56 protein-coding genes and 1 pseudogene (1 of these 57 running past the window's edge) are annotated in these 55589 nt (G+C 70.3%); 30 read left to right on the top strand and 27 right to left on the bottom strand.

What is annotated here, in order from left to right; translation table 11 throughout:
• The 3 genes from ABD793_RS16615 to ABD793_RS16605 all read left to right on the top strand — a co-directional run.
• Positions 1 to 334: the 3' end of an IclR family transcriptional regulator gene (locus ABD793_RS16615; RefSeq protein WP_344860770.1), read on the top strand. Its footprint begins 461 nt before the window's first position; only the last 334 of its 795 coding nucleotides appear in the window; its start codon lies beyond the left edge, outside the window; the stop codon is at positions 332 to 334.
• Positions 335 to 407: 73 nt separating this feature from the next.
• Positions 408 to 2270, top strand: coding sequence for a glycoside hydrolase family 5 protein (locus ABD793_RS16610; protein ID WP_344860769.1), 1863 nt, complete (start codon positions 408 to 410; stop codon positions 2268 to 2270).
• 99 nt (positions 2271 to 2369) lie between these two features.
• Positions 2370 to 3215 carry an SAM-dependent methyltransferase gene (locus tag ABD793_RS16605; protein WP_344860767.1) on the top strand — a complete coding sequence of 282 codons (846 nt, stop codon included), beginning with the start codon at positions 2370 to 2372 and terminating at the stop codon, positions 3213 to 3215.
• A gap of 19 nt (positions 3216 to 3234) precedes the next feature.
• On the opposite strand, the gene ABD793_RS16600 is transcribed toward ABD793_RS16605, so the two are convergent.
• Positions 3235 to 3807 carry a TetR/AcrR family transcriptional regulator gene (locus ABD793_RS16600; RefSeq protein WP_344860765.1) on the bottom strand — a complete coding sequence of 191 codons (573 nt, stop codon included), beginning with the start codon at positions 3805 to 3807 and terminating at the stop codon, positions 3235 to 3237.
• An 81-nt stretch (positions 3808 to 3888) separates the two neighbouring features.
• Here ABD793_RS16600 and ABD793_RS16595 point away from each other — a divergent pair, with 81 nt between their 5' ends.
• Positions 3889 to 4839, top strand: a complete 951-nt coding sequence (locus ABD793_RS16595) for an NADP-dependent oxidoreductase (RefSeq protein WP_344860762.1) — start codon at positions 3889 to 3891, stop codon at positions 4837 to 4839.
• 463 nt (positions 4840 to 5302) lie between these two features.
• A pseudogene (locus ABD793_RS42700) lies at positions 5303 to 5575 on the top strand (transposase); the annotation flags it as partial.
• Positions 5576 to 5952: 377 nt separating this feature from the next.
• On the opposite strand, the gene ABD793_RS16590 reads toward ABD793_RS42700, so the two are convergent.
• Positions 5953 to 7098: an FAD-dependent monooxygenase gene (locus tag ABD793_RS16590; RefSeq protein WP_344860760.1), complete on the bottom strand. Its 1146-nt coding sequence runs from the start codon at positions 7096 to 7098 to the stop codon at positions 5953 to 5955.
• Positions 7099 to 7273: 175 nt separating this feature from the next.
• On the opposite strand from ABD793_RS16590, the gene ABD793_RS16585 reads away from it, so the two are divergent.
• Complete coding sequence (locus ABD793_RS16585; RefSeq protein WP_344860758.1) at positions 7274 to 7879, top strand: TetR/AcrR family transcriptional regulator; 606 nt, start codon at positions 7274 to 7276, stop codon at positions 7877 to 7879.
• A 67-nt stretch (positions 7880 to 7946) separates the two neighbouring features.
• Here the strand turns inward: ABD793_RS16585 and ABD793_RS16580 are convergent, their stop codons facing one another.
• Positions 7947 to 8363, bottom strand: a complete 417-nt coding sequence (locus tag ABD793_RS16580; protein WP_344860756.1) for a nuclear transport factor 2 family protein — start codon at positions 8361 to 8363, stop codon at positions 7947 to 7949.
• 271 nt (positions 8364 to 8634) lie between these two features.
• Between ABD793_RS16580 and ABD793_RS16575 the strand changes: the two genes are divergently transcribed.
• Positions 8635 to 9540 carry an alpha/beta fold hydrolase gene (locus tag ABD793_RS16575; protein ID WP_344860754.1) on the top strand — a complete coding sequence of 302 codons (906 nt, stop codon included), beginning with the start codon at positions 8635 to 8637 and terminating at the stop codon, positions 9538 to 9540.
• 579 nt (positions 9541 to 10119) lie between these two features.
• On the opposite strand, the gene ABD793_RS16565 is transcribed toward ABD793_RS16575, so the two are convergent.
• The 6 genes from ABD793_RS16565 to ABD793_RS16540 form a co-directional block, all read right to left on the bottom strand.
• Positions 10120 to 10359: an SbtR family transcriptional regulator gene (locus ABD793_RS16565; RefSeq protein WP_344860752.1), complete on the bottom strand. Its 240-nt coding sequence runs from the start codon at positions 10357 to 10359 to the stop codon at positions 10120 to 10122.
• Positions 10265 to 10555, bottom strand: a complete 291-nt coding sequence (locus tag ABD793_RS16560) for a helix-turn-helix domain-containing protein (RefSeq protein ID WP_344860750.1) — start codon at positions 10553 to 10555, stop codon at positions 10265 to 10267. Before ABD793_RS16560 ends, ABD793_RS16565 begins: the two co-directional genes overlap by 95 nt.
• Positions 10552 to 10833, bottom strand: a complete 282-nt coding sequence (locus ABD793_RS16555) for a hypothetical protein (protein WP_344860748.1) — start codon at positions 10831 to 10833, stop codon at positions 10552 to 10554. Before ABD793_RS16555 ends, ABD793_RS16560 begins: the two co-directional genes overlap by 4 nt.
• A gap of 39 nt (positions 10834 to 10872) precedes the next feature.
• Positions 10873 to 11796, bottom strand: a complete 924-nt coding sequence (locus ABD793_RS16550; protein WP_344860746.1) for an NADP-dependent oxidoreductase — start codon at positions 11794 to 11796, stop codon at positions 10873 to 10875.
• A gap of 98 nt (positions 11797 to 11894) precedes the next feature.
• Positions 11895 to 12128: a MerR family transcriptional regulator gene (locus tag ABD793_RS16545; protein WP_425548712.1), complete on the bottom strand. Its 234-nt coding sequence runs from the start codon at positions 12126 to 12128 to the stop codon at positions 11895 to 11897.
• Positions 12129 to 12160: 32 nt separating this feature from the next.
• Complete coding sequence (locus tag ABD793_RS16540; RefSeq protein WP_344860744.1) at positions 12161 to 14968, bottom strand: glycoside hydrolase family 2 protein; 2808 nt, start codon at positions 14966 to 14968, stop codon at positions 12161 to 12163.
• Between the two features lie 234 nt (positions 14969 to 15202).
• Between ABD793_RS16540 and ABD793_RS16535 the strand changes: the two genes are divergently transcribed.
• The 3 genes from ABD793_RS16535 to ABD793_RS16525 are packed head-to-tail and all read left to right on the top strand — an operon-like array spanning position 15203 to position 17476.
• Positions 15203 to 15952: a GAF and ANTAR domain-containing protein gene (locus ABD793_RS16535; protein ID WP_344860742.1), complete on the top strand. Its 750-nt coding sequence runs from the start codon at positions 15203 to 15205 to the stop codon at positions 15950 to 15952.
• A gap of 26 nt (positions 15953 to 15978) precedes the next feature.
• The gene (locus ABD793_RS16530; protein ID WP_344860740.1) at positions 15979 to 16710 is read left to right on the top strand and encodes a GAF domain-containing protein; all 732 of its coding nucleotides are present in this window, start codon (positions 15979 to 15981) and stop codon (positions 16708 to 16710) included.
• A 25-nt stretch (positions 16711 to 16735) separates the two neighbouring features.
• Positions 16736 to 17476, top strand: coding sequence for an ANTAR domain-containing protein (locus ABD793_RS16525; protein WP_344860738.1), 741 nt, complete (start codon positions 16736 to 16738; stop codon positions 17474 to 17476).
• On the opposite strand, the gene ABD793_RS16520 is transcribed toward ABD793_RS16525, so the two are convergent.
• The 3 genes from ABD793_RS16520 to ABD793_RS16510 are packed head-to-tail and all read right to left on the bottom strand — an operon-like array spanning position 17457 to position 20349.
• Positions 17457 to 17975 carry a hypothetical protein gene (locus ABD793_RS16520; protein WP_344860736.1) on the bottom strand — a complete coding sequence of 173 codons (519 nt, stop codon included), beginning with the start codon at positions 17973 to 17975 and terminating at the stop codon, positions 17457 to 17459. The two genes, ABD793_RS16525 and ABD793_RS16520, sit on opposite strands and share 20 nt — an antisense overlap.
• Positions 17972 to 19294: a molybdopterin-dependent oxidoreductase gene (locus ABD793_RS16515; RefSeq protein WP_344860734.1), complete on the bottom strand. Its 1323-nt coding sequence runs from the start codon at positions 19292 to 19294 to the stop codon at positions 17972 to 17974. The genes ABD793_RS16520 and ABD793_RS16515 overlap by 4 nt, the downstream gene beginning before the upstream one ends.
• A gap of 47 nt (positions 19295 to 19341) precedes the next feature.
• Positions 19342 to 20349 (bottom strand): YncE family protein, encoded by a 1008-nt coding sequence (locus tag ABD793_RS16510; protein WP_344860732.1) that lies wholly within the window; start codon positions 20347 to 20349, stop codon positions 19342 to 19344.
• Between the two features lie 102 nt (positions 20350 to 20451).
• Between ABD793_RS16510 and ABD793_RS16505 the strand changes: the two genes are divergently transcribed.
• From ABD793_RS16505 to ABD793_RS16485, 5 genes are all read left to right on the top strand, one after another.
• Entirely contained in the window at positions 20452 to 20820 is a 369-nt protein-coding gene (locus tag ABD793_RS16505; protein WP_344860730.1) for a hypothetical protein, read from the top strand.
• 85 nt (positions 20821 to 20905) lie between these two features.
• The gene (locus ABD793_RS16500; protein ID WP_344860728.1) at positions 20906 to 21565 is read left to right on the top strand and encodes a glycosyltransferase family 2 protein; all 660 of its coding nucleotides are present in this window, start codon (positions 20906 to 20908) and stop codon (positions 21563 to 21565) included.
• Positions 21562 to 22215, top strand: a complete 654-nt coding sequence (locus ABD793_RS16495; RefSeq protein ID WP_344860726.1) for a TIGR04282 family arsenosugar biosynthesis glycosyltransferase — start codon at positions 21562 to 21564, stop codon at positions 22213 to 22215. The genes ABD793_RS16500 and ABD793_RS16495 overlap by 4 nt, the downstream gene beginning before the upstream one ends.
• A complete protein-coding gene (locus tag ABD793_RS16490) occupies positions 22212 to 22850 on the top strand; it encodes a class I SAM-dependent methyltransferase (protein WP_344860724.1) in 639 nt (212 codons plus the stop codon). Before ABD793_RS16495 ends, ABD793_RS16490 begins: the two co-directional genes overlap by 4 nt.
• Positions 22847 to 24241: a hypothetical protein gene (locus tag ABD793_RS16485; protein ID WP_344860722.1), complete on the top strand. Its 1395-nt coding sequence runs from the start codon at positions 22847 to 22849 to the stop codon at positions 24239 to 24241. Before ABD793_RS16490 ends, ABD793_RS16485 begins: the two co-directional genes overlap by 4 nt.
• A gap of 51 nt (positions 24242 to 24292) precedes the next feature.
• Here ABD793_RS16485 and ABD793_RS16480 read toward each other — a convergent pair whose 3' ends face one another.
• The 6 genes from ABD793_RS16480 to ABD793_RS16455 form a co-directional block, all read right to left on the bottom strand.
• The gene (locus ABD793_RS16480; protein WP_344860720.1) at positions 24293 to 25303 is read right to left on the bottom strand and encodes a ferritin-like domain-containing protein; all 1011 of its coding nucleotides are present in this window, start codon (positions 25301 to 25303) and stop codon (positions 24293 to 24295) included.
• Positions 25304 to 25888: 585 nt separating this feature from the next.
• Positions 25889 to 26278, bottom strand: a complete 390-nt coding sequence (locus ABD793_RS16475) for a histone-like nucleoid-structuring protein Lsr2 (RefSeq protein WP_344860718.1) — start codon at positions 26276 to 26278, stop codon at positions 25889 to 25891.
• 202 nt (positions 26279 to 26480) lie between these two features.
• On the bottom strand, positions 26481 to 27566 hold the full coding sequence (locus ABD793_RS16470) for an acyl-CoA dehydrogenase family protein (RefSeq protein WP_344860716.1): 1086 nt from the start codon (positions 27564 to 27566) through the stop codon (positions 26481 to 26483).
• A gap of 26 nt (positions 27567 to 27592) precedes the next feature.
• Positions 27593 to 29386: a thiamine pyrophosphate-requiring protein gene (locus ABD793_RS16465; protein ID WP_344860714.1), complete on the bottom strand. Its 1794-nt coding sequence runs from the start codon at positions 29384 to 29386 to the stop codon at positions 27593 to 27595.
• A gap of 156 nt (positions 29387 to 29542) precedes the next feature.
• Positions 29543 to 30433, bottom strand: a complete 891-nt coding sequence (locus ABD793_RS16460; RefSeq protein WP_344860712.1) for a methylenetetrahydrofolate reductase — start codon at positions 30431 to 30433, stop codon at positions 29543 to 29545.
• The gene (locus ABD793_RS16455) at positions 30415 to 31701 is read right to left on the bottom strand and encodes a PucR family transcriptional regulator (RefSeq protein WP_344860710.1); all 1287 of its coding nucleotides are present in this window, start codon (positions 31699 to 31701) and stop codon (positions 30415 to 30417) included. The genes ABD793_RS16460 and ABD793_RS16455 overlap by 19 nt, the downstream gene beginning before the upstream one ends.
• Positions 31702 to 32013: 312 nt before the next feature.
• On the opposite strand from ABD793_RS16455, the gene ABD793_RS16450 reads away from it, so the two are divergent.
• The 15 genes from ABD793_RS16450 to ABD793_RS16380 all read left to right on the top strand — a co-directional run bounded on the left by ABD793_RS16450 (position 32014) and on the right by ABD793_RS16380 (position 47907).
• Entirely contained in the window at positions 32014 to 33399 is a 1386-nt protein-coding gene (locus ABD793_RS16450) for an aminomethyl transferase family protein (protein WP_344860709.1), read from the top strand.
• A 14-nt stretch (positions 33400 to 33413) separates the two neighbouring features.
• Positions 33414 to 34283 (top strand): methylenetetrahydrofolate reductase, encoded by an 870-nt coding sequence (locus ABD793_RS16445; RefSeq protein WP_344860707.1) that lies wholly within the window; start codon positions 33414 to 33416, stop codon positions 34281 to 34283.
• 2 nt (positions 34284 to 34285) lie between these two features.
• Positions 34286 to 35185, top strand: coding sequence for a formyltetrahydrofolate deformylase (gene purU, locus ABD793_RS16440; protein ID WP_344861048.1), 900 nt, complete (start codon positions 34286 to 34288; stop codon positions 35183 to 35185).
• A 13-nt stretch (positions 35186 to 35198) separates the two neighbouring features.
• The gene (locus tag ABD793_RS16435) at positions 35199 to 36050 is read left to right on the top strand and encodes a bifunctional 5,10-methylenetetrahydrofolate dehydrogenase/5,10-methenyltetrahydrofolate cyclohydrolase (RefSeq protein ID WP_344860705.1); all 852 of its coding nucleotides are present in this window, start codon (positions 35199 to 35201) and stop codon (positions 36048 to 36050) included.
• 425 nt (positions 36051 to 36475) lie between these two features.
• Complete coding sequence (locus ABD793_RS16430) at positions 36476 to 37270, top strand: ABC transporter ATP-binding protein (RefSeq protein WP_344860703.1); 795 nt, start codon at positions 36476 to 36478, stop codon at positions 37268 to 37270.
• Positions 37271 to 37286: 16 nt separating this feature from the next.
• A complete protein-coding gene (locus ABD793_RS16425; protein ID WP_344860701.1) occupies positions 37287 to 38333 on the top strand; it encodes an amidohydrolase family protein in 1047 nt (348 codons plus the stop codon).
• Positions 38330 to 39526, top strand: coding sequence for a DUF3500 domain-containing protein (locus tag ABD793_RS16420; protein ID WP_344860698.1), 1197 nt, complete (start codon positions 38330 to 38332; stop codon positions 39524 to 39526). The genes ABD793_RS16425 and ABD793_RS16420 overlap by 4 nt, the downstream gene beginning before the upstream one ends.
• The gene (locus ABD793_RS16415; protein WP_344860696.1) at positions 39523 to 40404 is read left to right on the top strand and encodes a hypothetical protein; all 882 of its coding nucleotides are present in this window, start codon (positions 39523 to 39525) and stop codon (positions 40402 to 40404) included. The genes ABD793_RS16420 and ABD793_RS16415 overlap by 4 nt, the downstream gene beginning before the upstream one ends.
• Before the next feature lie 32 nt (positions 40405 to 40436).
• Positions 40437 to 41417, top strand: a complete 981-nt coding sequence (locus ABD793_RS16410; RefSeq protein ID WP_344860694.1) for a substrate-binding domain-containing protein — start codon at positions 40437 to 40439, stop codon at positions 41415 to 41417.
• Between the two features lie 21 nt (positions 41418 to 41438).
• Entirely contained in the window at positions 41439 to 42290 is an 852-nt protein-coding gene (locus ABD793_RS16405) for an amidohydrolase family protein (protein ID WP_344860693.1), read from the top strand.
• Between the two features lie 36 nt (positions 42291 to 42326).
• Positions 42327 to 42998, top strand: a complete 672-nt coding sequence (locus ABD793_RS16400) for a GntR family transcriptional regulator (protein WP_344860691.1) — start codon at positions 42327 to 42329, stop codon at positions 42996 to 42998.
• 29 nt (positions 42999 to 43027) lie between these two features.
• A complete protein-coding gene (locus tag ABD793_RS16395; protein WP_344860689.1) occupies positions 43028 to 44620 on the top strand; it encodes a carboxylesterase/lipase family protein in 1593 nt (530 codons plus the stop codon).
• Complete coding sequence (locus tag ABD793_RS16390; RefSeq protein ID WP_344860687.1) at positions 44614 to 45663, top strand: ABC transporter substrate-binding protein; 1050 nt, start codon at positions 44614 to 44616, stop codon at positions 45661 to 45663. The genes ABD793_RS16395 and ABD793_RS16390 overlap by 7 nt, the downstream gene beginning before the upstream one ends.
• Positions 45664 to 45692: 29 nt before the next feature.
• Entirely contained in the window at positions 45693 to 46535 is an 843-nt protein-coding gene (locus ABD793_RS16385) for an ABC transporter permease (RefSeq protein ID WP_344860686.1), read from the top strand.
• A 28-nt stretch (positions 46536 to 46563) separates the two neighbouring features.
• A complete protein-coding gene (locus tag ABD793_RS16380) occupies positions 46564 to 47907 on the top strand; it encodes an MFS transporter (protein WP_344860684.1) in 1344 nt (447 codons plus the stop codon).
• 2 nt (positions 47908 to 47909) lie between these two features.
• On the opposite strand, the gene ABD793_RS16375 is transcribed toward ABD793_RS16380, so the two are convergent.
• The 9 genes from ABD793_RS16375 to ABD793_RS16335 are packed head-to-tail and all read right to left on the bottom strand — an operon-like array spanning position 47910 to position 55437.
• Positions 47910 to 48335, bottom strand: a complete 426-nt coding sequence (locus ABD793_RS16375; RefSeq protein ID WP_344860682.1) for a cupin domain-containing protein — start codon at positions 48333 to 48335, stop codon at positions 47910 to 47912.
• 15 nt (positions 48336 to 48350) lie between these two features.
• On the bottom strand, positions 48351 to 48830 hold the full coding sequence (locus ABD793_RS16370) for a flavin reductase family protein (RefSeq protein WP_344860681.1): 480 nt from the start codon (positions 48828 to 48830) through the stop codon (positions 48351 to 48353).
• Positions 48820 to 49563, bottom strand: a complete 744-nt coding sequence (locus tag ABD793_RS16365) for an alpha/beta fold hydrolase (RefSeq protein WP_344860679.1) — start codon at positions 49561 to 49563, stop codon at positions 48820 to 48822. The genes ABD793_RS16370 and ABD793_RS16365 overlap by 11 nt, the downstream gene beginning before the upstream one ends.
• On the bottom strand, positions 49560 to 50570 hold the full coding sequence (locus ABD793_RS16360) for an LLM class flavin-dependent oxidoreductase (RefSeq protein WP_344860677.1): 1011 nt from the start codon (positions 50568 to 50570) through the stop codon (positions 49560 to 49562). The genes ABD793_RS16365 and ABD793_RS16360 overlap by 4 nt, the downstream gene beginning before the upstream one ends.
• Entirely contained in the window at positions 50567 to 51910 is a 1344-nt protein-coding gene (locus ABD793_RS16355; RefSeq protein ID WP_344860675.1) for an NtaA/DmoA family FMN-dependent monooxygenase, read from the bottom strand. The genes ABD793_RS16360 and ABD793_RS16355 overlap by 4 nt, the downstream gene beginning before the upstream one ends.
• 21 nt (positions 51911 to 51931) lie before the next feature.
• Positions 51932 to 52753 (bottom strand): ABC transporter ATP-binding protein, encoded by an 822-nt coding sequence (locus ABD793_RS16350; RefSeq protein ID WP_344860672.1) that lies wholly within the window; start codon positions 52751 to 52753, stop codon positions 51932 to 51934.
• On the bottom strand, positions 52750 to 53595 hold the full coding sequence (locus ABD793_RS16345; protein ID WP_344860670.1) for an ABC transporter ATP-binding protein: 846 nt from the start codon (positions 53593 to 53595) through the stop codon (positions 52750 to 52752). The genes ABD793_RS16350 and ABD793_RS16345 overlap by 4 nt, the downstream gene beginning before the upstream one ends.
• Positions 53592 to 54431 (bottom strand): ABC transporter permease, encoded by an 840-nt coding sequence (locus tag ABD793_RS16340; protein ID WP_344860668.1) that lies wholly within the window; start codon positions 54429 to 54431, stop codon positions 53592 to 53594. Before ABD793_RS16340 ends, ABD793_RS16345 begins: the two co-directional genes overlap by 4 nt.
• 1 nt (position 54432) lies before the next feature.
• Positions 54433 to 55437 carry an ABC transporter permease gene (locus ABD793_RS16335; RefSeq protein ID WP_344860666.1) on the bottom strand — a complete coding sequence of 335 codons (1005 nt, stop codon included), beginning with the start codon at positions 55435 to 55437 and terminating at the stop codon, positions 54433 to 54435.
• Positions 55438 to 55589: the final 152 nt, after the last annotated feature.

The raw sequence follows: 55589 nt of genomic DNA, 5'->3' as shown, positions 1-55589 counted from the left end.
CGCCGAACTCCCGTCCGCCAGGCTGCGCGAGGAGCTGCCCGAAACGCTCGAGGCCTACACCCCGCAGACGATCACCGACCACGCGACCCTGATCAGGGAGCTCGAGCAGGTCCGCGAACAGGGCTTCGCGATCATCGACAACGAGCTCGAACCGGAACTCCTGTCGCTGTCCAGCCCCATCCGCGACGCGGCGGGCACGCTCGTGGCGATCCTCACCCTCAACGGCCCCCGCAGCCGCTTCGGCCGGGATCAGATCCCCGAAGCACTCCACCAGATGCAGGTCACCACCGACCGCATGACCGAACTGTTCTGGCGTGCCGAGGCCACCGGCTGAGGTCCGTTCTCCCCGCTGCCACACTACTTTCAGCCGGTGTACAGCCGATGGCGAAGATCGCTAGTCTCGGCGCGTGAGGCTTTTGGGTGCTTTGTTCGCCGTCCTGGTCGCCGTCGGTGTCACCGTTCCGTTGCCCGCGGCCGTGGCGGAGTCCCGGGCCCCGGCCGTCGCGGATCCGTCCGGCTGGGTGGGACCGCTGAGCACCCGCGGCCGCTACATCGTCGACGCCGCAGGCAACCGGTTCAAGCTGAAGTCCGCCAACTGGCACGGCGGGAGCGGCACCTGGACCGGTTCCGGGGACAAGGGCGATCCGGCCAACCACCACGCGGGCGAAATGGCCTACCAGACCCCGCTCGGCCTGGACCGCGTCCCGCTCGACACGGTGCTCGACGGGCTGGCCGAACTGGGCCTCAACAGTGTGCGCCTGCAGTTCTCCGGCGAGATGATCCACGATCCGGCCGCGGTGCCCGATCTGCCCGCCAACCCGCAGCTGCACGGCCTGACCCCGCTGGAGGTCTACGACCGCGTGGTGGACCGGCTGACCGCGCGCGGATTCGCGGTGATCCTCAACAACCACACCACGACCTCGCGCTGGTGCTGCGGCCTCGACGGCAACGAGCGCTGGAACACCGCGCAGACCGAGCAGCAGTGGCAGGACGATTGGCTGTTCATGGCCCGCCGCTACGCCGCGAACAAGCGGGTGGTCGGTGCGGATCTGTACAACGAAGTCCGCCGCAACGCGCTGGAGGACCCCGACTGGGGCCAGGGCGGCGACGCGGACTGGCAACGCGCGAGCCAGCAGGTGGCCGACCGCATCCTGGCCGAAGCGAACCCGGATCTGCTGATCATCGTGGAGGGCATCAACTGGACCGGGCTGCCGGTCGACGGCCTGCCGCACGGCCGTCCCACGCTGGAGCCGGCCCGCACGCTGTCCCACACGCTCGTCGAGTCGGACAAACTCGTGTACTCCGCACACTTCTACGGCTACACCGGGCCGAACCACTCCGGCGCGACCGGTGTCGGCGAGACCCACGATCCGCGTTACCGCGACCTGTCCCCGTCGGAACTGCGAGATGTCCTTTACCGGCAAGCGTTCTTCGTTTCGGCGGAGACCGGCAAGCACTACACCGCGCCACTGTGGATCAGCGAGTTCGGGGAAAGCCGGGGGACCACCGATGCGGCGTCGCGGGCCTGGTTCGAGAACTTCGTCGGCTACCTCGCCGAAACCGACACCGATTTCGCCTATTGGCCTGCGGTCGGTTTTCACACCGACGGCAAGGGCGACGGGTGGTCGCTGCTTGCCTGGGACACCGCGGGCAAGCGCATCGACGTGCTCGACGGCACCGACTGGCGCGGCCCCGCCTGGCATCGGCTGGTGACCGCACCGGCTCGTACCGGGCAGGTCCCGGCGGCCGAGCACTGGTCCATGCTGAACCTCGACCACGCCGATTTCGACGCCTCACTGGCGGTCCGCGCGAAGCCGGACTGGGACCAGGGCGCCCGCAAGGGCGTGTGTCCCGACCGGCAGCGCCTCACCGGCTTGGCCCACACCGGCAACCGGGGACTGTGCAGCGGCACGCTTCCCGCCCCGGCCGAGTACACCGCCGTGCACGACGAGACCTATGTGGACAGTGACTGGGCCGCAGGCTACACCAAGGTGCAGTGCCCGGCCGAGCACGCCGTGGTCGGCTACAGCGTGCGGGGCGCCGCACTGTCGGCCGTACTCTGCGGTCGCTCCGCCACCCCGCTGGGACACACCGGCCGCACGCTCTGGTTCGACCGCGGCGACAACCGCCCGGCCGGCGAGCCCGGCGGTGAGTTCGCCACTGGCAACCACAAGGGGCAGTGCGCACCGGGCGAATACGTCGCGGGCGTCGCCTACACGACGCGCGCGGGCTCCCTCGAAACCCCCGACGCGCTGCTCTGCCGTTCCTGACCCCGCGCCGACGGCGGGAGCCGGTTTTCCCGCCGACCTCGGGGCTACTACCCTCGGTACGTCAAGTGTCACAACGTCCGCGTCCTGGAGGTCGGTGTCTTGCTCGACGATGAGAACGCCCCGGTGGGCGTCGACCCCACCAGGTCGAGCGTCGCCAGGGTCTACGACTACCTGCTCGGCGGCAAGGACCACTACGACGTCGACCGGGCGATGGGCGACCAGATCATCGCGAAGATGCCGGAAGTGCGCGACGTCGCGCGGGAGAACCGGGCCTTCCTGATCCGGGCCTGCCGGTTCCTGGCCACGAACGCAGGCATCCGCCAGTTCCTCGACTGCGGTTCGGGCCAGCCGACTGCGGAAAACGTGCACCAGGTGGTCCAGCGCATCCACTCGGACGCGCGGGTGCTCTACAGCGACTACGATCCGGTGGTGGCCAGCCGGGGCCGTGCGCTGCTGGTCGAGGACGAGCGGACGAACTACCTGGAAGCTGACATCTTCGAGCCCGCGGGCATCCTCGAGCACGAGCTGACCCGCAGCCACCTCGACTGGTCCGAGCCGATCGCGTTGCTGTTCGTCGCGGCACTGCACCACTACAAGGGTGACCTCGGCCGTCCGGCGGAGGTCACCAAGGAGTACATCGACGCGCTGCCCTCGGGTTCCTACGTCGTGATCACGCACGTGCTCGACCCGCACGACGGCGGCCAGGACGACGAGACCCTGCAGGAAACCCTCCAGGTGATCCGCGACGGGTCGATGCGGGACATCACCGCGCGCACCCGCGAGCAGATCCGCGAGCTCTTCCACGGCCTGGAACTGGTCGCCCCCGGACCCGGTCAGCCCGCCGAGATCGTCCCGGTCGCGCACTGGTGGCCGGACGGCCCCCAGCTCGGCGCGGAGACCATCGCGCAGCGGATCATCGCCGCGGGGGTCGGCCGCAAACCCTGAACCGCCCGCCGCCGCGGGCTCAGCGGACCGTCCGGACCGGCGGGGTGACCGTCTCGCACAGTTCGGCGGCGGTCTGCGCGACGAGTTCGGACAGCGTCGCGTCCTGTTCGGCCAGCCAGCGGGACGTGGCGCGCCGGGAGATCGCGATCGCCACGTCGACCACGAAGCGGGCCTTGCCGGGCTCCACGCCGCGGCGCCCGAGCGCCGGTACCAGTGCGTCGGCAATGTCGGCGAGCTTGTTCAGATCACGTTCGGCCAGTGCCGGACTGGCGGCGATCACCGCAGTTCGGCGCAGCAGGGTCTCGCGCGGGTGGAAGATCTCGTCGGCGGTCCCCACCGCGGCCAGCAGCGCCTCGAGCGGGGTGCGGTCCGGGTCGGCCGCCTCGACCTCGGCGACGAGGTACGCCTCGAGTTCGTTGCCGGCGAAGAGGACTTCCCGCTTGTCGGGGAAATAGCGGTAGAAGGAGCGCTCGGTCAGGCCGGCGGCGCGCGCGATCTGCGCGACCGAGGTGCGCTCGAATCCGTGCTTCTCGAACAGCTCGAGTGCCGCGCGCTCCAGCCTGCCCTGTGCGTCGGACTCCCATCTCGGCATGCCCCCAGAGTACGACAGCAGAAGCTGTCATCGCAGTGCTAGGGTCGATGACAACAGATGCTGTCATCGAAGGAGACCGTCATGCGGGCACTTCAGTTCGACCGGTTCGGATCCCCGGACGTGCTCGTGCTGCGTGACGTCCCGAAGCCGGCGCCGGGACCCGGCCGGATCCGGATCGCCGTGCGAGCGTGCGGTCTGAACCCGGCGGACTGGCACCTCGTCGACGGCCTCCTCGCCGACCGGCTGCCGCCGCTGCCGCGCGGACTCGGCCTCGAGGTGGCAGGCACCGTCGACGCGCTCGGTGCGGGTGTCGACGGCGTCGAGATCGGCGACCTCGTGTTCGGCCCGGCGACCTTCGACGGCCCGACCGCAGGGGCCGCCGAGTATGCGCTGATGGCAGCCTGGGCACGCATTCCCGAGGGGGTCACCGTCGAGCAGGCTGCGGCGTTGCCGATGGCGGCCGAGACGGCGTGGCGTGCGCTCGACGATCTCGGTGTCCAGCCGGATGAGCTGCTGCTCGTCCACGGTGCAGGCTCCACCGTCGGCGAGGCGGCGGTGCGGTTCGCGCTGCACCGCGGTATCCGGGTGATCGCCACCGCCGGTCCGGTCCGGGCCGCTGCACTGGAGGAGATCGGCGCCAGTGCGACCGGTTACGGCGACGGCATGGCCGAACGCGTCGCCGCACTGGCCGGAGGCCGCGTCGACCGCGCCCTGGACGCGGCCCCGACCGGCGGCCGGATCGACCGCGCCGACCGGGCCGGGCCGGGCGGCGGTGCACTGCCGGCCCTGATCGAGCTGACCGGCGACCCCGACCGCGTCCTCACCGTCTCCGACTTCGCCGCCGCGGCCGAGCTGGGCGCCCGGACCACCACCGAGATCCGCTACGACCTGATGGACGAGCTCGCCCGGCTGGCCGGCGAAGGCGTACTGGTTGTTTCCATCGCCGGTACCTATCCGCTCGACCGGATCCGGGCCGCAGCCGAACTCAGCCAGTCCCGGCGGCCCGGCGGCAAACTCGTGCTCGTCCCCTGAACGAGTGCCACCCGGTGCGGAGCGGCAGGCCGTGTTCGGATGCGCGGGTAATGGTCGAAGGGACCATTTGCCGGTATCGAGGCGGGCCGGCTGGCCCGCGAGGGCGTCCGGGATGTGGTGCTGCAGCGGTTGCTCGCGCGGCCAGTGCGGCGGGCCGGATCGACCGGTCCATCTCGGCCGATTCCACCGTTGCCCGCGCGCATCAGCACGCCACCAACACCACCCGAGACGCAGGGGATTCGTCGAACTACCCGAAACCCGGGGCGAGCCGCGCGACCATGCGCTGGGCCACTCACAGCGTGGGCTGCCGACCAAGATTCATGAACTCGTCACCGGAGCGGGACGGCCACTGATGGTGCTGCCGACCGCGAGGCAGACCGGGGACTCGCCGTTCCTGCCACTTGTGCATCACCGCGCGGTGCCACACCGCGGCTGAGGAAGGCCGCGTACTCGCCCGGACCGGGTGCGCAGCGACAAGACGTATTCCTCCCGCACGACCCGAACCCACCTGCGCAGCCGCAAGATCGGTGCAACAATTCCCGAACCCACCGACCAACAAGGTCACCGCCGACACCGCAGCTCCCGCGGCGCGCGCCCGCCTGCGTTCGACGAGGTCGACTGCCGCGGCCGCAACGTCATCGAGCGCTACTTCAACCAGCTCAAGCACTGGCGCGGCCTCGCGACTCGCTTCGACAACCTCGCCACCGTCTACCGAGCAGCAATCCTCCTGCACGCTGTGATCACCTGGACCAACGCGTCATCAGACCTGGCCTATGCCGTGCCTGACAAAGGGTTTGGCTGGTGGCTGCGATGCCTGCTTGGTGCGTCGCGGTTTCAGCTGCGCTCAGATGATCGGTGGGCGTTGATCGAGGGGATCATCTTCCGGTATCGGTGCGGGATCGTGTGGCGGGATGTGCCTGCTGTCGCTGCAGACGCGGCCGGGCAGGGCGGGCACCGCACACGCCGCGGCGCCCGCCCGCGTTCGACGAGGTCGACTGCCGCGGCCGCGGGCGTGGTCGAACGACGGTTCATCCTGCTCAAACAATGGCCTCGCGACTCGCTGGGACAACCTCGCTATCGGCTACCGCTGTGCGGCCTTTCTTCGCGCCGTGGTCACCTGGACCAAGACACTCCCTGGCCGGCCGCGTTCTTGCCGGGGCGGGAGACGAGGCGGGTGTTGCGTGCGGTGATCTCTTCCTCGGTGGCGGGCACCAGGAGGTTGCCGCCGTCGTCGACGGTGCTTTGGGCGAATTCGACGTACGGGCGCTGGCGTTTCTCGTAATGGTCGAATGCCACGGTGTGGTCGCCGCCGGCGCGTTCGAGTTCCTCGGCCAGGAAAAGGCCGCCGGTGAGGGCCAGTGACGTGCCGCGGCCGGAGAGCAGTGCGGCGCAGTGTCCGGCGTCACCGACCAGGACCACCCGGCCGCGGTGCCAGGTCGGCATGTGGATCTGGCTGACCGAATCGAAGTAGAACTCGGGGTCGGCATCGGCCGCGGTCAGCAGGCGCGGGATTTCCCATTCGTCGTGCCCGGCGAAAGCGTCGGTGACAATCCGTTTCTGGACATCCAGGTCGTGGTAGTCGTAGTCGAGGAATTCGGACCGGAACAGGAGAATCCCGAGCGCCTTGTCGTGGTAGCCGGTGATGCCGGCCATATGCCCCGGGTAGTTGTACATCTTGCCGATGTCGTCGGCGCGGAAGTCTTCGGCAGGCAGTTCGGTGAGGCCGACGTACAGGCCCAGATGCCGCAGGTAGTCGCTCTCCGGTCCGAACACCAGTTTCCGCACGCGCGAATGCAGACCGTCCGCGCCGACGACGAGGTCGAACCGCGCGGAGCCGCCGGAGGTGAAGCGCACGTCGACCCCGTCGCCGTCTTCGGTGAGGGCGTCGATGCTTTCCCGGAACCGGATCGTGGCGTTCGGCGGCAGCGCGGCGGCGAGGATGTTCGTGAGGTCCTCGCGCGGCAGCTCGATGTCGTCAGCGGAATCGTTCGCCTCCTCGTTCGGCACCCGGGCGATCACCGTGCCGTCGCGGTCGACGAATCGGGTGCGCTCGGACATGTCGACCCGTTTCGCGCGGATCCCGTCGAGCAAGCCCATCTCCGCGGTGACCCCGATCGCGTCGCCGCGGACGTCGATGGGTGATCCGTTGACGCGCAGGTGCTCCGCGCGTTCGACGACGGTCACCTGGTGTCCGCGCACGCCGAGGTCGAGAGCAGTGCTGAGCCCGGCGATGCCGGCACCCGATACGAGGATGTTCATGCGTTCTCCTGGTTCGCCTCACGGGCGTCGGTCGCGGGGGCGCCGGAGGACCGACCTGACTGAATTTAAAGCGACAATATTTCTCGTTAGAAGCTACGATAGCAGACCCGCGCCGCGGCAGGCAGGGGAGCTGACGGAGAATCACCTCACGAGTGAAGCGAGGAGTGAAGGGCAGATGGCGGACACCGTGCCGAGGCGACCGGCGGTCCCGCGACCGGGCGGGCGCACCGCCCGCGTGCGGGAGCGGATCATGGACGCGACGGTGCAGCTCGTCGGCAAACACGGCCTGGCGGGCCTGCGTTACGACGAGCTGGCCGAACTGGCCGGGGTGCACAAGTCGAGCGTCTACCGGAACTGGCCGGAGCGGGAAACGCTGGTCAGCGAGGCGCTGCGGCGGTACGCCGCGGAGACGGCCGTCCTCGCCGACACCGGCGACCTGCGCCGGGATCTGGTCGAGTTCCTGGTGGAGCTGGCCGCCTGCATCGACTCGCCGACCGGCCGCGCGCTGCAGAGTGCCGCACACACCGGCCAGCAGACCCCGAGTGTGGCGCGGGCAGTCGCGGCGGTCTTCGAGCAACGCCTGGCGATCATGCGGACGAGGGTGGACGCGGCCGTCGAACGGGGCGAACTTCCCCCGGTCGACGTCTACTTCTTCGGCGAGCTGCTCTGCAGTCCGGTGCACCTTTACCTGAGCCGCGGCGTCCGCCCCTTCACCCGCGCGGTCGCGGAGCAGGTCACCGACGTGGTACTGGCCGGAATCCGGGAGACCGCCCGGCGGTAGCAGTGTCTCGACTGCGGCAATCGCTTGCGGCGCAAGGGATCGTGGCGCACGCGGGGTGCGCCCGCGGCTAGTGGTGCGGTGGGACGAGCTCGCGGTAGAACTCGTCCCACTGTGGCCCGTCCGGCATTTCCCAGTGCTCGACCGCCAATCCGTCCTCGAACCGCCACGCTCCCATTCCGGGGCCCGCCATCACCGTTCCGGCGCGCTCGGCGCGGAATTCGGCGTAGACGATGCCGAAGTGGTCGTCGGCGAGCACCTGGTGGATCTTCGACGGCAACGGGTGGCCGAGTTCTCTCCGGCGCCGCGCGTAGTCCGCAAGCAACGCGCGCCCGCCGGACGTGGCGAGCCGGACGCCGCCGGTGTGGATGACGAATTCCGGGGAGAACTTCTGCAGTACCTCCTCGACAGGAGGGACGCCGTGGTCGATCCCGCTGCCGTAGAGCTCGCTCAGCCACTTCGCATGAGGGTGATCGCTACGCAACATGGCCGAGACGGTAGCACGCTAAAGCGATAAAAAGTCGCACTAACCTCGCCGGATGCAGGTTCTGCGCGGCCGGAGGACTGTTCGAAGAGGGTGCCGCCGGCTCCGGGTGCGGGACGAGGGCGTGCCGTCCCCCGTGGGAGCTACGTGCAAGTGTCCACTGTGCGGGGACGATTCCTGGCCGTTGTCTCCGTAATCTTCGAGACAGCCGCGGCACTTCGGATCGCGGGAACCCCGCTGTCGAACAATTCTTCTTGGAGGCACTGTGTTTCGCATGACCAAGGCATCTGCTGCAGTGGCACTGCTGGCCATCGTGGGCGGGGGAGTGCTGGCCGGCTGTGACGACGCCGTCGGAGACGACGATGACCTGGGCGCCCCGGCGCCCTCGGTGCAGCAGAGCAACCAGAACGGGCAGGATGCACCCGCGGACGCCAAGAAGATCACCGTCGGCGGTCATTCGGTGAACGTGTCCTGCACGGGCACCGACGTGCCGGACCGGCCGGTCGTCGTGCTGATGGCGGGCATGGGTGACGATCTGACCAAACTGGCCGGCCTGCAGAAGACGCTGAGCCGGGACAACCGGGTCTGCTCCTACGACCGGCTCGGCGAGGGCAAGAGCGACAAACCGGCGGGGCCGCAGAACGTGGGCAGCAGCGGGGAAATCCTGACCGGCGTACTGGACCAGGTCGCCGGGCGCCGTCCGGTCGTGCTGGCCGGGCATTCGGCGGGCGGGCTGCTCGCGGCTCGCTACGCGCCGGAGCACCAGGACCGGATCAAGGGCGTGGTGCTGATGGACGCCACCCCCTCGACGATGATCGCCGACACGAGCGAGCAGATCCCCGAGTCCGCCACCGGCGATGCCGGTGAGCTGCGCAAGCAGAGCATCGCGGTCTTCGGCGGGGAGAACCCGGAGCTGCTCCGGTTCGAGGACGGGCCGGTGCAATCCGCGGGCGACATCCCGGTGGCCGTGATCCGGCACGGAGGTTCGTACCTCTCGGACATCCCGCAGTACGGCAAGGGCCTGGAGCAGGCGTGGGTGGCTGGACAGCGCAAGTGGCTCGCGCTGTCCAGCCACAGCGAAGCGATCACCGCACCCAACAGCGGGCACTACATCTACACCGACGCCCCCGATCTCGCCGCACAGACCATCGAGCGGATCACCTCGCAGGTCGCGAAGTAGCGCTCTCCCCGGCTGAACCGCACTGGCACGCCGCGACCCGCGGCGTGCCAGTGCGGTTCAGCCGTTGCTTCGAGAGGGTCAGCGGTTTCATACAATCCCGGGAATGCGTCACCTGACCGCCACCGCGGTGGCGGCCGTCGCCCCCGATGCTGGTTTCGTCGCCGGTCTCGCGCACGCGAACGTTGTCGAAGGGGACGCTGTTCCGGGCGTTCGGCAGCCGCGACGGCCTCCTCAACGCACCGTCGGACGCGAAGTTCGCTCCCGTGCGCGAGGCCGTGCAGGGGCCGGCGGCGCCGACACGGCCGGACAAGACGTGGCTCTACGAGCCGCTTTTGTCGCGATCGGCCGGGTTCCGGCCGGTCATGGCTCCCCTTTTCCTTGCTCGGCCGGACGCTCCGGCACAGACCGCGCGGGCCGGCCGAGCGACGGGAGACTTCAACGCGACTGACCGCACCGTGCCGTGCCCGCATGGCTGCGTCGGTTTCGTCTGGCACTGCACGGCGGAGGCGGGGATTGGGGCGTGTCAGTTGCCGGGCTCAGATCGCCAGTGGCGATGCGCCCGCCGGAGCGTGGGCCGATTCACCGGGTGCGCAGGCCGTCGATCATGAGGCTGAGGAGCGCGCCCGCTTCTTCCTTGACGTCGCCTGCTTCTTGCCCGGGGCGCAAGACTGAGTTCGCTGCTTCGAGCATGACCTCGTGACACCACGAGTTCAACCCGCCATGGTCATCGCGGAAGGCCGTTGCAAGCAACGCCTTGAGTCCAAGGTAGGTCGCGATGTGTGCGGTCATTGCGTGGAGCCACCCGATGAAGGCGTCCATGGGCGGCATGGACGCGACCAGCTCGCGTGCCTTCGTGGCGATGTCCTCGACTTGACCCCGGTGCGGCTTCAAGAAGCGAATCGCGGGTCGGGAAGTGCCGGTAGAGCGTGGCGTTCGTGACACCTGCACTGCGGGCGGTGCCGTCCAGCGATGCGTCGCCGCCGCGCTCTCCGAAGGCCGTCCGCGCCGCCGTCACGACGCGGGCTGGTCGTGGGCGGAGTGCGCACCTCGTTCGCCTGCTGGCGCTGGGTGATGTTCGTGAACGTGCCGATCGGAGTCCTCGTCGTCCTGTTCACCGTCGGCTACGTCCGGCACCCCGTCCGCCCGCGGGACTCCGGTGCCGCGTCCGGAATGCTCCAGGCGATGCAGCAGCTCGGTGGCTGCCTCGGGCTCGCGATCCTGGTCGCTGTGTTCGGCACCGCGAGTGAAGGCGTCGCCGACGGCATCGCCGCCGACACCACCGGGGTCGCTCATCGGACGACGGCTGCGCAATGTCGGTCGGCTGGGTCGTTCTCAGGCGACCTTGATGACGACCTTGCCCGGGGTGTGACCGTTTTCGACGGTGGCGAGGGCGGCCGGGGCGTCGGAGAGCGGGTGGACCGCGGTGATTACGGGGGCGAGGACTCCGTCGAGGGCGAGCTGGGCGGCCCGTGCCAGGTTCTCGCGGTCGAGGCGGCGCTCGACGAAACGCCCACCGAGGTCGGGCACGGACATGTCACCGACGGCGATGACGGTGCGGGGATCCCGGGCCAGTGGAGCGACCGTCCGCAGCGAGGTGCCGCCGACCAGATCGACGATCCCGTCGTAGCCGTCGGGAACCAGCTCGCCTGCCGCGGTGACGACGTTCTCGGCGGTGTAGTCGATGAACTGCACCCCGATGGCTTCGGCAGGCTCGCGTTTGGCGGCACTCCCGGTGCCGACGACACGCAGCTCGCGCCCGATGGCCAGCCGGGCGACGGCGAGGCCGACCCCACCCCCGACCCCGTTGACCAGGACCGTCGCACCGGCCGGGAGGCCGAGCTGGTCGAGCGCATCCACCGCGGTCGTCCCGGCCACCGGCAACGTTGCCGCCACGGTCGCGGACAGACCGGCCGGGATCCGCGCGGTGTTCGGCGCGGACAGCACCGTCGTCTCGGCGTAGGTGCCGGCACCGGTGAGCGCGAAGCCGAAGACCGCGTCACCCACCGCAAGCCCATCGACATCCTCCCCCAGGGCAAGCACGGTTCCGGCTGCCTCCATACCCAGCACACGGGGAAACGGACGCCCGCTGTCGAGCCCGGGAACCAGACCCGAGCGCAACACGTGGTCGAGAGGGTTCACACCGGCCACGGTGACCCGGATCAGCACCTCGCCGCGACCGGGCACAGGATCGGGACGATCGAAGAACTCCTGCACCTCAGGCCCGCCATACCTGCCGAAACCCCACGCCTGCCCCATCTTCTGCCGCCTCCCGGATGACCGGCCCGGTGCTTCCGGGCTGCACCGCCATCCTCACCGCTCACACCGATGTCAGGGGCAACCGGCTGAGGTGCAGGTCACAGCATCAGGCCGACCGTGCCACCGGTCCCGGGCCGTGCACAGCCCCGCCCGGTACGTGAACGTCCTCTCGACGACACCCGGTCACCAGGGACGTCCACACACCGCAGCACCGCCGCGCTCACCCGGCCGGACATCCCCGCGTCCAACAACCGTCGGATGAGCGACCCGCGCCGGACCGCGGCATCGGAATAGCGACGCTGCCCGGTGTCGGAGCGTGCGCTGGTCAGCAGGCCCTGTTCTTCTGGCCAAGCCAGGGTATCCCTTATCCGGCAAAGGTCTTGGTCGTCGGGTGGGTGGCGAGCGCCGGCTGGTTGAAGGTGACGGCGACTCCCCGGCCGTGCAGCCGCGAGGCCGGCTGGTCGATCTTCCAGCCGTCGATCCGGATGCCGAGGTTCCCGGTCTGCCGGGCTTGTTCGCCGCTCAGCCTTACCCGGACGGTGCTCGATTCGCCGGCCGCCAGGTTCAGGTAGTTGTCGCTGAACGTTGCCGGCAGCACGCGTTCGCCGGTCTGCGTGTCATACACCTGCAGGTGCACCGTCAACGCCACGGCGCGGCCGATGTTCGTGACTTCCGCGGTCAGCTCGAGGTCGTCTCGTCCGTGCTGTGCGGTGGCGGCGACCGAGACCGCGGCTGGTGCCGCGTCGTCGAGGCTGGTGAATCCGTTGGGCCGGGCCGGGTTTTCCACCCAGGAGAAGGTGCGGACGAGCTCCGTACCGTGTGGATCAGTGAGAGAAATCCGGACGAAGGCAATGTCGGTGGGCGAGGTCTTCAGTGGTGCGGCGAGGTTGCCGGCCACGGTGCGGTCGGCCGGTTTCGCCGCGGGCACCTGCCACGACGTGTCGGCGAACGCGGTGCCGTGCAGATCGTAGAGCGTGACCGCGACGGTGCCGCCGACGGCTGCTCCGGTGTGGTTGGCCACCACCACGTCGAGGCTCGCGCTGTCGAGGATTACGTTGATCCGCCGGCACGCGTGCTGAACCGCGTAGAAGGACGAATGCGCCTCGAGGTCGTGGCTGTACATCTGCCAGACGAAACTGGGCTGCGCGGGATGGGTCATCCACATGATGACGCCGGTACGCGGGTACGGCTTTCCCGGCGCGGTAGTGCCCATGTTCGCGGCGTGCGATTCGAAGATCGACCTGATGCATTCGTAGTTCATCAGCTGCGATTTGCGTGCGAAGTCCGCGAGGTTGCGCACTTCGCCGTACCGCTTCGCGGTGAGTGCGAGGTAGCCCGCGCCACCGTCGTTGCCCCCGTTGCCGTTGACGTCCCGGTCGGCCCAGAAATCGTCCGGATGCTCCCACGACTGCTCGGGAAGCATTTTCCGGATGAATTCCAGCGTCGGGATCGAATACGAGCCGACCTCGTTGTGGAACGGCGGCCAGTGCGTGCCGTCGCCTGCGGCGAAATGGGTTTCCGGGGTGACCCAGTGGTACGGGCCGCCCGAGCTGTACCCGGCGATCGGGTCCTTGCCGGTGTCCTCGGCCGAACTGGTCAGCACCGCCCGTTTCGGATCGAGTTCGGCGACCAGCGCGTCGAGCCCGTCGATGATCGGCTGCGGCGGTGGGCCCTCGTTGCCGCCGCACCACAGCAGGATCGACGGGTGGTTGCGGAAGGCGACGATACAGTCGCGGATGTTGGCCAGGTCCCGGTCGGCGTCCGCCGGGCCGGGACCTTCGGTCGAGGAGAAGAAGTCCTGCCAGACCAGGATGCCGTTTTCGTCGCAGGCATCGAAGAAATCCTCGGTGCTGCTCTGCCCGTTCCAGTTCCGGATCAGGTTGAGGTTGGCTTCGCGGTGCATCCGCACCTGCTCGAAGAGCCGCTCCCGCGGAATGCGCTTGAGCGCCTCGTCCAGGCCCCAGTTGCCGCCCATCACCAGGATCGGCTGGTTGTTCACGGTGATCGCCAGTGCGTCCACGGTGCCCTCATCCGGCGATTCGAGCGGTCTGCGGTACTCGATGCGCCGCACGCCGAAGTCCACGGTCCGCTCGTCGCAGACCTGCCCGCCGGACTCGACGCCGATCGTGAGCCGATAGCGGTAGGGCTCGCCGTATCCGTTGGGCCACCACAGTTTCGGCCGGTCCAGGTGCAGTGTGGACAGATCCGCCGGAGTGAGCGTGATCGACGAGGTGCCTGCCGCCACGGTGACCGGGTGCTCGAATCGACGGCCGGCCAAGGATCCTTTCAACAGTACGGTTCTGGCCGAGCCGAACGCGCTGTCGAAGGTGAGGCCGAGGGAAACGTCGGCGGTGCGCAGGTCTTGCGACAGCGTCGGATCGACGTGCACGTCGGCCAGCCGGACCGGACCGGTGGTGCACCAGCTGACCGGTTGCCAGATCCCCAGGTCCCGGTCGGGGATGGTGGGCAGCCAGTCCCAGCCGGCGGTGCAGAAGAACGTCGGCCCGTTCTTCAGGGTGATCCCGGTCGGCCCGCCGTTGCGCCCGCCGCGCGTGACACCACTGGCGTAGCTCGGTTTCAGCGGAGCCTCGGCGTAGTCCAGTTTCCCGATCAGCACGGCGAGGTACGCCTTGCCGTCCGCCTTCGCCACGATCTCCGTGACGTCGAAGACGCCGCGGGTGAAGGCACCTTCGACGGTGCCCACTTCGGTGCCGTTGAGCCAGATGGTCGCCAGGTAGTTGATGCCGCCGAAGTGCAGCCAGAACCGCTGTCCGGGGATGCGCCGCGGTAGGTCGAACGCGACCCGGTACCAGTAATCGGTGTCCTTGAGGGTGTCCGGGATCGTGTCGGTGACGATGTGGCCGTACAGCGGATCGGGATACTCGCCGCCGGCGATCATGCTGGTGAGCGGCGTGCCGGGTACGACGGCCGGCTTCAGGCCGGCGACCGGCTGCGCACTGGCCAGCCGGTCTCCGGACAACGCCGTCCCGTCGGCCGCGGCGTAGGTCCAGCCGCGGGTGATCTCGTGGCTGTCGATGTGCAGGGGCGGACCGGCCGCGGTGCCGCCCGGCGCAGCGCTTGCGGTGCCGGGCATCCCGAACGCACCGAGCGCGCCACCGCCTGCGATCGCGATCCCACTGGACAGGAACTGCCTGCGGTTCAACTGGGTCACGTCACTCCCGGTACTCGTCTGACATCGTTGTCAGCCTGCAGGTGAAATCAATGATTCGCAGGCGCCGATTCCTTTGTCAAGCGGCCGGGAACGGGTGCGGCCCAGCCGGCGGACGGTTCGGTGACAGGCCGGTTCGGTGCGGGTTACGGTGGATGGTGATCTTTCGGCTGTGGAGCTGCTCTTCCCATGGTGCGCGTAAGGCGCGGCGGGACGGTGCGGCGGGAAGTTGGCAGGGTGGAGGAACAACCGGCTACCGAACTGGGCCAGCGGCTCGTCAAGGCGCTCGGGGACGCGGCGCGCGGGCTGAGCGCCCGCTCGTCCGGCGGGCCGGAGCAGGTGCTGGAGTTGATCGTGGCCGGTGCGGTGCAGACCGTGCCGGGGGCCGAGCAGGCGGGCGTGCTGCTGCTGGCCCGAGACGGGACGGTGACCTCGCACGCGCCGAGTGACGAGATGGTCGCGCGGATCGACCGGCTGCAGGCGCAGCACCAGCAAGGCCCGTGTGTGACCGCGCTGTGGGAGCAGCACACGGTGACCGTCGACGATCTCGCCGGGGAAACCACCCGGTGGCCGGTGTTCGCGCCGGAGGCGCTCGCCTCCGGGGTGGTCAGCACCTTGTCGTTCCAGCTCTTCACCAGCGAGGACACGCTCGGTGCGCTCAACTTGTACTCCGGTCGGCGGGCCGGGTTCGACGAGCGGTCGCAGATGCTGGGCAGCCTGTTCGCCTCGCACGCGGCGCAGGCACTCGGCCGGGCGCAGGAGACCGAGCAGCTGCATCAGGCGCTGCTGACCCGCGATGTGATCGGGCAGGCCAAGGGCATCCTGATGGAACGGTTCGGGCTCGGCGACGACGCCGCGTTCGCGATGCTGGTCCGCAGTTCGCAGGACACCAACGTGAAGCTTGTCGACGTCGCCCGCTGGCTGACCACCGAGGGCAAGTCCCGGCACGAACCGCCCGATCCGGCGATCAGCACCGCGACGACCTAGGATCGGCTGCGGCAGGGTGATGGGGAGTGGTCGAGGTGACGGACCGGCGGCAGCGGTTCCTCGGCCTGCTGTCCACCGAAGGCAAGGCCGACCAGGGACAGCGGATGTCCCGGATCTGCGCGTTGTGCGTCGCGGAGCTGGTGGTTTCCGGGGCCGGCGCTACCGTGCTCAGCGAAACCCGGGACGGGGCGGGAACCGGTCCGCACCGGGCGCTGGTGCATGCCAGTAACGAGGTCAGCGCCGGTCTGGAAGATCTGCAGCTCACCGTCGGTGAAGGTCCCTGTCTGGACGCCTTCGCCCAGGGTGGCCCGGTGCTGATCCCGGATCTGGCCGCCGCCATCGGGCGGTGGCCCGCGTTCGGCCCGGCTGCGGCCGAACTGGGGGTGGCCGCGGTCTTCTCGTTCCCGCTGCAGGTCGGGGTCGTACGGCTCGGCTCGCTGGACTTCTACCGCGATCAGCCCGGTCCGTTGTCCCGCACGCAGGTGACCGACGCACTCATCCTGGCCGATCTGGCCACCTACGCGGTGATCGACCAGCTCGACGGGCATGCGGCGAGTGACCTGAGCTGGCTTGCCGATTCCCACATCGAGGTCCACCAGGCGGTGGGCATGGTGAAGGTCCAGCTCGGCATCACCAGCGACGCGGCCCTGTTGCGGATACGCGCTTATGCCTACGCCCACGAAGTGACGTTGGCACTGGTCGCCAGCCAGGTCGTCGCTCGGACACTACGGTTCCGGCCGGAGGAGGATTCTGCATGATGATCAGCGGAGAAAGGGGCGAGGTATGAGTACCACCCCGGACCAACGGCTGGCTCGCACGTTCGTCACGCTCGCCGACACCCTCGTGGCCGATTTCGACGTGCTGGACTTCCTCGCGCTGCTGGCCGAGCGCACCGTCGAGCACCTCTCGGTGGACGCCGCCGGGGTGATCCTCTCCGATCAGCGCGGGGGCTGGCGGCCCGCCGCCGGTTCTTCCGAGCGTGCCGATCTGGTGGAGCTGTTCGCCGCCCAGGCCCGCGAGGGTCCCTGTCTGGACTGCGTGGCCAGCGGGAAACCGGTCACCTGCGCGGATCTGCGCGCGGACACCGCTCAGGCGCGCTGGCCCGGGTTCAGTCCGGCCGCGCTCGGGTCCGGGTTCCGGGCCGCCTCCGCGGTGCCGATGCGGCTGCGGGAGCAGACCATCGGCGCGCTGACCCTGCTCAACCAGGAGCCCATCGAACTGGACGCGGACACGGTCGCGGTGGGACAGGCCCTTGCCGACGTCGCCACGATCGGGATCCTGCACCAGCGCGCCGCGGCCCGCGGCGAACTGCTTGCCGAGCAGCTCGAAGCCACGCTGCAGCAACGCACCGTCATCGAGCAGGCGAAGGGGGTTCTCGCCGAGGCGCTGTCCCTCGACATGCACGACGCATTCAGCCGGCTGCGCGAATACGCTCACGATCGGAAGCGGCGGTTGTCCGACGTCGCCCACGAGCTCGCCGACGGCACCCTCGACCCCGCGGACATCACCGTCGAGCACCACTGACCCGTCGACGCCCGCCTCGCTTCGGGCGCTCCCGGGCGCGGCGGGTGCGAACGAGGTACAGGACCGCGCTCAGCGCGAAGAATCCGGCGCTGAGCACCAGCCAGCGGGCGAGGAACGGTTCCTGGGTCTGTCCGGTGGCCGCGGTGAACGTGTCGCTGCCCTGGGCGATGATCCCGGGGAAGAACAACAGCAGCAGCAATCCCGAAGCCAGCAACGGGATCCGGACGTGGTTGACGACCGCGATCCGGCGTGGGCCGGGCTTCGGCTCGGGGCGTCGTCGTCCGGTGATCAGGCGGTCGGCGAGGGCGTAGAGCGGGAACAGCACGAAATCGTGCGCGATCACCGCACCCGCGAACCACAGTGCGATGTACGGCCACTGCGCGTCGGCGGAGAGGTTGATCGCGGCGTAACCGGCGAGGAAGAAGCAGCCGAGCAGGATCAGCAGATGCAGCGGGTGCGCCCCGTAGAGCCGCCGGACGGGCGCGAGGAGCCGGTTCATCGGGCGGCCCGGAAGTCGATGGCGGCAACCCATTTGGTGTTGTGGACCCCGGGCAGTGCGGGGACGATCACCCGGGCCGGGTAGCCGTGGTCGAGACTCAGGTCGGCCCCGTTGACGCGCAGTGCCAGCAGCGCGTCCGGGTGCCGGATCTGGTTGTCCTGCAAGAAAGCCTGCGCGAACGCACCGGCCCGTTCGAGCGAGGTCACGTGTGCCGAGCCGGGTTCGGGGACGCCGGCGAGCCGGGCCAGGTCGAGCAGCCGCACCCCGGTCCAGGTCTGGGTCGTCGACCAGCCTTCGACGCAGGCGATGGGCAGTTCGGCGGTGTGCTGCGGCAGTGCGGCGAGCGCCGGGCGGTCGAAGCTGCGCGGGCGGTCGCCACCGGTGAGGCGCAGCGCCCAGCCCGATCCGGTGGCGGTGGGCGTGATGGCCGCGGCGCGGGCGGTGCGGTTGATCTGGAAACCGTTCGGGCCCTCGCCGGGTTCGCGTCCGCGGGGCACGAGCAGCGCGGTCTCGCGGGCCACTCCGCCGATCGTCTGTCCGGCGGTCAGCACGAACACCAGTGCCGATCCGCCACCGACCAGCGCGAGTGCTCCTCGTCGGCTGACCGTCGGTGCCGTGGGAGCGCTCGGCGCGAGACCGTCCGGTTCGGACGGTTCCGGTGTGGTGTCGGCACGGCGGGTGCGCAGTTCGGCCCGCAGGGAACGCGAACGCAGCGCGTGCACCATCCGCGGGAGTTTGAGTGCGACGTGCACCGCGAACGCGCCGGTGAACACCCAGGCACCGTAGTAGTGCGCGGTGTAGAAGCTGAAGCCGAAGAGGTAGTCGTACTGGATGTTGAGCACGCCGGTGGCGATCTCGAACAGGATCCCGCCGACCAGCAGCAGCAGCGAGAGCCGTTCCAGCGCCTGCGCTGCGGAACGGGCCGGTGGCCAGGTGAACAGCTTCGGCACGACCGACCAGAGTTTCGCCAGCACCACCGGGATCAGCACCAGCCCGAGCCCGACGTGCAGTCCCTGGGTCAGCCGGTAGAGCCACGAGGGACCGGCGGGCCAGCTGAACAGCGGCAGCCGCAGCCAGCCCACGTCGGCGGGGAAGGCCTGTCCGAACTGCGGGCTGTAGGCGGCGTAGGACAACAGCCCGGTGATGATCACGACCGGGAGGCCGACCAGCAGCACCGAACCGAAAACCGAGGTGAGCCACGGCCCGCGGAGGGGACTTCGCCACGCACGGGCGGAAAACGGGCCACCGGGACGATGCCGTGCGAGCGCCCGCCACAGCCGCGCGGGGAAGCCGTACTCCGGCTCGTGGTCTTCCGGCATCCGGGTCCTCCTCCCGCTTCCGTGCTCTGGCGTCCACAAGGGACGCCTCAGCCGGGGTTGACGATTTCCACGGTTCCGTCGGCGGTTCCGGTGACGTAACAGGTTCCGGTCGTGGGATCCACCGCGACGGTGTTCGGCTGACGCACGGTCGCCACTGTGGTGAACACCTTCGGCGTTGTGCCGGCGAGGTCGATGCCCACGAGCTGGTTCTTCGCGGTCAGCGTGACCCACAGGCGATCGCGGGTCGCGTCGTAGGCGGTGCCGTACGGGGTGCCGGGCAGCGCCAGGCTGGTCAGTGCGTGCGCGGGCGCGGCGGGGTCGAAGAACCGGACCGCGTTGCCACGGGTGTCGATTACCGCGAAGTGCCCGCGACGGTCCACTGTGACGTGGGTGGGGCCGGCCCCGGCCGGAAGCCGGGCGGTGCGGGTGAGGGTGGCCGCGTCGTAGACGGACAGGTCGTTCTGCCGCACGTCGACCAGTCCGACCAGATTTCCCGCGGCGGCGAGCCCGGCGGGCTGGGTCACGTCGGTGAAGGTGTGCACCACTGTGCCGTTCTCGGTGACCGCGACGCTGCGGCCGAACTCGTTGGCCGAGAACATCCGGCCGTTGGCGGCACGCGTGGCATCGTGCGGGGAGGCGCCGGTTCGCACGTCGCCGGTGATCTGCCCGGACGGCAGGTCGACGGTGAGCAGCCGGTCGGAGTTCTCGTCGGGGACCAGTACCGGCCCACCGGGTGCGGCGAGCTGCAGGTGCCGCAGATGGCCGGGCAACGGCACTTTCCCGGTGACCCGCCCGGTTGTGCTGTCGAGCAGGGCAAGGCCGTCCGGATCGCGCACGCCGACCGCGACGCGGTGGGTGACCCCGTCGGCGACGATGCCCTCGGCCGCGGCGCCGGCCGGTACCACCGTTCCGGACGGTGCAGTGCCGGCCGGCGGTGCCTTGGCCGGTTCGGCCGCGGGCGGCGGCCCGGCTGCGGGGGTGGTGGGTGGCGGATCGGGTGCACTGCACGCCGTGGCCAGCAGGGTGATTGCCGCCAGCGCGGCTCGTTGTCGCATGCCCGCCCACGCTAGCCGCACCGGCTTCACCCGGTCCCCGTGTGTAAGCAGTCCGTAAGAAGGGAACCCCTGGCGAAATTCGATCCGCGGGCAGGGGGCGAAATGAGCGCAGTCGAGGTACTCCGGCCGCCCGCGAGAGCAGGGCGGCGGATCCGGATCCGCACGCTGGTCGCGGACCGCAGGATCACCGTCGCGGCCACCGGGTGGCTGACCGGGGCGGACGTTCCGGCGTTGGCCGCGGAACTCGGTGAAGCGGTCGAACTCTGCTGCGGGGTCGTGGTCCTGGACGTGCGAGGCTGCGTCGCGGACCGCGCCGCGATCGTGGCGGCGATGGCGGAGGCAAGCCGGTACCCGCCTGGTACGCGGTGCACTGTCCGGGTGGTCACCGATGACCGGACCACCGGTACTGCGCTGGACGCCGCGGGCATCGTCTGGCACACCTCATCCGGTCGCGAACACGGGTCGACCTAGTGTTTCCCGCCGGAAAGACCTTCAAACTCAAGGATTTTCCGCCGGCCTCACCCATCCACCGGCGGACCGGGAACGAAGGCCAGGTATGAAGCCAGAGCTGGACGTCATCCTGCCGTGCCTCGACGAGGAGGACACGGTGCCGGCGGTGCTCGCGGCGCTGCCGCCCGGCTGTCACCCGGTGGTGGTGGACAACGGGTCGACCGACCGCACCGCGGAGGTGGCACGAGCGCACGGCGCACGCGTGCTCACCGAGCCACGGCGCGGGTACGGAGCCGCAGTGCACGCAGGTATCCAGGGAGCACAGCGGGAGTACGTGGCCGTGCTGGACGCCGACGGGTCACTGGATCCGGCGGCGTTGCCAGTGCTGCTGCGCCCGGTTGCGGAGGGTACGGCGGACCTGGCGGTCGGCCGGCGCCGGCCGCAGGGGCGCGGAGTCCAGCCGTGGCATGCACGGGCGGCCAACGCGTCCATCGCGTGGCTGCTGCGCCGGCGTGGCGCCGCGGTGCACGATATCGCCGCCATCCGCGTCGCGCGCCGAGACGCGCTGCTCGCGCTGGATGTGCAGGACCGGGGCTTCGGTTACCCGCTTGAACTGCTGTTGCGCGCGGCACGGGCGCAGTGGCGGATCACCGAGATCGACGTCGACTACCGGGCGCGGGCAGGCGGCCGGTCCAAAGTGTCCGGTTCGATGCGTGGCACGGTCCGCGCCGCGCTCGACATGGCGCAGGTGGTGGTGCGCGGATGACCGCCGCCGTCGTTCTCGTGCTGGCCAAGGCGCCGGTACCGGGCCGGGTGAAGACCCGGCTCTGCCCACCGGCGACCCCCGAGCAGGCGGCACGCATCGCCGCGGCCGCGCTACTGGACACAATGGACGCCGTCCGGGCGACTCCCGGGGTCCAGCCGGTGATCGCGCTGGCCGGGGACCCGGCGGCCACCGGCATCGAGCACCTGCTGCGCGAGATTCCCGTGGTAGGGCAACGCGGAGCGTCCCTCGGTGAGCGCATTGCCGCCGCGCACGCCGACACCGCAGGGCTCTTCCCGGACACCCCGGTGCTGCAGATCGGGATGGACACCCCGCAGATCAGTGCCGGACTGCTCGGCGAGTGCCGCGACCGGCTCCGGCAACCGGGCACCGACGCCGTGCTCGGCCCCGCCGACGACGGCGGCTGGTGGCTGCTCGGCCTGCGCGATCCGCTCCGGGCAGTGGTTGTCACGCCGGTGCCGACGTCCCGTTCCGACACCGGCGCCCGCACCAGGCAGGCATTGGCCGAGCACGGTCTGCGCACCACCGACGTGCCCGCACTGGCCGATGTGGACACGATGCCGATCGCGCGGACCGTGGCCGCGGGTCTGCCCGGTTCGCGGTTCGCCGCCGCGGTGGAGCAGGTCCGATGAGCTGCACGGATTTCGACCCCGCGCTGACCGGCGACGCGCAGGTGCTGCAGCTGGACGACTGGCGCGTCGTCCCGCTGCAGATCGGCCGCTGGCACCGTCCCGCCGGTCGCGGCGACCGCTGGCTGCTCGACCGCTGCCATGGCCACACGCTCGACCTCGGCTGCGGCCCCGGCCGTCTCGTCGCCGCACTCGTCACCCGCGGAATTCCGGTGCTGGGCTTGGACAATTCCGCGGTCGCCATCGCGCACTGCCGGGCCCGTGGCGCCCCTGCCGTGCACGGTGACCTGTTCGAGGCGCTGCCCGACGAAGGCCGTTGGCATACGGTGCTGCTGGCGGACGGCAACGTCGGCATCGGCGGCGACCCCGTCCGGTTGCTGCGCCGTGCCGGTGGGCTCCTGACCGCCGGTGGCCGGTTGCTCGTGGAGACCACCCTGTCCGGACACGAACTCTGGCGCGGCAACGCCCGGCTCTTCGACCGCGCTCGCGGCCACGTCGGGCACTGGTTTCCCTGGGCATTGCTCGGCCTGCCGGCGCTGCCGGCCGTCTCCGCCGCTGCCGGGCTCCGGGTGCACGAGGTCCACTACGATCGGGATCGCTGTTTCGCTGACCTGCGTCCGTCCGCGGAGGCCGCATGACGTCCGGTACCTCAGTCGAGCCGCGCGAGGGCTTGCGCGGCAAGCGGTCGGGTCATCTTGCGGACGTGGCCGCGGTGGTACTGGCCGCCGGGCTCGTCGGTGCCGCCACCACCGTGGGGCTGGCCTACAACCGCCCCGGCGCCGGTGTCGTCATCTACGCCTACGCGCCGCCGCTGTTCGGGGATTGGCTGCCCCACGTCGGTCCCGGCACCCCGTTCGCGATCGTCCTCGCCGCCGCTGTCGTGCTGTGGGGCCCGGCGTTGGCGGCGCGGCTACCGTGGCGGCGCCTGCTGCTGCTCGGCTACGCCACCACCGTCGGGTGGACGATGGCGCTGGTCATGGTCGACGGCTGGGTCCGCGGTTTCACCACCCGGATCGCCACCGACAACGAATACCTGCACGAGGTCCCCAACATCCCGGACATCCCGGAGATGCTGCGGTCCTTCTCCTCCCGGATCCTCGAGGGCGCCCCGCATTTCTGGACCACCCACGTCGCGGGCCACCCACCGGGCGCGACGCTGGTTTTCGTCTGGCTCGACCGCATCGGGCTGGGCGGAGGCGCCTGGGCCGCCGCCGCGTGCGTGGTGGTGGGCAGCCTGGTCGCGGTGGCGGTCCCGGCCACCCTCGCACTGCTCGGCCGGCCCGATGCGGCCCGCGCCGTCCTCCCGTTCGCGGTGCTCCTCCCCGGCGCGGTCTGGATCGGTGCTTCCGCGGACGGGCTGTTCGCCGGCGTCACGGCGACCGGGATCGCCCTGCTGGCACTCTCCGTCGCAGCCTTCACGCACGGTCGCCGCTCCGCCCCGCTCGCCGCCGTGGCCGGCGGGCTGGTGCTGGGGTTCGGGATTTTCCTCTCCTACGGGCTGGTCCTGCTCGGCCTGGTCGCGGTCGCCGTCCTGATCGCCGGGCGGCAGTGGCGGACCGCGCTGATTGCCGCGGCCGCTGCACTGCTGGTGGTCGGCGCGTTCGCGGTGGCCGGGTTCTGGTGGCTCGACGGTTACCACCTGCTGGTCCAGCGCTACTACCAGGGCATCGCGCACCTGCGGCCCTATTCCTACTGGGTGTGGGCCGATCTCGCCGCGTTCGCGATCGCGTGCGGACCGGCCGTGGTGGCTGCGCTGCGCCGCACCGTGACCGGCGCGGTGCGCACCCGGCCGGTGCGCACGCTGCTGCACGATCCGGTGGTGCTGCTCGTTTTCGCCGCTGCGCTGGCGGTACTGCTCGCCGACGTGTCCGGTATGTCCAAGGCCGAGGTGGAGCGCATCTGGCTGCCCTTCGGGGTGTGGCTGCTGCCCGCCACGGCACTGCTCCGCCCGGGATCCCGGCGATGGTGGCTCGCCGCGCAGGCCGGCACCGCACTGCTGGTCAACCACTTGGTCCTGACCGGCTGGTGATGCGGGTGCGGCCGGACCGTCCGTGCGGACGGCCCGGCCGCACGGGATCCGTCAGCCGTTGGCGGCGCTGGCGTTGACCTCTCCGTTGACACCCTTGGGGAAGAATCCGCCGGAGGTGGCTGCCTTCGGGGTCAGGTAGACGATGTTGAGGACTTGGCCCGGCGAGCGGCTGTAGGCGACGCCGTTGGCGTCGGCGGGCACGATGTTGGCGTTGCCGTGTGCGTCGACCACGCCTTGGTCGTCGTCGGCAGGGCCGTCGAGGCTGTCGCGGGCGTCGGAGAGTTTGACCGAGGCCTCGCGCAGGTCGGAGCCGAGCAGACCGCTGCCGAGGAGCCCGCCGCCGCGCTGGTAGAGGGCGCTGCGGACGGTGCCGGCGTGATAGGCCTCCACGGCGAGGATGCCCGCGGCGGCTTCGAGGTAGGTCTTGTTGGTGATCAGCGGGGCGGCTCCCTTGTAGGCGGTGACCCCGACGTCTTCGAACAGGTACGCGGCGAGCAAGAAGTTCTCCTCGCAGGCGAAGGCGTCGAAGCTGTGGCCCTTTTTCACGATTCCGGCGGCCTGGGCGGCGGCGGTGAAACTGGCCTGCAGATCGATCTGCGGGCGGGACACCGCCGCGGCACCGAGCGCACTGCGCAGGAAAGCGACGTGTGCTTGTTCGTCGCCGGCGATCTCCCTGGCGAACTGGCGGGTGGCCTTGGTCTCGAATCGCACCGCGCGGCCACCGGTCACACCGCCCTGGTTGCCGGTGCCGGTCGCCATCGAGTCCGGCAACCCCTTGCCGGTGACGGCGTGCAGGTAGAACTCCGCTTCGAGGTACTCGAGGTTGAGCGCGAAATTGAGGACCGCGCCGTCACTGACCTCGGCGGCCTCCTGCTCGCGGGCCACGGGTGCTGCGTGGCGCAGTGCCGCGGCCGAGGCGGTGCCGGCGGTGAGGCCGCCGAGCGCACCGGCGCCGACGACCCCGAGCCCGGTCATCCCGGCCGCCCGCAGGAAGCGGCGGCGATCCTGGTCGTTTTCCGCGCTCCGGTTGATCATCGACGCGGCATAGCGTTTGCCAAACACGGATGAGCTCCTTCCCGCCCGCGCGCGTACGGCGGACGTGGCCCGCCACCGCGTTCCCGGCGGCGGGATGGATCCTTCGTGGACATTCCGCATTCGGTGCCGGGGGCGCAGTGGATGGCCCGTCTCCCCTGAACGGGTGAGTGGGGCTCGGTGCCGCGAAAAACGCTGTCGGTACCCGCTACCCGGAGGTAGTAAACGTCGGCGGAGGCAGCAAAAATACTTGTTCTCTCCGCTGGTCCGGCGGACGGCGCGGCGTCGAATTGCCGCCGACGTTGCGCTCCGGATGTGCCTCGGCGGCGGCCCGTTCCCGCCGGAAAATCCACAAAGGACAGCAGATCGGGAAAGCGCGATCATGCACAAGTACGTGCGAAACAGCCGGACCGCCGCACGCACCTCCGGCGGTGAGTCCGGTGCCGCAGGCGTCACCGGTGTTCGAGGCATCGGCCGGCCGTCGCGGACACCCGGCGCACCGTCCGGCGGTTGCCGGGCCAAAATGCGAAAGTGGGGCGTCGGGATGATTCCCGGCGCCCCACTCTCGTGGTGGCTGGAGGCCGAAGAACACCGGGCGGTGTTCTTCGGGTCCGGTTACTTCGCGGCGGCCTTCTTCGTGCTGCGCTTGCGCCGGGGCTTTTCCGGCTGCTGCTGGGCCTCGTCGTATGCGGCGGCCACCTCGCTGGGGATCCGGCCGCGCTCCGAGACCGCCCAGCCGTTGTCGATGGCCCACGCCCTGATCGCACGGGACCGTTCGCGGTCCGCCTGGGTGGGTGCGGTGCTGCTGCGCGGTCCGGTGGTCTTGCGGCCACCGACCCGGCGGGCGGCCGCGATGTAGGCGGCGAGGTCGTCGCGCAGATTGCCGGCGTTGTCGTCCGAGAGGTCGATCTCATAGGTGACGCCGTCGAGTCCGAAGGGGACGGTCTGGCTGGCCTCGGAGCCGTCCAGGTCGTCGACCATCCGGACGAGAACCTTCTGAGCCATGATGGTGATTCCTCCTCGGAATCGGGGAAACAATTCTGGCGGACTATAGCAGGGCGCCATTGTGCCTGATGGACGAAGTGCCCGCGGGTGCGCTCGGGCGGTGCGCGCAAACCTCTGCGAACCGGCCCGGGTGGCCGTCCACCGGGGTTTTCCGCCCCGTATCGGGCTGCGGAAAGCGGCCCGGCACTCCGGCCGGACCTGATCACGAAGTTCCGCTGGAGTCCCGAGCGGGCAGCAGCAGCGGACCGTATTCGTCGAGCGCCTTGTCCATGGACAGCAGGATGTGCGTAAAGGCCGTCTCGAAGTCCCGCCGGATTCGCTCGACCGGGTTCTGCCGCACCGGGCCCTGGCTGCCGAACACCGCCAGGCTCAGGGAAACCGCTTCGCGCAGCTCTGCCGCTGCGCGTGCGACGAGCAGCCGGACCCGGGCCCGTGCGGCCGCGTCCGGACCGGGCGCACGGTCGAGCTCCCCGGCCAGCGCCCGCAGGAGGACTCCCGCACTCTCGACCGCACCGGCGGCCCTGGCCAGGGTTCGCACCGACTCCGCCGGGGGCTGCCGTTGTGCCAGCCAGGTAGTGGTGTGCTCCAGTGCGGCCTCGGCCATGCCGAGCAACGGCGCGGACAGCACGACGTGGGCGGCCGGCAGGAACGGCCGGCCACCGGGGGAACCGGTCTCCAGCGCGGTGATCGGCAACACCCGGGACGCGGGGACGAATACGTCGTGCAGCACGACCGTGTCGCTGCGGGTCGCCCGGAGCCCGATCGTGTCCCAGGTGCGTTCGACGGTCCCCTCTTTGATCGGCAGCACCGCGAGGACCGGCGCGGTACCGTCCCGCCGCGCGGCGAGCACCAGCCACCGGGCGTGCCGCACGCCGGACACCGGGGTCCACCGTCCGGTCACCGTGATCCCGCCCTCGACGTTGCCGGCGGTGCCGCACTGCGGCAGGCTGCTCGCGACTGCCGCATCCGGCTCGCTGCCCCACACCTCTCGCCGCGCTTCGCCGGGCAAGGCCGAGGCGAGCAGACCGCTGCCGGAAAGGATCATCGTGACCCACGCAGTGGAGCTGCAGCCGTGCGCGAGCGTGCGGTGGACCTCGAAAGCCGTCGCGATGTCCGCACCCCGGCCGCCGTCGGACGCCGGTACTTCCAGGTTCGTGAGACCGCGGGCGCGGATCGCGTCCGCGACGACGTCCGGCAGGTCGCCGGTCCGGTCCGCCTCGACCGCGTGCTCGCGCAGCAGGGGCACCAGCCCTTCGGCCACTTCCACGAAGGACTGCTCGATCGGCACGGTCCCAGGTTACTCCCGGCCGGTGGTCAGTTGTTCTTGCCGGGCAGAAACTCTTGCATTTTCGTCTTGATGCCTTGTGCGACGAGGTGCAGTGCGTCCGGATCGCCTTTGAGCACCGCTTCGGCGGCGGATTTCATTTGTTCGAAGGTGGCGTGCGGCGGGATCGGCGGGACCTCCGGGTCACAGCGCACGTCGAGCACGGCTGGGCCGTCGGCGTTGAGGACGGTGTCCCAGGCCGGGCCGAGCCGGCCGGGTTCGTCGACGGTGACTGCGGTCAGGCCCAGTGTGCGGGCGAAGCCGGCGTAGTCGACCTCGGGCAGGCTTTGGGATTCTTCGAATTTCGGTGCGCTGCCCATCGCGCGGAGTTCCCAGGTGACCTGGTTGAGGTCGTTGTTGTGGAACACGCAGATCACGCAGCGCGGGTCGCTCCACAGGTGCCGGTAGCGGGTGATGGTGATCAGCTCGGCCATTCCGTTCATCTGCATGGCGCCGTCGCCGACGAGCGCGATCACCGGCCGGTCCGGGTGCGCGAATTTGGCGCCGATGGCGTAGGGCACAGCGGGGCCCATGCTGGCCAGGGTGCCGGACAGGGAGCTGCGGATGGTCCCGCGGATGCGGAGGTTGCGGGCGTACCAGTTGGTGGCGGAACCGGAGTCCGCGGTGACGATGGCGTTGTCCGGGATCCGGCGGGACAGTTCGGACACGACGGCCATCGGGTTCACCGGCTCGGCCTCGACGGAGGCCTCGCGTTCGACGGTTTCCCACCAGCCGGCGGTGTTCTTCTCGATCGTCTCGCGCCACGAACGGTCGGTTTTCCGGGTCAGCTTGGGCAGCAGGGCGCGCAGCGTGGCCGACGCGTCGCCGACGAGGTTGACCTTGGTGGGGTAGCGCATGCCGATGAACCGGCCGTCGAGGTCGATCTGCACTGCGCGGGCCTGTTCGAAATCCGGCAGGAACTGGCTGTAGGGGAAGTTGGCGCCGACGATGAGCAGAGTGTCGCAATCGCGCATCAGCTCGTAGCTGGGGCGGGTGCCGAGCAGTCCGATCGCGCCGGTGACGTAGGGCAGGTCGTCGGACAGCACGTCCTTGCCCAGCAGCGCTTTCGCGACTCCGGCGCCGGTGGTCTCGGCCAGTTCGCGGACTTCGGCGGCGGCGGCGCGGGCACCTTGCCCGACGAGGACGGCGACCTTCTCCCCGGCGTTGAGCACGTCCGCGGCCGCATCCAGTGCCCGGTCCGACGGGACCGGGCAGGACCATTCGGTGCCCGGCGGGCTGGAGGGCACGTGCTTGAACACGTGCTGCGGCGGGTGGTACTGCTCTTCCTGCAGATCTGCCGGGATGATCAGCGCGGTCGGGCTGCGCGAGGCCTGTGCCGAGCGGATCGCCCGGTCGAGCGCGTTCGGCAGCTGTTCGGAGACGTTGACCTCGACCAGGTATTCGGCCGCGACATCCTTGTACAGCGACTGCAGATCGACTTCCTGCTGGTAGCTGCCGCCCATCGCACTGCGTGCGGTCTGCCCGACGATCGCGACCACCGGGACGTGGTCGAGTTTGGCGTCGTAGAGCCCGTTGAGCAGGTGGATCGCGCCGGGGCCGGAGGTGGCCATGCAGACGCCGGCCTGTCCGCTGAACTTCGCGTAGCCGACCGCGGCGAAGGCGGCCATCTCCTCGTGCCGGGTCTGCACGAACCGCGGCTGGTTGTCCGCTTTCCCGAACGAGGCGACGATCCCGTTGATGCCGTCCCCCGGGTAGCCGAAGACCTGCTGCACACCCCATTCACGCAACCGCTGGAGCAGGTGGTCACCGACCGTCTGAGCCATCAGAACTCCTCATCCGCACCTCGGGATTTCCTTGCGGATACCCGATTCCGGACGAGCTAGGCGTACGGGTCGCCGCGACTTCGCGGGACGAGCTGCTCGACGGTGTCCACCCGGCCGGTACCCGCCTGCGCGAGGCGGAGCCGGCCGCTCACCGGCTCAGCCCGGGTTGACGGCAGGCCGGGCGAGTACGGCACGCACGCGCGTCACGAGGTCCGGTTGGTCCGAGCGGGAGAGCAGGATGCCCTGGGTGTGGCCGGCGATGGCGGCCGTCGCCTCGACGGCGATCTGCTTGCCCTCCTCGGCGGCCCCGTCCGCCGCGTGTTCGAGGCGGCGCAGCAGCTTCACCGGCAGACATCCCCTGGCCAGCTCGTGGTGGAGGAGTTCGGCCTCGGCGGCCGAGCGCAAGGCGTGCACGGTCGCGATCACCGGGACGTCGCCGTCGACGACCTCGAGCAGCGGTTCGAGTGCTTCCGGGCGGTACACCGGGCTGGTCACGACGAAGTGCGCACCGGCGTCGATCTTGCGCCGGATCCGGGCCCGGTCGGCGGCGGTAAGCCTCGGCACCGCGCGGATCCGGACGCCGATGTCGAACCGCGTCGGGGTCTCCAGGCGCAGGCCGTGCCGGTCGATGCCCTCGTTCAGCCTGCCGAGCAGTTCGATCAGCTCGACCACGTCGACCGCCCACCGGGCATCGCCCCACTGCGCCCGGTCACTGGGCGCACTGCCGTTTCCGCAGACCAGGCGGGTGACCCCGCGGGCGTGCCCGCCCAGCAGATGTGCCTGCAACGCCATCACGGTGCGGCTCCAGGTGGTGACCGTGGCGACGCTGGGGACGCCGGCCCGGCCGAGGCAGGTGGCCGCGAGGTCGATCGCCTGGTTGGTGCTGGTGTAGCGGGAGCGCTCCGGCCCCGAGGTCGCCGTGACGACCAGGTCGGCTCCGGCGTCGCGCACCGCGGCCGCCGCGGCCGCGGCCTGCTCGCGGTCGTCTTCGCCCGGGACGACGTAGGCACCCAGCAACGGCGCTTCGTTCACGATGCGGTCGCGCACCCGTCACCACCCAGTCCGTTGCGGATTTCCAGCGCCAGCTGAACCGCCAGCCGGTCAGGGTAGTAACCGAGGTCCAGCCCGGCGATCTCCTCCGCGCGACGGACCCGGTAGGTGACCGTGTTCGGATGGGCGTGCAGCAGCGCGCCGGCACGCTGCGGGCTGCCGTTCTCCCGGAAGTAGACCGACAGCGTTTCGCAGTAGCCGGTGCCGTTGGCCCGGTCGTAGTCGAGCAGCGCGCCCAGCACGTGCCGGGTGAACCGCCCGAGTTCGGCCACCTCGCGCACCTGGGCGAGCAGCCGGTGCACCCCGAGATCGGCGAACACCGTGACCTCCGGCAGCCCGGGGAAGGTCCGGCCGATGTCCACCGCCCGCCGGGCCTGCCCGTACGAGGTGCTGATCCGGACCGCCCCGGTGTGCGGATCGCTGAGCCCGGCGATCACCCGGACACCGGGGAACCGTTCGGTCACCGTCCGGTGGCAGAGCCGGGCCAGTCCGGTCAGCATCCCGGCCAGCCCGGCGTCGTCGTCGCCGGGTACCAGGGCCACCACCTCGGTGCCGCGGTTGACCACCGTCGCGATCGGACACCGGGTGGCGATCAGGTGCTCGACGAGTTCGGTCACCGCCGGGACAGCTGCGCCGGTCGGCGACTCCACGGCAGTCAGCAGCACCCGCTGGCGGTGCCCCGGTTCGATCCCGAGGTGCCGGGCCCATCCGTCGATATCGGCCTCGGTGCGGTCCCCGACCAGGACCAGCCCGTCGAACAACTCCCGGCGGGCACGTCCCGCGGCGATCGCGACGACCCGGCGGCGACCGAGGATCACCGCACTGACCATGGCCGCGTGCTCGGTGACCATGATCCGGGTGTCCTCGCCGGTCTCGTCCGCGTCGTGGCCCGCGGTGAGCAGGTAGGCCACCGAATCGTCGCCGACCAGGATGGGGGCCACGACCAGCGAGACGGCGGCGGCGCCGAAGGCGGGCAGGGAGAGCGCGCGGCGCATCCGGGCGGCAGCGGAGATCAGCTGGGAAACAGCTTCCTTGTCGGTCTCCAGCGCCTCGCCCAGCAGGTCGGCCTCGCCGCGGTCCGGGCCGCCGCTCAGCGCCAGCACCGTCAACGCGTCGTCCACCACCGCCGCCCACACCCCGGCCCGGCCGGCGACCAGAGCGACCACCTGGCCGAGATCCCCGTCCGCGGTGGCCACGCTCGACAGTTCACTGCACAGCGCGACGACCTGGTGCAGGTCCATTGCCGAGCCGTCCGGGAACGTCATCGGGCCATCCGTCCACAGTGGACCGCGGAGGTGTGGCCGTGCGGGCGGGGTCGCCGCGGCGGTCGGAGGAGCCACATCGGGAGTCGATTCTTCGGAAGGAGTCCGGGCATCGGTTGGTCTCAACCTTGATACCACTCCGGAAAGCCGCAGGCCAGTGTCCTGGGGTTTTGTGTTCGAACACAACTTGCCTACCTCGGGTCTTGGTGTCGAAGACCGTGCGCCGGGCACCGGTCTCTTGCGAACGTGAGCGCAGCGCCGGAGATCTCCGGTCCGCCGGGACGAAGCCCGGCGTCCGTCGACGGAAGGAACAACGTGGGTGCGGCAGCGAGCGGGAGCCTGCAGGCGGCGATCGACCGGGTGGGCAACCCGGTCGAGCTGATGCGCAACCAGGCGCGGCGCGCCTTTTCGCACGGTTTCGGCTTCGTGCCGGGCGAGTTCACCAACTGGCGGGAAGAAGCGCTGGCGTGGCACACCTCGTGTGTGTTGATGGACCAGTCACACCACATGGTCGACCTCTTCGTGGAGGGCCCCGACACCGTGCGGCTGCTGGCCCATCTCGGCGTGAACAGCTTCGCCACCTTCGGCGGGGACAAGGCCAAGCAGTTCGTGGCGGTCAACCACGACGGTTACTACATCGGCGACTGCGTGCTGGTGGGACTCGGCGATCATTCGGTTGACCTCGTCGGCAGGCGCACCGCTCTGGACTGGGTGGAGTACCACGCGCAGACCGGCGGCTGGGACGTGACCGTGCAGCGCGATCCGCAGTCGGTGGAGCGCGGTGGTCGCTCACCCGAGCTCTACCGCTACGAGATCCAGGGTCCCGCGACGGCGTCCCTCGTGGCGAAGCTCACCGGGGAACCCATGCCCGAGGTCAGGTTCTTCGGGATGACCGCGTTCACCGTCGCGGGCAAGCGGGTGCGGGCCATCCGGCACGGTATGGCCGGGCAGGTGGGCTTCGAACTGTTCGGTCCGTGGGCCGAAGGCCCTGCGGTGCGCGAGGCGATCCTGCGCGTGGGGGAGGAGTTCGGCATCAAGCAGGTCGGTTCGGTGGCCTACTCCACGGCGAATCTGGAGTCGGGGTGGATCCCGGGGCCGATGCCGGCGATCTACAGCGGCGAACAGCTCACCGACTACCGCAGGTGGCTTCCGGAGAACAGTGCGGGTTCGCTGGCAGGCAGCCTGAATTCGCGCGACGTCGCCGATTACTACGTCACGCCCTACGACCTCGGCTACGGGCGGCACGTCAAGTTCGACCACGAGTTCGTGGGCATGGACGCCCTGCGTGCGCGGGCCGGCGAGCCGCAGCGGCGGAAGGTGACGCTGGTGTGGCACCCGGAAGACGCCGGACGCATCTTCTCCTCGCTGTGGACGCCCGGTCCGACCTACAAGTACTTCTCGCTGCCGAAAGCCCGGTACGGACAGTTCCAGATGGACGAGGTGCTGGCGGGCGACCGGCGGGTGGGCATTTCGATGGACTGCGGTTACGTCGTGCGCGACCAGGCCGTCGTGTCGCTGGCCGTGCTCGACGAGGAGTTCGCGCAGCCCGGTACCGAGGTCCGCGTGGTCTGGGGCGAGAACCCGGTGTCGGACAAGCCCTCCGTGGAACCACACGAGCAGGTCGAGATCCGGGCGACCGTCGAGGCGGCGCCGCTCGACCGGTTCGCCCGCACCCGGTACCGCGCCGCGGCGCAGTCCTGAACGGGGGAGGCGAGATGAGCGGTGACCGCGCGGAGGCGTCGTTGCTGACGGACTTTTCCCTGGAGATGACGGGGAAGGACGTCGGCCACCTGACCGCGGCCGCGCCGGACGTCCCGGCCGGTACGCGGGTGCATCTGACCTATCTGGAGCACGAGGACCTGGCGACCAGGGTCGCGGCGGCACGGGCCTGCCGAGAGCTGGGACTGACCCCGGTGCCGCACGTGTCGGCGCGCCGGCTGACCTCGCAGGCCGACCTCGAACGGTTCCTGGCCGGTCTTGCCGAAGTCTCCGCCGTGGAGCGGTTGTTCGTGATCGGCGGTGACCCGGCCACCCCGCACGGTCCGTACCCGGATGCGTTGTCGGTGCTGGAAAGTGGTGTGCTGCAGCGGTTCGGGGTGCGCGAGGCGGGTATTGCCGGCTACCCGGAAGGACATCCGGGTATCGAGCCGGACACGCTGTGGCAGGCGCTGGCGGACAAGGCCGCGCTGCTGGCCGGAACCGGGATGGCCTCGACGGTGGTGACCCAGTTCGGTTTCGACTCGGACGCGGTGCTCGAGTGGGTGGCGCAGGTCCGGGCGAGGGGGATCGACCTGCCGGTGCGGGTGGGTGTTCCGGGACCGGCGGGGATCCGGCGTCTGCTGCGCTATGCGGCCCGGCTGGGGGTGGGCACGAGCGCGGGGATCGTGCGCAAGTACGGGTTCTCGATCACCAACCTGATGGGCACCGCGGGCCCGGACCGGTTCCTGCGGGACCTGGCGCTGCGGTGGGATCCGGCACGGCACGGTGAGGTGCGGATCCACTTCTACAGCTTCGGCGGGGTGGCGGCGACGGTCGAGTGGATCGCGGACTTCACCACGCGCGGTACGCAGGAGGTGCGGTCGTGACCGTGGCGCAGGAAAAGGGCGTGGCGGCGCAGGTACCGGGTACCCGGGAACCGGCGGCCGCACTGACCGTCCAGGGCCGGGACCGGCCCGGGATCGTCGCGGCGCTGACCGGGGTGCTGAGCAGGCACGGGGCGAATGTCGTGGCACTGGACCAGTACTCCGACGATCCGGTCGGCGGAGCGTTCTTCCAGCGCACGGTGTTCTCGGCGCCGGATCTGCCCGGAGTGCTGCCCGCGATCGAGGCGGACCTGACGGCGGTGCTGAGCGACGGGTTCGAACTGGATTTCACCCTGCGGGACCTGGCGGTGCGCAAGCGAGTGGCGATCTTCGCGTCCAAATCGGACCACTGCCTGCTGGACCTGCTGTGGCGGCACCGGCGCGGCGAGCTGCCCGTCTCGGTGGCGATGGTCGTGTCGAACCACGTCGACACCGCGCAGGAGGTCCGCGGGTTCGGGATCCCGTTCTTCCACGTGCCCTCGGCGGGGCCGGACAAGTCCGCCGCGGAGGCGGAACACCTGCGGCTGCTGCGGGGGAACGTCGATTTCGTCGTGCTGGCGCGGTACATGCAGATCCTTTCCGGCGAGTTCATCGCCGGGGTGGGCGTGCCGATCATCAACATCCACCATTCGTTCCTGCCGGCTTTCGTCGGCGCGGGTCCGTATGCGAAGGCCAAGGAACGCGGGGTGAAGCTGGTCGGCGCGACCGCGCACTACGTGACCGAGGACCTCGACGAGGGACCGATCATCGAACAGGACGTGGTCCGCGTTTCGCACGCCGACAGCGCTGCGGAACTGCAGCGCCGTGGTGCGGACGTGGAGCGCGCGGTGCTGTCCAGGGCGGTGGCCTGGCACGCCGAGGACCGGGTTTTCCGCCAAGGCAACCACACCGTGGTCTTCACCTGAGGGAGGTGCCGGGATGACGGAGTGGATCGACGGCAAGCGGGTAGCGCAGCGGATCCGGGACCAGGTCGCCCACGACGTCGCGACGTCGTTCACCGCGGACACCTCGCCGGGACTGGCCACCGTCCTGGTCGGCGACGATCCGGCCAGCGCGGTCTACGTGGGCAGCAAACGGCGGATGGTGCGCCACCTCGGCATGCGCGACGTGCACCGGGCGGTGCCCTCGGACGCCGCACAGGCGGAAGTCGCCGCGGTGCTCGACGAGCTGGCGGAAGATCCGGCGGTGTCCGGGATCCTGCTGCAGCTGCCGTTGCCGTCCGGTCTGGACGCGGCGGCGCTGATCGACCGGATCCCGGTGGCCAAGGACGTCGACGGGCTGAGCACGGTCAGCGCCGGCCTGCTCGCCCGCGATCGCTTCGGGCTCCGGCCGTGTACCCCGGCCGGGGTGCTCGAACTGCTGGACGCCGAAGGGGTCAAGATCGAAGGTGCCACCGCGGTCGTGGTCGGCCGTTCGGACCTGGTGGGCAGGCCGATGGGGCAGATGCTGGTGAACCGGGACGCGACGGTCACGGTGACCCACAAAGCCACCCCGGATCTGCCCGCGGTGACCAGGGAAGCCGATGTGCTGGTGGTCGCCGCCGGGGTGCACGGCCTGATCGGGCCGGAACACGTGAAGCCGGGCGCGACCGTGATCGACGTCGGCATCCACCGCACCCCGGCGGGGTTGGCAGGCGACGTCCGGGCAGCCGAACTCGGCGGACTCGCCCGGCGCCTCACCCCGGTCCCCGGCGGCGTCGGGCCGATGACCATCGCGATGCTCATGGCCAACACGGTCAAGGCCGCCCGCTGGGCCCGCCGGCTCGCCTGACCCAGGTGCCGTGCTGACTCGGGTGCTGCGCTGCCCCGGGCTCCGTGCTGGCCCGGACGCCGTGCTGACTCGGGTGCTGCGCTGCCCCGGACTCCGTGCTGGCCCGGACGCCGTGCCGAGCCGGACGTCGTGCTAACCCGAGTGACGTGCCGAGCCGGACGCCGTGCTGACCCGGGTGCCGTGCCACGACCGTCCACACCGGACACTTCGGTGCGAAGCTGCTCTCCCATCGTGACCATTGGTAGCAGATTGTCAAACAAGTAGTGAGACCGATCTGCGAAGGTTCTCCGGAATCACGGTCTTCCACAAGAATCTCTTGCCGTTGAGCTGGTGTGCTTGCTAGGGTCGGCGGTAAGATTGTACAACAATACGGAGCCACTGGCCCCGCTGTCTTGGCATTCTTCAGCCGGTCAAAGGAGACTCGGATGACCACCACCGCTCCCGATGCCGACGCTCTCCGGCTCGACAACGTCACGCTGGAATTCGCCGGCAGTCACCGGCCCGCGATCACCGACGTGTCGCTGCGGGTTGCCCGGCGGAAGCTGGTCGCGATCATCGGTCCCAGCGGGTGCGGGAAGAGCACCATCCTCAATCTGGCCGCCGGTCTCCTCGCCCCGACCGAGGGCGAGGTCTGCTTCGACGGCGAACCGGTCACCGCGCTCAACTCCTCGGCCGCCTACGTCACCCAGCAGGCGAACCTGCTGCCCTGGCTCAGTGTGCAGGCGAACATCGGGCTGGCGCTGAAGTTTCGCAAGGTGCCCAAGGACGAACGCGACGACCGGATCGCGCACTGGACCAAGGTGGTCGGGCTCACCGGGTTCGAAAACCACTACCCCCGGGAACTTTCCGGCGGGATGCAGAAACGGGTGTCCATTGCGCGGGCGCTGATCTACGACCCGTCCATCGTGCTGATGGACGAGCCGTTCGGCCCGCTGGACGCGATCACCCGGCTGCGGCTGCAGCAGGATCTCCTCGACCTGTGGGAAGAGCAGCGCGGCACCCTGGTGTTCGTCACGCACGACCTCAACGAGGCGATCTACCTCGCCGACGAGGTCGTGGTGATGTCCAAGGGGCCGGGCACGGTGCGCCGGGTGCTGCCGGTGCCCTTCGCCCGCCCGCGCGACATCGGGTCGTTGTTCGAATCACCGGAATTCTCCGATCTCTACAACGACCTGTGGAGCCTGTTCAAGGCGGAGCTCGATCTCACCGGCGCCGCCTGATTCCTGGAGCACATTCATGATCATCGACTGTCACGGGCACTTCACCACCGCACCGCGTGCGCTCGGGAAGTGGCGTGAGCGGCAGATCAAGGCGTACGAGTCCTCGGGCTTCCGGGTCCTGCCCAACGAACTGATCATCGACGACGACGAGATCCGCGAAGCGGTCGAGGGCGGCCAGCTGAGGCTGCAGCGCGAACGCGGCACCGACCTGACGGTGCTCTCGCCGGACACGGGGAGGATGGCGTATCACCACGGTGACGGACAGACGAGCCTGCATTGGGCGCGGGTCGGCAACGACCTGATCTCGCGGGTGTGCGGCTTGTTCCCCGGCCGGTTCGCCGGGGTGTGCCGGCTGCCGCAGTCGCCGGGGGAGGCGCTGGCGCAGTCGGTTCGCACGTCGGCCACGGAGCTGCAGCGGTGCGTCACCGAGCTGGGGTTCGTCGGGTGCCTGCTGAATCCGGATCCCTCGGACGGGTTCCGGCAGGCGCCGCCGATCACCGACCGGGTGTACTACCCGTTGTACGAGAAGATGGTTGAGCTGGACGTGCCTGCGATGGTGCACGGGACGATATCGCGCAACGACGCGGTCCAGGGTACCTGCGCGTGCTATCCCAACGGGGACACCGCGGCGTTCATGCAGTTGTGCGAGTCGGATCTGTTCACCGATTTCCCCACGCTGCGGCTGATCCTGCCGCACGGCGGCGGGGCGGTGCCGTACCACTGGGACCGCCACCGCGCGATGATGCTGGACCGCGGCCGCCCGCCGTTGGAGGAAACGTTGCTGGGCAACGTTTTCTTCGACACCTGTGGCTATCACCGGCGCGGTCTCGAACTGCTGGCCGAGGTCATCCCGGCCCGGAACATCCTGTTCGCCTCGGAAATGATCGGTGCCGCGCGCAGTGTGGATCCGGAGACCGGGCGCCGGTTCGACGACACCCTGGCGCTGCTGGATTCCCTCGACACGATCGGCGCAGCCGACCGGCAGGCGATATGCGGCGGCAACGCACTTCGGGTCTTTCCGCGGCTGAAAGAGGTGCTGCGGCACGAGGAGGTCGCGCGGTGACGACGCACGGTGAGCAGGCCCGGGACGGCTTGCGTGCACGCGGCGCCCCGCCGACCCGGCGGCCCGAGCTGTGGACTCCGCAGCTGCTGGCGAAGGTCGAGTGGCGGGTGCAGTCCGCGGCCATCCCGTTCCGCGGACTGTCCACGAAGGACGGCCCGCGGCCGGGGCTGTACCCGCTGACCGGGACCGGGGTGGACGGCACCGGGCTGCGGCGCGCCGCCGAGGACTACCTGGCCGCGTTGACCGCCAGGGAACGCGCCGAGGGCCGGTTCGTGATGCACGACGTGTCGTGGCGGCACTGGGCGAACGGTGCCCGTTATTTCCTGCGGCACGGTCTTTGCCTCGAAGATCTCGACGAGAAGAAACGTGAGCTGGCGCTGGAAATCCTGCGCCGCAGCCTGTCCGATGCCGGGTTCGGGCAGGTGCTCGACCTGATGCGGCTCAACCTCACGGTCGGCGAACTGCGGGACGAGACCGACACTCTCAACGAATGGCTGTACTGGTTCAGCATCTACGGCGAGCCGGAGAAGGGCCGCCCGTGGGGCTGGCAGCTCGACGGGCACCACGTGAACGTCAACTGCGTCTTCGTCGGCGACCAGATGGTGCTCACCCCCACCTTCCTCGGTGCCGAACCGGTCACCGCCGAAGGCGGCAAGTATGCGGGGACGACCGTGTTCCGCAGCGAGGAAGCGCTGGCGCAGCAGCTGTTCTCCAGCTTCGAAGCAGACCAGCGAGTCAAGGCGACCATCGACGACGTGCTGCCGGAGGACCTGTTCGTCGGCGCCTTCCGGGACAACTTCGAGCTGAACTACGAGGGCATCCCGTTCGCCGATCTGACCGAAGCACAGCACAGCACGGCGATGGATCTCGTGGACCTCTACGTCGGCCGCGCCAACCCCGGGCACGCGAAGGTGCGCCGTGACGAGGTGCTGGCGCACGCCGACGAGACGCATTTCGCGTGGGTGGGCGAGGCCGACGGCGCTTTCTACTACCGCGTGCACAGCCCGGTGATTCTCATCGAATTCGAGCACCAGGCGGGCGTGATGTACGACAACGACACCCCGACGCGCCGGCATATCCACACCATCGTGCGCACCCCCAACGGCAACGACTACGGCGCGGACCTGCTGCGCCAGCACCACGAGCGGCACCACCACCAGCGTCACCACCACCAGAAGAGGAGCCGGGAATGAAGATCGTGCTGGGTCGGGACGACCTCGCGGCCGTTGCGGTCGGCGCGGCCAAGGATGCCGGGGCCGAACCCGAACGCGTCGAGGTGAAGCCGGTGAACAAGGCTTCCCGGGCGTTCCTGAACGACGCTGCCTACGACGTGTGCGAGATTCCGCTGGTGACCTTGCTGCAGGCGGTCGCCTACGACAAGCCGGTGGCGCTGTTGCCGGTCACCACACTCGGCCGTTTCCAGCACCAGACCCTGGTGACGCTGGGCGAACAAGGGGTCGAGCGGGTGCGCGGCCGCCGGGTCGGGGTCCGCTCGTGGAGCCAGACCACCGGGGTGTGGTTGCGTGGATTCCTCACCGAGCAGTACGGCATCGGGTTGTCCGAAGTGGACTGGGTCAGCTACGAGGGCGGGCACGTCGACGAGTACCGGGATCCGGCGTGGGTCGAACGTGCGCAGGAAGGTACGAAGCTGCCCGCCGATTTCCTCGGCGGCAGCGTCGACTACGGGATCATGGGCAACGAGCTGCCCGGCGACGAGCGGATCCGCACCGCGATCCCGCACGCCTCCGAGGTTGCCGCGGAATGGGCCGCGGCGAAGGGTTTCGCCCCGGTCAACCACGTGGTCGGGATCAGCGTCGCGGCTGCGGAAGCCGACCCGAAGGCCGTGCTCGCGGTGTACGACGCGCTGGCGGAAGCGGCTGCGGCCACCGGACCCGCGCCGGCTTCGGTGGAGTTCAACCCGGTCGGTTTCACCGCCCTGCGCGGCCCGTTCACCACGGCCGCCCGCTACGCCTTCGAACAGCAGGTGCTGCCCCGCCTGGTCGAGTTCGACGAACTGGTCGAGCGGACCGGCGCCGTGCTCGGGGTCCCCGCGTCGCGGCTCGGCGGCTGAACCCCGGATTTCCTTCTCCTGAAAGGCAGGGCATGGACAAGCTGACAGTCGTACTCGGGGACTACGCGCACGGGCGGGCGGTGCTCGGCGGCGAGGCCGCGGTGGCCGGGTACGAGATCAGTCCGGTCGAGGTCGCCCCGGTGATCGGCGCGTACCGCCGGATGATCCGGGACCTGGAGTTCGACGTGTGCGAACTGGCACCCACCTCGTATCTGATGGCACTGCAGGCCGGGGTGCCGCTCACCGCGATCCCGGTGTTCCTCAACCGGCGTTTCCACCACGCCGACGTGCAGTGCGGTGCCGCATCGGGCATCCGCTTCCCCGCAGACCTGAGCGGGAAGCGGGTCGGGGTCCGCGCCTACACGGTGACCACCGGGGTGTGGGTACGCGGCATCCTGCGCGACGAATACGGTCTCGACCCCGCCACGGTCACCTGGGTGGTGGACGACGACGACCACATCGAAGGCCGTGCCCCGGCGAACGTCGAACGCGTCACCGACGGACGTTCGCTCGGCGAGCTGTTGGCTGCCGGGGAGATCGACGCGGCCCTCAGCGGCAACGCCGGAACCGGTCGTGCGGGTGCCCCGCGTGCGGGCTGGGCCGCGCCTGCCGGACAACCCACCGGCGAGAACGGCCCGTACCCGCTGTTCCCCGAGCACGAAGTGCTGGCCACCGACTGGTACCTGCGCACCGGGATCTACCCGCTGCATTCGGTGATCGCACTGCGCCGGGAACTGGCCGAGCGGGATCCCGAATTGCCCGGGAAGCTCTACACCGCCTTCGCCGAGAGCAAACGCCGTCAGGTCGAGGCGGATCCGAAGTGGACCGCGCTGCCGCGGCTGGGCAAGCAGGCCGCACAGCTCGGCGGCGACCCGATTCCGTACGGACTGGCGGCCAACGACGTCAGCATCCGCGCCCTGGTGAAGTTCTCGCGCGAGCAGGGACTCGTCGACCCGGACTTCCCCGCCGACCCCGCGCACCTGTTCGCCCCTGGCGACTACCCGGACGCCTGAGCCGGAGAAAGGCACCAGAACATGGACCTCGTCGACACGCACTGTCACATCATTTCCGACGACCTCGCGCGGTACCCCCGTGCGCCGATCGGGGGGAAGCAATCGGGGTGGGCGGGCACCCGGCCGGTCACCGCCGAAGGCATGGCCGACCGGATGGCCGAGGCCGGAATCGACCAGGCCGTACTGGTCCAGGCCACCACCGCGTACGGCTACGACAATTCCTACGTCCTCGACAGCCGTGCGCAGCGGCCGGGGAAGTTCATCGCGGTCGGCACGGTGGATCCGTTGCGGCCGGACGCCGCCGACAACCTGGCGGCAGTGACCGGGGACGGCGGGCTGTCCGGTGTGCGGTTGTTCACCACCGGCAGCACAGTGGCCACCCAAGGCGAGTGGTTCGCGGCCCCGGAGACGTACCCATTCTGGGCGAAGGCCGGTGAACTCGGGGTCACCGTGTGCCTGCAGATGCGGCTCGGCCCCGCCACCGCGCAGCTGCACGAGCTGCTCGACCGGTTCCCCTCGACCCGGGTCCTGCTCGATCACATGGCCTACCCCGACATCACCGCTTCGCCCGCCGCGGCCGGTGCGGAGGTGGCGAAGCTGGCCGTGCACCCCGGGCTGCACCTGAAGCTGACCCACCGCAGTCTCGAACCTCTCCAGGCGGCCGGCGATGAAGCCGCTGCGTTCCTCGACCCGGTACTCACCGCCTTCGGCGCGGGCCGGATCGCGTGGGGTTCCAATCTGCCTGCCGCGGAGCAGTCGCTGCCCGAACTCGTCGCGCTCGCCCGACAGGTGCTCAAGGGCCTGCCGGAATCGCAGCAACAGGAAATCTTCGCCGGTACCGCACGACGGCTCTACCCGAGCCTGGCCGGCTAGCACTCTTCGACGGGACGACGACAGTGGGCGGCACAGGTGGAAGACAACGACAAGGTCACCGGAACCCGGTACGATCAGGTTTACGAGGATCTGCGCGCGTTGCTGCTGAGCGGCAGCTTCGATCCGGGCACCCGGCTGACCGAAGCCGACCTCACCCGGATGTTCACGGTGTCCCGCGGCACGATCCGCTCGGTGCTCGTCCGGCTGAGCCAGGAGGGCTACGTCACCAGCGAGGCCAATCGCGGGGTGCGGACCCGCAGCTTCACCGTCGACGAGGCGGCGGACATCCTGGAGGCACGCGAAACCCTCGAGGCGGCACTGGCCGCGAAGGCCGCGGAACGGGCCTGCGACGAGGAAATCGAGGAACTTCGCCGGACACTCGCCGAGATGCAGCAGGCACAGGAACGCGGCGACCAGCAGGCGTACTCGGCGGGCAACCGCCGGTTCCACCAGCAGGTCAAGCACGCCGCGCACCAGGTGACCCTGACCAGGGCCTACGACTCACTGCTCTACCCGCTGGTGATGCGCCAGTACCGCAACCTCTCCGCACACCATCCCCGTGCCGGATCGCTGCGCGAGCACCAGGCGATCTTCCTGGCCATCCTCACCCGCAACCCGGAGGCGGCCGGTGCCGCGATGCGCCACCACGTCGGATCGGCCCGGCACGCGCTGCTGCTGGACCACTCGGCTGCCGCCGCGGAGGGCTGAACCGGCGACGGCACGACCGGAAGGAACCGATGCGCTCACGCGTGACCATCGACAGCGGAGTCCTCGACGGGGTCCCTGGCCGGGACCGGTCGGTGACCGTGTTCCGGGGCATCCCGTACGCGGCCGCGCCGGTCGGCGAGCTGCGCTGGCGAGCACCGCAGCCGGTGGCGCCGTGGACCGGAGTGCGTTCCGCCGCACGGTTCGGGCCGATGTGCCCGCAGGCACCGCAGGACGCGGCGTCCGCGGGCATCGAACTTCCGCTGTCCGAGGACTGCCTGCACCTGAACGTGTGGACGGCCGCGGAATCGGCTGCCGACCGGCTGCCGGTGCTGGTCTGGATCTACGGTGGCGGATTCCGCGCCGGGACCGGGGCGAATCCGCGGTTCGACGGGGAGCGATTGGCCCGCAAGGGCGTCGTCGTGGTCACCTTCAACTACCGGCTCGGCGTCTTCGGGTTCCTGGCGACGCCGGAGCTGAGCGCGGAGTCGGAGCAGCACGCCTCGGGCAACTACGGCCTGCTCGACTGTGTCGCCTTGCTCGACTGGGTGCAGCGCAACATCGCGGCGTTCGGCGGTGACGCCGGCCGGGTCACCATCGCCGGCCAGTCCGCCGGCGCGGGCGCGGTGAACTTCCTGGCCATGTCCCCGCCCGCGCGAGGCCTGTTCCACCGGGCGATCGCGCAGAGCCATGCACGGTACCCCGGGGATCCCGAGCTGCGATATCTGTCCACTTCGTACCGCACGATGGCCGATGCCGAACAGGCCGGGGAAACCTTCGCACGCGAGCACGGCGGTGGCGGGCTGCGCCGGCTGCGTGCCCTGCCCTGGCGCAAACTCGTCGACGGGCACGCCGGGGCCGACGAGTCCGTGGACACCGCGAGCACCGCCAAACCACCGCTGTTCCGTCCGGTCGTGGACGGGTACGTCCTTCCCCGCGGATACGCCGACACCTACCGGCTCGGCGAACAGCACGACGTCGGCTACCTCACCGGAAACAACCTGGACGAGGGCGGTTCGGTTCCGGACAGCGCGTTCGCCGAGTACCGGCGCACCGGTGCTGCTCCGTTCCGGCCGGGTGCGCCGCCGGTGTACGTGACCCGCCGGGACTTCCTGGCCGCCGCGCAGCGCAAGTTCGGCCCGATGGTGGCGGACTTCCTCCGGCTCTACCCGGCCGGGGACGACGATCAGGCAGCCCGTTCGGCGGCCGCCGCGGCGCGGGACAACTCCCGGGTTTCCACCGACCTGTGGGCAGGCGAGTGGACGCGGCACGCCACCCGTGGGGTCTTCACCTACTCCTGGTCGCACGCCGCACCGGTGCCCGGCGGCGGGCCACGGCGGGCCGGACACGGTTCGGAGATCGAGTTCGTGTTCGGCAACCCGGCACCGGATGCTCCACAGTGGACGGAAGAGGACCGGCGCGTCGCCGCCACGATGTCCGCGTACTGGGTCAACTTCATCACCCGCGGCGATCCGAACGGGCCGGGACTGCCCAGGTGGCCCGGCTACTCCGCGGATGCGCACAGTGTGATGGAACTGGGCGGGCGGTTCGCCCCGCAGCCGGTGGCCGGTGCCCGGCAATGGCAATTCTGGCAACGTTTCTTCGATACGCAGAAAGCGTGGTGACCGAGGTGGTGCTGAGGCAACGACGCCCCGGAACCAGGAAGGTCCGCCGTTTCACGGTGTTCCCGGTCGTGCTCGCCCTGTGTTCCGGGCTGCTGGCGGCCTGCGGCTCCGGTTCGGCCGACGGCCTGACCCAGGTGAGCGTGGGCGTCGGCAACACCATTTTCGACACTCCGTTGCGGGTGGCGGAGGCGAAGGGGTACTTCCGCGCGGCGGGGCTCGACGTCCGCTTCGTGAACCTGACCGCGTCGCTCGGCGCTCCCGCGCTGGAATCGGATTCGGTACAGTTCTACCATTCCAGCCCGACTTCGTTCCTGACCGCGGTCAGCCGCAAGATCCCGCAGCTCGCCGTCGCGATGGACGGCGCGGGTTCCCCGCTCGGGCTGATCGTGAGCACGCGGTTCGCCAAGGCACACCACCTCACTGCGGAGACCCCGCCCGCGGAGGTGGCCAAGGCACTGCAGGGTTCCGTCGGCGGCGCCAGCTCGACCACCACCAAGGGGCAGGCGGGTATCTTCCTGCGGGCCTACGGCGTTTCCCCGGACACCGTCAACTACGCGTCGCTGCCCAGTCCGGCGGCCAACAAGGCGGCGCTGAACAACAACCAGATCGACTGGTTCGTCACCTCCGAGCCCACCCCGCTCGCGGTACAGGCCGACGGCAGCGGGGTCGTCGTGGCGGGTCCGGACACGGTGCCCGCGTGGTCGGTCCGCAGCAGCGGCTACGGCCAGGTCGTGGTGGTGCGCCGGGACTACGCCACCGAACAGCCCGACGTGGTCCGCCGGTTCGTGCGGGCGGCCCAGCAGGGCAGCGCCTACGCCCGCGCACACGAGGAGGAAGCGGTCGGCGTCATGAAGCAGACCTTCTCCGGGGTGCCCGATCCGGTGCTGCTGGCCAGCCTCCGGCAGGTGGACTGGCCGGAGACGGTCGGGATGGGCGCCGCGGGCTGGGACACCAGCATGGGCTTCGTCGGCAAGACCGGCGCGATTCCGAAGGATACCGCGCTCCCGCGCGAAAACTGGACCAATCAGTACCTGCCACGGTGACCCCGCATGCGGACCGAAGGAGAATCGTGATGGTGACAGCGACCGGGAATCCCGGCAAGGCGGCGAGAACTGCGGCGAAGAGCCGGACGGGCTGGGGCAACGGGCGGGTGGTCGCCGCGCGGATCGGGGTGATCGTGCTCGTGCTCGCCGCGTGGCAGGTGGTGAGCGGGACCCTGATCCCGGCGTATGCGATCAGCAAACCGACCGAGGTCGCGGTGGCGCTGTGGCAGGTCCTGACCAGCCCGTCCGGCTGGACCGACATCGGCACGACCACCTTCGAGGTGGCGATCGGCTTCGGTCTCGGAGTCGTGGCAGGCACGGTGCTGGGCCTGCTGCTGGGCACCTTCCCGGTCGCGGGCCGGGTGCTGGAACCGTTGATCGCCGCGATCAACGGCATCCCCAAGATCGCGCTCGCACCGCTTTTCCTGCTGTTCTTCGGGATCGGCACGTTGTCGAAGATCGCCATCGCCGCGATCGGCGTCGCGTTCGTCGTGTTCTACAACCTGTACCTCGGACTGCGCCAGCGGGAACGGCAGCTGGTGGAGATCGTGGAGCTGATGGGCGGACGCGGGCTGCACACCCTGCTGTACGTGACCATCCCGACGCTGGCCTCACCGTTCTTCGCCGCACTGAAAGCCGGTGGCCCGCTGGCGATCCTCGGCGTCATCGGCGGTGAGTTCATCGCCTCCACCGACGGTGTCGGGCACGAACTGTTCGACGCGGCAATGGCACTGGACGCACCGAGCGAGTTCGCCGGCCTGATCGTGCTGGTCGTGCTGACCCTCGTGCTCAACGGACTGCTGACCCAGCTCGACAAGTACGCGCTGAAGCGACTCGGCCTCGCCCCGCGGAAGGCCCGTGCCCGCTCCTGAACCGCCTGTCCCGGACAAGGAGACGATGATGTCCGCCCCGCAGCTGCGCCGGACCCGGCGTGCCGTTTTCGGTGCCTCGTTCGGTTTCTTCGTCGACATGTACGACGTCTACCTGCCGACGGTCGCGCTGGTGCCCGCGATGAACTACTTCCTGCCCGCCGACATGCCCGCCGACACGCGGGCGGTCGCCTCCGCGCTGATCTTCGTGGCGACCCTGCTCGGCCGGCCGGTCGGCTCCACGATCTTCGGCTGGCTCGCCGACCGGATGGGACGGCGGAAAGTCACGCTGTGGTCGGTCGCCGGTTGTGCGGTGTGCACCGCGCTCATCGCGGCGCTGCCCGGGTACGCGACACTCGGCCCGGCCAGCGTGTTCCTGCTCGTGGCGCTGCGGCTGGTCGACGGGATCTTCCTGGGCGGTGAGTACACCGGCGCGACCCCGCTGGCCATGGAGGAGGCGCCCGCCCGGCGGCGGGGCTGGTACGGCGGCTTCATCGGCGGCGGATCCGCGATGGCCAACTGCATTATCGCGGCGGCGACGTTCGCGGTGCTGGAGTTCTCCCCGTCCGGCGGGCCGGACTCGCCGTATTCGGTGTGGGGCTGGCGGATTCCGTTCGTCCTCGGCGCCCTGCTGTGCGTCGTGTTCCTGGTGTACTACTCGCGTTCGGTCGAGGAATCCGAGACCTGGAAATCCGCGGCCAAGGCACGCAACCCGTTGCGGGAAATCCTGTTCGGCCGCTCCCGCCGGGATTTCGCCCAGGTCTTCCTGCTGATGGCCGGTGTGTGGTTCACCTCGAACATGGCCTCGGGCCTGTTGCCGACCGCGCTCGAGCAGGAGGGCCACATCAGCCCCACCGAGGTCACCCTGGCGCTGATCATCGGACAGGGCACGCATGCGCTCGTCTTCCCGTTCGTCGGCCTGCTCGGCGATCTGATCGGTCGCCGAAAAGCCCTGGTCTACAACGGGATCGCGGTCGCGGTGCTGTGCGCGGGTGCGTTCTGGGGGCTGGCCGCAGGCTGGTGGAGCGGCTTCCCGGCGATCCTCGTCGTGACGCTCGTGGTGCGCTTCGCCGGTGGCAGTGTGTTCGCGGTGACGCCCTCGTACCTGTGTGAGCGCTTCCCGCCGGCAACCCGTGGCAGCGGTTTCGGCCTCGGCTACAGCACCCCGTTGCTGATCACCTCGTTCTACGCCTACTACCAGAACTGGCTGGGCAACCTGATCCCGCGCGAATACACCGCCTCCGTGCTGCTGGTGCTCGGCGGTGTCCTGATCATCGCCGGTGCACTGCTCGGCCCGGAGACACGCGGCAGTGACCTTTCCGCCACGGTGCCGGGCGGATCCGCTCCGCGGGGCCCGCTGCCCGCGGTTCGCTGAGCTCACTCCGGCACTTCGACCTCGGTCCACAGGCTCGGCAGGTTCACCACGATGCCTTCCTGGCTGCTGCGGGCGATCACCACCACGGCCGGTTCGCCGGTGGGGTTCTCTTCCCGGTGCGGCACGTACGGCGGGACGAACACGTAGTCGCCCGGTTCGGTCTCGATCCGGATTTCCCCTTCGCCGTCGGCGAAGACGAACACCGGATGGCCGGATTTGACGTAGATCGCGGTCTCGGCCTCGCCGTGGTGGTGGTCGCCGGAGTTGGTGCGCGGGGTGACGTGCGTTTCGCCCATCCACACCTTGCTCGATCCGACGGTCTTGCCGGAGATCGCCTCGAGGCGTTTCATCCCGGTGGTCTGGTTGGTGTCCCCGGAGAGGTCGGCGCCGCGGATGTGCCGCAGCGGCTGGTGCCAGTGGTCGGTCACGAGTGTCCTTTCGGGTCAGCCGGCTTGCCGGAAACCGCTGCGGTGGAAGACCAGCGGCTCGGCGTCGTCGGCGTGGGCAGCGGAGTGCAGGCGCAGCAGCACGAGGGTGTGGTCGCCTGCCGCGACCGCGCGTTCGACCGTGGTGTCGAACCACGCGACCCCTTCGTCGAGGGTAACCGCGCCCTGGGCGGACACGGTGAGCGGGAGATCGGTGAACCGGGTTTCGGCGGGCCCGGCGAGCTGCCGGGCGACCGCGGCGTGGTGCTGCGCCAGCACGGTCACGCCGAGGTGCCCGGCCCGGCGCAGTTCCGGCCAGGTCCGGGAGGTGCCGGCCACCGAGAACGACACCAGCGGCGGTTCGAGTGAGACGGAGGTGAACGAGCTGGCCGCGAGCCCGGTCACCCGCCCGTCCACGTGCGCGGCGATCGCCACGACACCGGTCGGGAACGCCCCGAAGGCGGCCCGCAGCCGGGCGGGCGCGAGGTCACCAGGCACTGGACTCGACCGAGATCACCGGGACCAGCTCGTTGCCGAGGGTCTCGAGGAAACTCACGAGCTCGGCGGCGACCGAGCGGTGCTGCCGGTCGTTGAGCACGTCGTGGTGCGCGCCGTGCACCACCGACAGCCGGGCCCGTGGCGCCGCTTTCACCGTGCGGGCAAGGGCTGCACGGTCGGCGAGCGGGTCGTCGGCGCCGATCAGCACGAGCTGTGGCAGCGGTGGCGCCGATCGGTACGCGGCGTGCAGCAGTGCGTCGGGCAGGGGCGTGGCCAGCTTGCCGCGGACCGCCGAATCGGTCAGCACGCCGCGGTGCACCGGGCAGCTCGTGCGGACGTCGAGCTCCGCCGCCCAGGTTCCGGTCACCCCGGTCGGGCCCGGCAGCCCGGCGAGCACGAGCGCATCGGGCCACCATGCGGCGGTGGAGTCGCCGGAGCCGGCGAGTGCGGCGAGTGCGGCCGCGCCGGAATCGGCACCGGCGAGCACGAGCGGGCGGTCGGGGAGGCCGTCGGTCGCCGCGGTGAGGGCGGCCGCGAAGCCGTCCAGCGATCCCGGTACGTCCGCCGGATCGATCTCGGGTGCCTCGACGATCCGGACCTGATAGGCGTCGGCCGCGAGCCGGCTGCCGAGCCGCGCGTAGGCCGCCGGGGTCTCCCCGCGTCCCGCTGCGATGAGCACCGTGCCCCTCGTGCGCAGTTCCGCCGGGGTGGGAAAATCCTTGTAGCGGCTCATTTTCCGACTCCTTCCAGAGCACGGGACGCCGGGCGCCACCCGAGTGCGGGGGCGATCTCGGTGGCGATGGTCTCGAGCGCCCGTACCGCGCTGTCGTGGTCCGGGATCGCCGGATTGAACTGGGTGATCAGATCGGTGGCGACCGGCAGCACCCGTTCCCGTTCGAATTCCGCGACGATCTCCTCCGGATGCCCGTAGAACGCGTGGAACCGCCGGAGTGCCTCTGCCACGCCGACTCCGGGCGGGAAGGTGCCCCGCTCGCCGAACCGCAGCGCCGCTTGGTGGACGTCCTCGCCGATCTGCGCGAGCGCGGTGCGCCGGTCCTTGGCCGGGAAGACCAGGCGGGACAAGCCGATGCGCGGCGTCCGTGGTTCGCGCCATGCGTCGAGGTAGGCGTCCGCCCACGGCCGCTGCACCACGTCGGTGGCCTCGTCGTAGCCGTACGCGGCCCGGTTGAGCAGGAGGTTCGAACCTTCCTTCGCGGCGAACTCCGCGCCGGGGGCGCTGAACACGCCTTGCCAGATCCGGTCGGTGAAATCGGCCGCGGGCGGCTGGATGGTGAACCCGGGTGTGCGTACCTCCTCGCCGGCCAGCGCGGAGCGCAGCAGGGCGAGCCCTTCGGTGGTCAGTTCGCGCTTGCGGGCCACGTCCCGGCCGAACGCGGCGTATTCCGTTTCACTGGCGCCACTGCCTACGCCGACCTCGACCCGGCCGCCGCTGAGCGTGTCGACGACCGAGATGTCCTCCGCGAGCCGGACCGGGTCTTCCAGCGGCAGCACGGTGATCGCCGTGCCCAGCCGGATGCGGCTGGTGCGCGCGGCGGCGTGCGCGAGGAACGTCCACGGTGACGACAACCCGCCACCGCCGGGGGGTACGTGGTGCTGGGCGACCCAGCCGACATCGAAGCCGAGCTCGTCGGCTACCACGAACAGCTCCTGGGCGTTGCGGTAGACCTGCGTGAGGTCGTCGCCGCGGCCCTGGACGTGGGTGAGGAAGCCGAGTCTCATCGCGCGCCCACCGGCTGCCGCGCGGCGGTGTGCCGGTTGACCGGGATCGGCAGGCCGAGATTCCCACGCAGCGTCTCGGCCTCGTACTCGGTGCGGAACAGCCCGCGCTTCTGCAGCAGCGGAAGCACGTCCTCGACGAAGCGGGTCAGGTCCTCGTCGTTGCGGAAGGCGAGGTTGATGCCGTCGAACGTACCGGCGTCGAACCACTGGCCGATGGTGTCCGCGACGGTTTCCGGGGAACCGACGAACGGCGAGTGCTTGCGCTCGGCGAAGGTCTCCGCGACCTGCCGCAGCGTGAGCTTCTCCGCTTCGGCGCGTGCGATGATCTTCGCCGCGCCGGTGCGCCCGCCCCGCTCGGCCAGATGCGCGACGTCCGGGAACGGCGCGTCCAGGTCGTACTGGCTGAAATCGTGCGCACCGAACGCGCGGCCGAGCAGTGCGAGACTCGCGTGGAAGTCGTAGTCCTCCTCGGCGATCCGCTCCGCGCGCCGCCGGGCCAGCTCGTCGGTGCCGCGCACGATCGGGCCGCCGTGGATGAAGATCTTGATGTGCTCGGGATCGCGACCTGCGGCGGCGGTCCGCCGTTTGACGTCGGCGTAGTACTCGCGGGCCTGTTCCAGCGTGCCGCCCGGTGCGTAGATACCCTCGGCGACCTGCGCGGCGAGGTCCCGGCCTTCCTCGGAGACACCGGCCTGGAAGATCACCGGCTGGCCCTGCGGGGAGCGGGAAAGGTTGAGCGGACCGGCCACCCGGAAGTGCTCGCCGGCGTGGTTGAGCGCGTGCAGCTTGTCCGGGTCGAGGAACACCCCACGCTCGACGTCGGCGGGGAATGCGTCGTCCTCGTAGGAATCCCACAGGCCCCGCACGACCCGCACCGACTCCAGCGCACGGCCGTAGCGGGTGGTGTAGTCGAGGTGTTCGTCCAGTCCGTAGTTGCGGCTGGTGCCGGTGTCGAAGCTGGTCACCACGTTCCAGCCGGCCCGGCCGCCGCTGATGTGGTCGAGCGAGCCGAACCGGCGGGCGAGGTTGAACGGCGAGTTGTAGGTGGAGCTGGCCGTGCCGACGAGCCCGAGGTGCCGGGTGTGCGTGGCGACCGCCGACAGGAGGGTGAGCGGTTCGAGCCGGTTGAGGTAGTGCGCCGGATAGGTGGCGTTGATGAACTGGCTGTCCACGATGATCAGCGCGTCGAACAGGGCGTGCTCGGCGGCCTGTGCCTGCCGGATGTAGTAGCCGATGTCGACGGACGCGTTCTTCGCGACGCTGGGGTCTTTCCAGAGACCGTGCTGGCCGGGGCCGCCGACCCCGTACGGGTGCAGCGCGAGATGGATCCTGCGGGTCATGGCGCGTGTCCTTTCGTGGGGTCAGGAGTTCAGGAGGGCCGCGCGCAGCTCTTCGCGCCGCGCGCGGTCCGCGGGTGCGGCGCGCAGCGTCGGCGCCGAGCTGACGAGCAGCCGGGTGTAGGGATGCGACGGTGTGGCCACGATCTGGCGTGCGGTGCCGGTCTCGACGAGCGCGCCCTCGCTGAGCACCGCGATCCGGTCCGCGACACCGGCGACCGAGCCGAGGTCGTGCGAGATGAACACCAGCGCGACGCCGGATTCGCGCAGGTCCTGCAGGATCCGCAGGACCTGGACGCGGTTCGCGGCGTCCAGCGCGCTCACCGGCTCGTCGAGCAGGACCAGTTCGGGCTCGGTCAGCAGTGCCCTCGCGATCGTCACGCGCTGGCGCTGTCCGCCGGACAGCTCGCCGGGCAGCCGGGGGAGCAGGTCGGCATCGAGCCGGACCCGCGACAGGTACTCCTCCGCCCGGTTCACCGCCTCCGCGCGCGCAATCCCGCGCACGAGCAGCGGTTCGGCGAGAGAGTCCGCAATGGACAGTTCGGGATCGAGGCTGCGCAACGGGTCCTGGAAAACGTACTGCACGATCCCGCGCCGGCGCAGTGCACGCCACTGCCGTGCCCGGTAGCCGGTGACGTCCTGCCCGCCGAGCACGATCCGCCCCGCCGAAGGGCGAACCAGCCCGAGCACGGTCCGCGCCAGCGTCGACTTGCCCGATCCGGTTTCGCCGATGACGCCGACGATCTCGCCCCGCTCGACGGTGAGGTCCACCCCGGCGAGCGCGCGTTTGCGGCGGGCCCCGTGCCCGTAGCGGACTTCCAGCCCGGAAACTTCGAGGACGTTCACGCGCCGGCCTCCGCGGGTGCGAGGAAGCGGTCGAGCCCGTAGCGCTCGTGCTCATCGACGAGCAACCGGGTGTACTCGTGCTCCGGGTGCTGCAGCACGCGTTCGGCCGGGCCCTGTTCGACGACCTCGCCCGCGCGCATCACGAGGACCTCGTCGCACAGCTGCGCGACCACCGCGAGGTCGTGCGAAACCACGACGAGCGCGAGTCCGGTGCGTTCGCGCAGATCTGCGAGCAGGTCGAGGATTTCCGCCTGTACGGTCACATCCAGCGCCGTCGTCGCCTCGTCGGCGATGAGCACGCGTGGTTCCGCGGCGATCGCGGTGGCGATCAGCACCCGCTGCAGCATCCCGCCGGAGAGCTCGTGCGGGTACTGGCCGTAGACCAGCCCGGGGGATCGCAGGCGCACTGCGGCGAGCAGCTCGGCCGCGTCGCGGCGCGCGTCCCGGCGGCGCAGTCCCTTCTTGACCCGCACCACCTCCGCGACCTGCGCGCCCACCGGGATCGACGGATTCAGGTACGACGCCGGGTCCTGGAACACCGCGCTGATCGTGGCGCCCCGCAGCTGCGTCAGTTCCGCGGCGCCGAGCGTTGCCAGGTCGAGGCCCGCGACGTGCACGCGGCCGCCTGCCACCGTGCACCCGGCCGGCAGCACGCCGAGCGCGGCGCGACAGGTCAGCGTCTTGCCGCTGCCCGATTCGCCGACGATGCCGACGACCCCGCCCGGGCTGAGGTCGAAGCCGATGCCGCGCACCAGATCCGCTCCGTCGGCCGTCCGCCGGATGTGCAGGTCGCGCACGGAGAGCACGGGCGCGCCGGTGCCTGGTTCGATCGTGCTGGTCATGCGGTACCTCCGGCGGGGACTCGGTGCCCGGCCGGGCCGGACACGTCGCGGATCGCGTCGGCGAGCAGATTGGCCGCCCACACCGTGGCCATGATCAGCAGCGCCGGCACGACCGGCGCCCAGGGCTGGAAGTTCAGGTAGCCGAGGTCGGAGGCGAGCAGCCCGCCCCAGGTCGGGGCAGGCGGCTGCACGCCGATGCCCAGGAAGGTGAGGCTGGAGACGATGATGAAGCCGACCCCGACGGTCTGCGCGAACGCGACCGCGATCGCCGGCAGCACCTTGCCCCATACGTGCCGTCGCACGATCGAGCCCAGCGAGGCACCCGCGATGAGTGCGGCCTCGACGTACTGCGACCTCGCCACGGTGAGCGTCGCCGCTCGCGAGACCCGGAAGAACAGCGGCGAAACGAGTACCCCGGTCACCACCATCGCCTGGGTGATCCCGTTGCCGAGCAACGCGGTCACCGCGACGGCGAACAGCAGGAACGGCAGCGCGATCAGCGTGTCCGCGAGCCGCAGCGCCGCCCATTCGAACGCCCGGCCGAGGTAGACCGACAGAATGCCGGGCACGGTTCCGGCGGCCAGCGCCACGAGCGCGACCTCCAGCGCACCGGTCACGCTGACCCGGGAGCCCTCGAGCAGCCGGCTGAACACGTCGCGGCCGAGGTAGTCGGTGCCGAGCCAGTGCTGTCCGGACGGGCCGGCGAGCGTGTTCGCGCTCTGCGCGATCGGGTCCGCCGGCGCGAGCAGCGGACCGAGGACCGCAAGGAGGGCCACCACGACGAGCACCGCCACGGCGATGCGTCCCGAGGTCAGGCCGAGCATCCGGCGCAGCACGTCACACCCCCCGGTTCGCGGCGGGCGAGACCCGGCCGAGTACGACGTTGATCACCAGGTTGAACGCGACCACCAGCACGATCGAAACGACCAGCACGCCCTGTACCGCGGGTACGTCGCCGTTCTGCGCGGAGTCGTTCGCGAACCGGCCGAAACCCTGCAGGCCGAAGATCCATTCGGTGACCACCGAGGCGCCGACCAGCGACGGGAACTTCAGCCCGACCGTGGCCAGCGCCGGGCCGATGGCGTTGCGCAGCACGTGCCCGAAGAAGATCCGGCGCGGTGGCAGGCCGCGCACCACGGCACCGAGCACGTAGTTCTCCCGGTACGCCGTGACGAGCCCGGTTCGCAGCTGGCGCGCGACGTCCGCGATCACGTCGAAGCTCAGTGCCAGCGCGGGCAGCGTGATGTGCGCGAGCCACGGCCCGATGCCCAGGTCGGCCGGCACGTATCCGGCGGACGGGAACAGGTGCAGGCCGACCGCGAACACCGTGACGAGCACGATGCCGAGCACGAACGCGGGCATCACCGAGGTGACCGTGACGAAACCGGTGACCGCCCGGTCGAGCCACGTCCGGTGCCGCAGCGCGGCCGCGGTGCCCAGTGCGAACCCGGCCAGCACGCCGATCACCAGCGCGGTGATCGCGACCGAAAGGCTCACGCCGAGGCCGAGCCCGATCAGGGTGGAGACGTCCGCGCCGTTGACCCAGCTCGTGCCGAGGTCGCCGTGCAGCACGCCGCTGAGCCAGCTCCAGTACTGCGCGAGGAACGGCCGGTCGAGGCCCCACTGGCTTTCCACCGCACGGATCGCTTCCGGGGTCGCGGATTCGCCGAGCTGGAGCCGGGCCGGCGACAGGCCGCTGACCGCCCGCAACGCGAACGTCACGAACGTCGCCACGAAGAACACCGGCACGAACACCGCGACCGATCGCGCCAGCGTGCCCAGCACCCGCCCGGCCGTACGGCGCAGCGGCGCCCGCGGGACGGCGTGGTCTGCAGCGATCACCGAACCACCCGCCGATGCCGAGGCACGGCTGGTGGCGGGGTTGCTGGTGGTGGTCGGGTTGCGGCTGGTGGCGGGGTTGCTGGTGGTGGTCGGGTTGCGGCTGGTGGCGGGGTTGCTGGTGGTGGTCGGGTTGCGGCTGGTGGCGGGGTTGC

Origin of the sequence: Amycolatopsis ultiminotia (assembly GCF_039536925.1) — a bacterium.
GTDB classification, from domain to species: domain Bacteria; phylum Actinomycetota; class Actinomycetes; order Mycobacteriales; family Pseudonocardiaceae; genus Amycolatopsis; species Amycolatopsis ultiminotia.
The sequence above is the reverse complement of the archived record's forward strand: the minus strand, read 5'-3'. Positions and strand labels throughout refer to the sequence as shown.

What these genes read in the sequence shown, in the direction of transcription:
- ABD793_RS16345 (WP_344860670.1), bottom strand. Translation starts at nt 53,595, where the DNA reads ATGACCAGCACGATCGAACCAGGCACCGGCGCGCCCGTGCTCTCCGTG.
- ABD793_RS16485 (WP_344860722.1), top strand. Translation starts at nt 22,847, where the DNA reads ATGACGTCCGGTACCTCAGTCGAGCCGCGCGAGGGCTTGCGCGGCAAG.
- ABD793_RS16385 (WP_344860686.1), top strand. Translation starts at nt 45,693, where the DNA reads ATGGTGACAGCGACCGGGAATCCCGGCAAGGCGGCGAGAACTGCGGCG.
- ABD793_RS16415 (WP_344860696.1), top strand. Translation starts at nt 39,523, where the DNA reads ATGAAGATCGTGCTGGGTCGGGACGACCTCGCGGCCGTTGCGGTCGGC.
- ABD793_RS16365 (WP_344860679.1), bottom strand. Translation starts at nt 49,563, where the DNA reads ATGAGCCGCTACAAGGATTTTCCCACCCCGGCGGAACTGCGCACGAGG.
- ABD793_RS16405 (WP_344860693.1), top strand. Translation starts at nt 41,439, where the DNA reads ATGGACCTCGTCGACACGCACTGTCACATCATTTCCGACGACCTCGCG.
- ABD793_RS16505 (WP_344860730.1), top strand. Translation starts at nt 20,452, where the DNA reads ATGAGCGCAGTCGAGGTACTCCGGCCGCCCGCGAGAGCAGGGCGGCGG.
- ABD793_RS16575 (WP_344860754.1), top strand. Translation starts at nt 8,635, where the DNA reads ATGACCAAGGCATCTGCTGCAGTGGCACTGCTGGCCATCGTGGGCGGG.
- ABD793_RS16465 (WP_344860714.1), bottom strand. Translation starts at nt 29,386, where the DNA reads ATGGCTCAGACGGTCGGTGACCACCTGCTCCAGCGGTTGCGTGAATGG.
- ABD793_RS16490 (WP_344860724.1), top strand. Translation starts at nt 22,212, where the DNA reads ATGAGCTGCACGGATTTCGACCCCGCGCTGACCGGCGACGCGCAGGTG.
- ABD793_RS16430 (WP_344860703.1), top strand. Translation starts at nt 36,476, where the DNA reads ATGACCACCACCGCTCCCGATGCCGACGCTCTCCGGCTCGACAACGTC.
- ABD793_RS16445 (WP_344860707.1), top strand. Translation starts at nt 33,414, where the DNA reads ATGAGCGGTGACCGCGCGGAGGCGTCGTTGCTGACGGACTTTTCCCTG.
- ABD793_RS16555 (WP_344860748.1), bottom strand. Translation starts at nt 10,833, where the DNA reads ATGAGCGACCCCGGTGGTGTCGGCGGCGATGCCGTCGGCGACGCCTTC.
- ABD793_RS16515 (WP_344860734.1), bottom strand. Translation starts at nt 19,294, where the DNA reads ATGCCGGAAGACCACGAGCCGGAGTACGGCTTCCCCGCGCGGCTGTGG.
- ABD793_RS16495 (WP_344860726.1), top strand. Translation starts at nt 21,562, where the DNA reads ATGACCGCCGCCGTCGTTCTCGTGCTGGCCAAGGCGCCGGTACCGGGC.
- ABD793_RS16455 (WP_344860710.1), bottom strand. Translation starts at nt 31,701, where the DNA reads ATGACGTTCCCGGACGGCTCGGCAATGGACCTGCACCAGGTCGTCGCG.
- ABD793_RS16425 (WP_344860701.1), top strand. Translation starts at nt 37,287, where the DNA reads ATGATCATCGACTGTCACGGGCACTTCACCACCGCACCGCGTGCGCTC.
- ABD793_RS16580 (WP_344860756.1), bottom strand. Translation starts at nt 8,363, where the DNA reads ATGTTGCGTAGCGATCACCCTCATGCGAAGTGGCTGAGCGAGCTCTAC.
- ABD793_RS16410 (WP_344860694.1), top strand. Translation starts at nt 40,437, where the DNA reads ATGGACAAGCTGACAGTCGTACTCGGGGACTACGCGCACGGGCGGGCG.
- ABD793_RS16395 (WP_344860689.1), top strand. Translation starts at nt 43,028, where the DNA reads ATGCGCTCACGCGTGACCATCGACAGCGGAGTCCTCGACGGGGTCCCT.
- ABD793_RS16550 (WP_344860746.1), bottom strand. Translation starts at nt 11,796, where the DNA reads ATGGGGCAGGCGTGGGGTTTCGGCAGGTATGGCGGGCCTGAGGTGCAG.
- ABD793_RS16360 (WP_344860677.1), bottom strand. Translation starts at nt 50,570, where the DNA reads ATGAGACTCGGCTTCCTCACCCACGTCCAGGGCCGCGGCGACGACCTC.
- ABD793_RS16595 (WP_344860762.1), top strand. Translation starts at nt 3,889, where the DNA reads ATGCGGGCACTTCAGTTCGACCGGTTCGGATCCCCGGACGTGCTCGTG.
- ABD793_RS16500 (WP_344860728.1), top strand. Translation starts at nt 20,906, where the DNA reads ATGAAGCCAGAGCTGGACGTCATCCTGCCGTGCCTCGACGAGGAGGAC.
- ABD793_RS16475 (WP_344860718.1), bottom strand. Translation starts at nt 26,278, where the DNA reads ATGGCTCAGAAGGTTCTCGTCCGGATGGTCGACGACCTGGACGGCTCC.
- ABD793_RS16355 (WP_344860675.1), bottom strand. Translation starts at nt 51,910, where the DNA reads ATGACCCGCAGGATCCATCTCGCGCTGCACCCGTACGGGGTCGGCGGC.
- ABD793_RS16600 (WP_344860765.1), bottom strand. Translation starts at nt 3,807, where the DNA reads ATGCCGAGATGGGAGTCCGACGCACAGGGCAGGCTGGAGCGCGCGGCA.
- ABD793_RS16525 (WP_344860738.1), top strand. Translation starts at nt 16,736, where the DNA reads ATGAGTACCACCCCGGACCAACGGCTGGCTCGCACGTTCGTCACGCTC.
- ABD793_RS16590 (WP_344860760.1), bottom strand. Translation starts at nt 7,098, where the DNA reads ATGAACATCCTCGTATCGGGTGCCGGCATCGCCGGGCTCAGCACTGCT.
- ABD793_RS16510 (WP_344860732.1), bottom strand. Translation starts at nt 20,349, where the DNA reads ATGCGACAACGAGCCGCGCTGGCGGCAATCACCCTGCTGGCCACGGCG.
- ABD793_RS16585 (WP_344860758.1), top strand. Translation starts at nt 7,274, where the DNA reads ATGGCGGACACCGTGCCGAGGCGACCGGCGGTCCCGCGACCGGGCGGG.
- ABD793_RS16380 (WP_344860684.1), top strand. Translation starts at nt 46,564, where the DNA reads ATGTCCGCCCCGCAGCTGCGCCGGACCCGGCGTGCCGTTTTCGGTGCC.
- ABD793_RS16435 (WP_344860705.1), top strand. Translation starts at nt 35,199, where the DNA reads ATGACGGAGTGGATCGACGGCAAGCGGGTAGCGCAGCGGATCCGGGAC.
- ABD793_RS16565 (WP_344860752.1), bottom strand. Translation starts at nt 10,359, where the DNA reads ATGGACGCCTTCATCGGGTGGCTCCACGCAATGACCGCACACATCGCG.
- ABD793_RS16520 (WP_344860736.1), bottom strand. Translation starts at nt 17,975, where the DNA reads ATGAACCGGCTCCTCGCGCCCGTCCGGCGGCTCTACGGGGCGCACCCG.